This is a genomic window from Streptomyces sp. NPDC051555 (assembly GCF_044454405.1).
Classification (GTDB): Bacteria; Actinomycetota; Actinomycetes; order Streptomycetales; family Streptomycetaceae; genus Streptomyces.
On sequence record NZ_JBITDP010000021.1, the window covers coordinates 67,357 to 123,903 of the forward strand.

Sequence of the window (56,547 nt, forward strand, 5' to 3'; positions counted from 1 at the left end):
AACCCCACCCCCACCCCCCCGCGCCCCGCCGCCCGCCGCCACCCGGCACCCAACCCCCCCCCCGGGCCCCCCCCCCCCCCCCCGGGGCCCCCCCCCCCGTGGGGGGGGGGGCGCCCCTCCGCGCGTGCGGGTGCCGGTCCCCGGCTACTGGCGGGGCAGCGGCTTGCCCGTGGTCCCGTCGACCACCTTCCGGGCGCCCAGCGGCTGCTCCAGCGTCACCGACACGGACATGTCCTTGGCGAGCATGATGCAGGCCCCACCCGGGTTCGTCGGGGTGTCCGTGATCTTCACCGTCACCGCATCGGCGCTCTCCCGGGCCTCGGCGGCGTAGGTACTGCACGCCCCGCCCCAGAAGTTCACGGTCAGCTTCCGGTCGGCCGCGGAGTACGAGAACCCCGGCACCGTACGTCCGGTCCGCGGCGCGGGGGCCGCGTCCCGCGCCGCGGGCTGGGCCACCGTGCGACCCGCACCGCCCCCGGTGCCCGCCACCTCGAAGAGCCAGGCGGGCACCAGCCCGCGGGCGCCGTCCACGGTCCCCCCGACCAGGCCCAGCACCGCCGTGCGGACCGTCTCCGTCCGCGGCGGCTTCATCGGGCGCGGCTCCGGGTTGCACGGCGGCGTCTCGCCCGGCGCGATCGGGGCCTCCGGCTCCAGCGGCACGGACGTGGCGCACCCGCTCGGCCCGGTCCCGGGACCGGGGGTCGACGCGGCGTTCAGCCGGTCCAGGGCCTCCTGCGCGCCGACGACCTGCTGCTCGCTCGACCGCACCGGTGCCTTCAGCTCGCCGCCGGCGGCCACCACCTGGCCGTCCGCGCCCACGTTCACCGTGCTCTGCCAGCCCTGCGTCGGCAGCCCACCGACCACCGGGTCCGCGGTCACCACCCGCACCGAGCCCTTGAGCTGCCGGGCGTCCAGCTTCGCGCCCTGCTGGCCCACCGCCGCGAGCAGCGGAGCCGCCGCGGCCTTCGCCGCCTCCTCGCTCACCGGCGTGCCCGCGCCCGTACCCGCGCCCGCGTCCGAACCGGACACCGCGGCGGGGCCGGGGCCCTGGCCGCCGCTGGGGGCCTGCGCGCCGCCGCCGGGCAGGGTGGCGGGCCCGCAGGTGTCCTTGCCGCGCCGGCAGTCGTCCGAGCCGCCCGCCAGGTGGCGGGTGAACGTCCAGGTCCCGGGCGCCTTGAGGTTCACCTGGAGGCGCGGGCCGGACGGGTCCCCGACCACCCCCGCCTGCCAGAGCTCGCCCACCAGCTGCGGGGTGGCGGTGATGCCCAGCGCGCTCGCGAGCCGGGCCACCTCGGCCTCGGTGACCTCGCCGCCCGCGGCGAAGGCCGGCGCGGTGGCCGGGCCCTGAGGGAGGGGGCCTTCGGCCCGGTAGGTCACTCCGGACCCGTTGGGGTTCGGTTCGCCCGGCGCGATGCCGGGGGCCGAGGGGCCGACGGAGTCGGGGGCGCCGGGGGAGGCCGCCCTGGCGGCGTCGCCCGCGGACAGCGACGCCGTGGCCGCGCCCGTGCCGCCGTGGGCCGTGGTGGCCCAGTACGCCGTACCGCCGCCGGCCAGCAGGACGGCGGCCGCGACCGAGGCGACGGCCCAGCGGGGGCGCCGCCCGGGGGCGCCGCCGGGGCGCGCCGCGACGTCGGCCGGTTCGGTCGGTTCGGCCGAGCCGACCGCTTCGGCCGGTTCGGTGTTGTCAGTCGGACCGGAATGCTCGGTGGTCACCGGATCGCTCCTTCGCCTGCCTCGCCGTGCGTGATGCGAGTGGGACGGAACAGGAGCGAAACCGGTTCCCCGGACCCGCGGAGGGGATCAGTACCCGTACTGCGCGGTGGAGGCGATGAGCTGCGCGGAGGCCGGCGGCACGCGGACCCCGTGGATCTGCGAGGGCGCCACCGGGGCCGGCCGGGGGACCGCCGGGACCGACCAGTGGGGCGCCATCCGGGCGCAGTCGCCCAGCAGCCGGGCGAAGCCTGGCCGGCGCGAGACTTCCGTGGTCCGCCCGGGAGCGGTGTACTGCGGGTACCCGAAGCCATCGGTATAGGTCATGGGGGCACCGTAAGCAGCGGTCCGGGTGCGAAGAAAGACCTACTACGGGGTAGTTTCAGCCGGTCGGCCTCGCGGCGTCTACCGGGTAGGTTTGATTGTCAGCCCGCCGCCCTCCGCAGGAGCATCCACGCCGTGCGTATCGCAGTCACAGGCTCCATCGCCACCGACCACCTCATGACCTTCCCCGGCCGCTTCGCCGACCAGCTGGTCGCGGACCAGCTGCACACGGTCTCCCTCTCCTTCCTCGTCGACAACCTCGACGTGCGACGGGGCGGTGTCGGCCCGAACATCTGCTTCGGTATGGGGCAGCTCGGAAGCCGCCCGGTCCTCGTCGGCGCCGCCGGCTACGACTTCGACGAGTACCGTGCCTGGCTCGACCGCCACGGCGTGGACACCGAGTCCGTCCGGATCTCCGAAGTGCTGCACACCGCGCGCTTCGTGTGCACCACGGACGCCGACCACAACCAGATCGGCTCCTTCTACACCGGCGCCATGAGCGAGGCCCGGCTGATCGAGCTGAAGGCCGTCGCCGACCGCGTGGGCGGCCTGGACCTCGTCCTGATCGGCGCCGACGACCCCGAGGCGATGCTGCGCCACACCGAGGAGTGCCGGACGCGCGAGATCCCCTTCGCCGCCGACTTCTCGCAGCAGATCGCGCGGATGGACGGCGAGAACATCCGGACGCTGATGGAGGGGGCGACGTTCCTCTTCTCCAACGAGTACGAGAAGGGCCTCATCGAGTCGAAGTCCGGCTGGACCGACGCGGAGATCCTCACCAAGGTCGGCACCCGCGTCACCACGCTGGGCTCGAACGGCGTCAAGATCGAGCGGGTCGGCCACGACCCGATCGTCGTCGGCTGCCCCGAGGAGACCGCGAAGGTCGACCCCACCGGTGTCGGCGACGCCTTCCGCGCCGGTTTCCTGACGGGCCTGGGCTGGGGCGTCGGGCTGGAGCGCGCGGCGCAGGTCGGCTGCATGCTGGCGACCCTCGTCATCGAGACCCTCGGCACCCAGGAGTACACCCTGGCCCGCGCCCACTTCATGGAGCGCTTCGCCAAGGCCTACGGCCCGGAGGCCGCGGCCGAGGTCCAGGCGCACCTGGCGTAGCGCCCGCGCGCCGACCTGACGGGCGGCCGCACGCGGCCACCCGTCACACCAGGCGCCGCACCGTGTGAGCGACCCCCACCCCACCCGGGGCGGGGGTCGCTCCCACGTACTCCTGGCCCCGCATCCCGCACCACGCCGGAATGTCCAGCCGCGCGACCTCGTCGTCCGACAGGACCGTGACCGTCCCGCCGACCGCCACCCCCCCGATCGCGTTACCCAGCTCGATCACCGGCTGCGGGCACCGCAGCCCGAGCGCGTCGATGACCAGCGAGTCGGCCGCCCCCGCCGGCTGCGCGGAAGGCTCCGCGGAAGGCTGCGCGGAAGGCCGTGCGGAGGACTGCGCGGACGGCGCCACGCCCAGCCGCGTCCGCACCCCGGCCACCACCCCCGGCAGCACCTCCAGGAAGCCGTTCACCTCCTGCGCCGTCGTGCCCACCGGCAGCGAGATCCGGACGTTCCCCTCCGAGAGCACCCCCATCGCCTTGAGCACGTGGCTCGGGGTCAGCGTCGAGCTCGTGCACGAGGACCCGGACGACACCGAGTACCCGGCCCGGTCCAGCTCGTGCAGCAGGATCTCCCCGTCGACGTAGAGACAGGAGAAGGTGACCAGGTGCGGCAGCCGCCGCAGCGGATCGCCGACCACCTCGACGTCCGGGACCAACCGCGCCACCCGCCGCCGGATCCGGTCCACCAGGACCCCGAGCCGCTCCGACTCGGCCCGCGCCTCGGCCCGTACGGCCCTCAGCGAGGCCGCGGCCGCCACGACGGCCGGGATGTTCTCGAAGCCGGGGGAGCGGCCCGACTCCCTTTCTCCGCCCGGGCCTTGGGGCGCGAAGCGGACCCCCTTGCGGACGGCCAGCAGGCCGACCCCGGGCGGGCCGCCCCACTTGTGCGCGCTCGCGGTCAGCAGCGACCAGCCCTCGGGCGCCGGGCCCCAGGGCAACGACTGTGCCGCGTCCACGAGCAGCGGGACCCCGGCCGCCCGGCAGCGCTCGGCCACCTCCGGCACCGGCTGGACCGTCCCCACCTCGTGGTTGGCGGACTGCAGGGCGGCCAGCGCGGTGTCGGGGCGCAGCGAGCGTTCGAACACCTGCGGATCCACCGCTCCGGTGCGATCGACCGGGACTTCGGAGAAGGAGCCCCCGCGTGACTCGACTGCCGCCGCCGAATGGAGGACAGAACTGTGTTCGACCGCGGACACCACGAGGTGCGCGCCGACGCGCCGACGGCCCGCCAGGGCGCCTTCGACGCCCGCGTGAACGGCGTGCGTCCCCGAAGGAGTGAAGACGAGTTCGTCCGGACGGCACCCGACGGCCTCGGCCGCCGCCTCCCGCGCCGCGTCCAGCAGCAGCCGGGCCCGCCTGCCCTCCCGGTAGAGCCGGGCCGGGTCGGCCCAGCCCTCGTCCAGCGCGGCCTGCAGGGCCTGCCGGGCGACCGGGTGCAGCGGAGCGGCGGAGGCGACATCGAAGTACGGCATCCGCCCACGCTATCCGGCGGCCCCGCGCGGTCGGACGTCCGCCGAGGTCAGGGGCCGTCAGATGCCGTCCGGACACCGCCATTCAGGTGTACGGAGGGCTTCCCCCGTACGGCGGATCCACCCCTTCGGGCGCAGTAGCGGCGCGTTGGGCACCCTCCCCGCGCGACCCCAAATAGCGTCCAGTAGGGTTTGGTCCGCATAAACATCCAAACCCCTGCCTGCGTCAGGGCCGGCGACCGACCCGAACACGGCCGCGGCCGACCGCGCGGGCCGAGACTCTCGGGAAGGCGCTACGTGAGTCCCTACGGCTCCGACCGCTCGCCGCGGCGCCCGATGCGGCGGAAGCTGCTGCAGGCGCTGACTGCGGGCGTGGTCCTGGCGACCGCCACTGGTTGCTCGTATTCATATAAGAACTTCCCCAACCTCGGTATGCCGGACCCGGTCACCAAAGAGGCGCCGATCATCCTCTCCCTGTGGCAGGGGTCGTGGGCGGCAGCGCTGATCACAGGCGTCCTGGTCTGGGGCCTGATCATGTGGAGCGTCATCTTCCACCGGCGTAGCCGGACGAAGATCGAGGTTCCGCCGCAGACCCGGTACAACATGCCGATCGAGGCCCTGTACACGGTGGTCCCGCTCATCATCGTCTCGGTGTTGTTCTACTTCACCGCGCGTGACGAGTCGAAGCTGCTCTCCCTCTCCGCCAAGCCGACGCACACGATCAACGTGATCGGCTACCAGTGGAGCTGGGGCTTCAACTACATCGAGAACGTCGACGGCGACGCGGCGACCCCGAAGGCGGGCACGGTTCCCAAGGAACTGGCCTCCATTCCGGACCGCTTCACCAAGGACTTCCCCGCGGGCGCCGAAGGCGTCTACACCAAGGGTGTCCCCGGAGACGTGAACCCGGACAAGGCTGCGGAGGGCGTCAAGTGGCCCGGTCCGACGCTTTGGCTGCCCAAGGGTGAGAAGGTTCGCTTCATCCTGTCGTCCAACGACGTCATCCACTCCTTCTGGGTGGTCCCCTTCCTGTTCAAGCAGGACGTCATCCCGGGGCACACCAACGTCTTCGAGGTCACCCCGACCGAAGAGGGCGTCTTCATGGGCAAGTGCGCCGAGCTGTGTGGCGTCGACCACTCCCGGATGCTCTTCAACGTCAAGGTCGTCTCCCCCGAGGAGTACCGCAAGCACCTCAAGGACCTGGCGGAGAAGGGGCAGACCGGTTACCTCCCGGCCGGCATCAAGCAGACCGACCCGGCCCGCAACGCTGAGGTGAACAAACTGTGAGCATCCTCAACCAGCCTCAGGGTGCCGCCGCCGACTCGTATGAGAACGAGCTTCCGGTACGGCGCAAGCAGCCGGGCAACGTCGTCGTGAAGTGGTTGACCACCACCGACCACAAGACGATCGGCACGATGTACCTGGTCACGTCGTTCGTGTTCTTCATCATCGGCGGGATCATGGCGCTCTTCATGCGCGCCGAGCTGGCCCGTCCGGGCACGCAGATCATGTCGAACGAACAGTTCAACCAGGCCTTCACCATGCATGGCACGATCATGCTGCTGATGTTCGCCACCCCGCTGTTCGCCGGCTTCGCGAACTGGATCATGCCGCTGCAGATCGGCGCGCCCGACGTGGCGTTCCCGCGGCTGAACATGTTCGCGTACTGGCTGTACCTCTTCGGTTCGACCATCGCGGTGGCCGGCTTCGTCACCCCCTCGGGTGCCGCCGACTTCGGTTGGTTCGCCTACTCCCCGCTGTCGGACGCCGTCCGCTCGCCGGGCATCGGCGCCGACATGTGGATCATGGGTCTGGCCTTCTCCGGCTTCGGCACGATCCTCGGTTCGGTCAACTTCATCACCACGATCATCTGCATGCGCGCTCCCGGCATGACGATGTTCCGCATGCCGATCTTCGTCTGGAACGTCCTGCTGACCGGTGTGCTGGTCCTGCTCGCGTTCCCGGTCCTCGCCGCCGCGCTCTTCGCGCTGGAGGCCGACCGGAAGTTCGGTGCGCACGTCTTCGACGCCGCCAACGGCGGCGCCCTGCTGTGGCAACACCTCTTCTGGTTCTTCGGACACCCAGAGGTGTACATCATCGCCTTGCCCTTCTTCGGCATCATTTCCGAAGTGATCCCGGTCTTCTCGCGCAAGCCGATGTTCGGTTACATCGGCCTGATCGCCGCGACGATCGCGATCGCCGGCCTCTCCGTGACCGTGTGGGCCCACCACATGTACGTCACCGGTGGTGTGCTGCTGCCGTTCTTCTCCTTCATGACCTTCCTGATCGCGGTACCGACCGGTGTGAAGTTCTTCAACTGGATCGGCACCATGTGGAAGGGCTCGCTGTCCTTCGAGACCCCGATGCTCTGGGCCGTCGGCTTCCTGATCACCTTCACCTTCGGTGGTCTGACCGGCGTCATCCTGGCCTCGCCCCCGATGGACTTCCACGTCTCCGACTCGTACTTCGTCGTCGCGCACTTCCACTACGTCATCTTCGGCACCGTGGTCTTCGCGATGTTCTCCGGCTTCCACTTCTGGTGGCCGAAGTTCACGGGCAAGATGCTGGACGAGCGCCTGGGCAAGATCACCTTCTGGACGCTGTTCGTGGGCTTCCACGGCACGTTCCTGGTGCAGCACTGGCTGGGTGCCGAGGGCATGCCGCGTCGTTACGCGGACTACCTCGCCGCCGACGGTTTCACCGCGCTGAACACGATCTCGACGATCAGCTCGTTCCTGCTCGGCCTGTCGATGCTCCCCTTCATGTACAACGTCTGGAAGACGGCGAAGTACGGCAAGAAGGTCGAGGTCGACGACCCGTGGGGCTACGGTCGCTCGCTCGAGTGGGCGACGTCCTGCCCGCCGCCGCGGCACAACTTCCTCACCCTGCCGCGGATCCGTTCCGAATCCCCGGCGTTCGACCTGCACCACCCGGAGATCGCGGCCCTGGACCACCTGGCGGACCACGGCACGGCTCCCTCGGCGGTCACCGGCGGCAAGGAGTCCGGCAAGTGAAGATCCAGGGCAGGATGTTCCTCTGGCTCTCCCTGTTCATTCTGATCATGGCCGTCGTGTACGGCGTGTGGTCGAAGGAACCGGTCGGGACCACCGCTCTCTTCCTGGCCTTCGGCCTGAGCGTCATGATCGGCTACTACCTGGCCTTCACGGCCCGGCGCGTGGACGAGATGGCCCAGGACAACCTGGAGGCCGATGTCGCGGACGAGGCCGGCGAGCTGGGATTCTTCTCCCCGCACAGCTGGCAGCCGCTCTCCCTGGCCATCGGTGGCGCCTTCGCCTTCATGGGCGTCATCTTCGGCTGGTGGCTGATGTACTTCTCGGCGCCGCTGATCCTGATCGGTCTGTGGGGCTGGGTGTACGAGTACTACCGGGGCGAGAACGCCAACCAGTAGTCGGACCCGCCGCGTGACCCACTTGGGGCCCGGACACCTCGTCAAGAGGAGTCCGGGCCCCTCGTTTGCAGGCACCCCGCGCGCCGTAATAGTCATATCTTCATAGCGTGGACTCATGAACCACTCACCGCGTCTTTGGACGGTAGTCGGCTGCTCCCTGCTGGTCGCGTCCCTCGGGGCCGGCGCCACCGCATGCGGGTCCGGCGACAACAACCCGCTGTCTGCCCGCCCCTACGACGCGGACGACGAGGTCGCCTTCAACCAATCGTCGGGCGGCCGGCCGGTCGACCCCGACCGCCCCCTCGAAGTCACCGCCAAGAAGGGCGACGGCCGGATCACCGACGTGAGCGCCGTCGACACCCACGGCCGTCACCTCGCGGGCGAGCTCTCCGCCAAGGGCGACCGCTGGCACAGCACCGCGCCGATGGCCGCGGGCGTCCGTTACACCGTCACCGTCGGCACGGAGGACGAGCGCGGCGCCCAGGGGCAGCGCACGCTGAACTTCGAGACCACCCCGGCCAAGAAGGTCGTCCACATCGAATTCGGCCCGGAGGCGGGCAAATACGGCGTCGGCCAACCCCTGACGGCCGAGCTCACCGAACCGGTCAAGGACAAGGCCGCCCGCGCCGTCATCGAGCGCGGCCTGGTCGTGGAGTCCCCGGGCAACGTCCAGGGCGCCTGGCACTGGGTGGACGACAAGAAGCTGCACTTCCGCCCCAAGGACTACTGGCCCGCCAACACCGAGGTCTCCGTACGGAGCAACCTGGAGGGCATCAAGATCGCGGACGGGCTCTACGGCGCCGCCGCGGGCTCGCTCAAGCTGGAGATCGGCGACCGGGTCGAGGTCACCACGGACGCCTCCTCGCACTACCTGACCTTCAAGCGCAACGGAGAAGTGATCAACACCATTCCGGTCACCACCGGAAAGCCCGGCTTCTCCACCCGCAACGGCGTCAAGGTCGTACTGGGCAAGCAGTACTTCGTCCAGATGCGCGGCGACACCGTCGGCATCGGCGGCAGCGAGTACTACAACCTCCCGGTGTACTACGCCACCCGGGTGACCTGGAGCGGTGAATACGTGCACGCCGCGCCGTGGTCCGTCGGCTCCCAGGGCTACGAGAACGTCAGCCACGGCTGCACCGGCATGAGCACCGGCAACGCCGCCTGGTTCTACGAGAACATCAGCGAGGGCGACATCGTCCGGGTGATCAACAGCATCGGCGACGACATGGATCCCTTCGGCAACGGCTACGGCGACTGGAACCTCGACTGGAAGGAGTGGCGCGAAGGCAGCGCCCTCCTCAAGGGCACGCAGGACGGCCGCAGTCCCGTCGACGCGGCCCGGCTGCGCCCGCAGGTCTGAGGCACCGTCGGATCCCGCGGCACCGCCCCTGACCCCGACCGGCGCCACGAGCGACACAGCGGCCCCTGGAAGCCCGTAGGACGGCTTCCAGGGGCCGCTGTGCGATCTCCCGGCCGGTTGGGCCCGTTTCGGGCGCTCAGGCGTTCAGGGACAGGCGCGTGCGCAGCACGTCCGCCAGGGCCTCGGGGAAGTCCACCGGGTCGACCGGCAACGTCACCGCGCGGTCGGCGCGGCTCCAGGTGGCCAGCCAGGCGTCCTGCGGGCGCCCGATCAGCAGCAGCACCGGGGGGCACCGGAAGATCTCGTCCTTGATCTGGCGGCACACGCCCATGCCCCCGGCCGGTACGGCCTCGCCGTCCAACACGCAGGCGTCGATGCCGCCCGCGTCCAGCTCCTTGAGGACGGCGTCCATGGTGGCGCACTCAAGGAACTCCACCGGCGGCAGGTCCGCTGCGGGCCTGCGCCCGGACGCCAGCCGCACCTGCTCCCGGGTGTTGGCGTCATCGCTGTAGAGCAGAACCCGCGCAGTCGCCCGCATTTCGTTCCTCCACGTGTCACATGAATCACGTTGATGATGTCGCGGATGCTACTCCGTCCGACACCCTGTCAACATCGGTTCGCAGGGGCCTCCGATGGGCCGTTCGGGCCTTGCACACGCCCCGGACACTCCGAACGGCACCCCCCGGGGTGAGGGCGGGATAAGCGACCGACATAATGTCGGTCGTGGCGACAGCAACGACAGTAGATACCGGGCACGCGCACCCGACGGTCAACAGGCCGAACCTCGTCAGCGTCGGAACGATCATCTGGTTGAGTTCCGAGCTGATGTTCTTCGCGGCCCTCTTCGCGATGTACTTCACCCTGCGATCGGTGATGGGCGCCGAGCATTGGGCAGAACAGGCCGAGGCCTTGAATCTGCCCTTCTCGGCGACGAACACCACGGTCCTGGTGCTTTCCTCGCTCACCTGCCAGCTCGGCGTATTCGCCGCCGAGCGCGGTGACGTGAAGAAGCTCAGGACGTGGTTCATCATCACGTTCGTGATGGGTGCGTTCTTCATTGGCGGGCAGGTGTTCGAGTACACCGAGCTGGTCAAGAAGGACGGCCTGAGTCTCTCGTCAGACCCGTACGGCTCGGTGTTCTACCTGACCACCGGCTTCCACGGGCTGCACGTGACGGGCGGCCTCATCGCCTTCCTCCTGGTCCTCGGCCGGACGTACGCGGCCAAGAGGTTCACCCACGAACAGGCCACGTCGGCCATCGTCGTGTCCTACTACTGGCACTTCGTCGATGTCGTCTGGATCGGCCTCTTCGCCACGATCTACCTGATCAAGTAGCGAACACGTCGCCGGGCCCGGCCCGGCACTCCATCCAGACACACCGACGCAGAAGATCCTGACACCGGGGTAATCCGTGAAAAAGCTCTCCGCACGACGACGCCATCCGCTGGCGGCGGTCGTCGTTCTACTCTTCGCACTGGCGGTCACCGGGGGGCTGTACGCCGCCTTCGCGCCCGCGGGCAACGCGCAGGCAGACGAAACCTCCCAGTCCCTCGCCATCGAGGAGGGCAAGAAGCTCTACGCCGTGGGCTGCGCAAGCTGCCACGGAACCGGCGGTCAGGGTTCCTCTGACGGCCCGAGCCTGGTGGGCGTCGGCTCCGCCGCCGTCGACTTCCAGGTGAGCACGGGCCGTATGCCCGCCCAGCAGCCCGGCGCCCAGGTGCCGAAGAAGCCCGTCGTCTACTCGCAGGCGCAGACCGACCAGCTGGCCGCGTACATCGCGTCCCTCGGTGCCGGTCCGATCACGCCTGCCGAGAAGCAGTACGACCCGGCGGGCGCCGACATCGCCGCAGGTGGCGAACTGTTCCGCAACAACTGCGCGCAGTGCCACAACTTCACCGGTGAGGGCGGCGCGCTGACGCACGGCAAGTACGCCCCGAACCTCGAGGGCGTCGAGCCGAAGCACATCTACGAGGCCATGCTCACCGGCCCGCAGAACATGCCCTCCTTCCCGGACAGCACCATGCCGGAGAAGCAGAAGAAGGACATCATCGCGTACCTCCAGAACGTGAACGGCGAGAAGTCGACCAGCCCCGGTGGGCTCAAGCTCGGTGGCCTCGGCCCCGTTTCCGAGGGTCTCTTCGGCTGGATCTTCGGACTGGGTGCGCTGATCGCTGTCGCCGTCTGGGTCGCGGCCCACACCGCTAAGGCCAAGAAGTCATGAGTAGCCAAGACATTCCCGAAGAGAAGCACCTGCCGAGCGAGCAGGGCGACGCGCACCACGGTGGCGTAGCGCTGGCGGACGACCCGTTCGCCGACCCGGGCCTGCCGGCCCACAAGCCCCGTATCCAGGACATCGACGAGCGGGCGGCCAAGCGCTCCGAGCGCACGGTCGCGATGCTGTTCACGCTGTCGATGCTGGCCACGGTCGGCTTCATCGCCTCGTACGTGACCCTGCCGGTCGACAAGACCGTGTACATCTTCCCCATCGGGAAGGTGAGCGCGCTCAACTTCGCCCTCGGCATGACCCTCGGCACGGCGCTCTTCTGCATCGGCGCGGGAGCGGTCCACTGGGCCCGCACCCTGATGTCCGACGTCGAGGTCGCCGCCGAGCGTCACGAGATCGCCGCCCCGGCGGAGGTCAAGGCGCAGGTCCTGCAGGACTTCGCCGACGGCGCCAAGGAGTCGGCCATCGGCCGGCGCCCCCTGATCCGCAACACGATGCTGGGCGCGCTGGCCATGCTGCCGCTCTCCGCCGTCGTGATCCTGCGCGACCTGGGTCCGCTGCCCGAGGACAAGCTCCGCAAGACGCTGTGGGCCAAGGGCAAGCTGCTCATCAACGACAACACCAACGAGCCGCTGCGTCCCGAGGACGTCATCGTCGGCTCGCTGACCTTCGCCCGGCCCGAGGGCCTGGAGGAGGACCAGCACGACTTCCAGACGCAGATCGCCAAGGCTGCCCTGATGATCGTCCGCATCAAGCCGGAGGACATCAAGGACAAGCAGGAGCTGGAGTGGTCCCACGAGGGCATCGTGGCCTACTCGAAGATCTGCACCCACGTCGGCTGCCCGATCAGCCTGTACGAGCAGCAGACCCACCACGTGCTCTGCCCGTGCCACCAGTCCACCTTCGACCTCTCCGACGGCGCCCGTGTCATCTTCGGCCCGGCCGGCCACGCGCTTCCGCAGCTGCGGATCGGCGTGAATGCCGAAGGCTTCCTCGAAGCGCACGGCGACTTCGAAGAGCCCGTCGGTCCTGCATTCTGGGAGCGCGGATGAGCACTGCCACTGAAACGACGGAGCGCAAAGCGCCTGCCGGTGAGCGCGTAGCCGACTGGGCGGACGGTCGCCTGGGCATCTACAGCCTCGCCAAGGCGAACATGCGCAAGATCTTCCCGGACCACTGGTCCTTCATGCTCGGTGAGATCTGCCTCTACAGCTTCATCATCATCATCCTCACGGGTGTGTACCTGACGCTGTTCTTCCACCCGAGCATGAACGAGGTCGTGTACCACGGCTCGTACGTGCCGATGCAGGGCGTCCAGATGTCCGAGGCCTTCGCCTCGACCCTGGACATCAGCTTCGACGTGCGCGGCGGTCTGCTGATCCGCCAGATCCACCACTGGGCGGCGCTGATCTTCGTCGCCGCGATGGTCGTGCACATGATGCGCGTGTTCTTCACCGGTGCGTTCCGCAAGCCGCGTGAGGTCAACTGGGTCTTCGGCTTCCTGCTGCTGTTCCTCGGCATGTTCACCGGTTTCACCGGTTACTCGCTGCCGGACGACCTGCTCTCGGGCACCGGTGTCCGCTTCATGCAGGGCGCCATCCTGTCCGTCCCGGTCGTCGGCACGTACCTGTCGATGTTCCTGTTCGGTGGGGAGTTCCCGGGCGGCGACTTCGTCGCGCGCTTCTACTCGGTGCACATCCTGCTGCTGCCGGGCATCATGATGGGCCTGCTGGTGGCCCACCTGATCCTGGTCTTCTACCACAAGCACACCCAGTTCGCGGGCCCCGGCAAGACGAACAACAACGTCGTCGGCATGCCGCTGCTGCCGGTCTACATGGCCAAGGCCGGAGGCTTCTTCTTCCTGGTCTTCGGTGTCATCGCGGCCATCGCGGCGATCGCCTCGATCAACCCGATCTGGGCGCTCGGCCCGTACCGCCCGGACCACGTGTCCACCGGTGCGCAGCCCGACTGGTACATGGGCATGCCGGAAGGCCTCATCCGCGCGATGCCGGGCTGGGAGATCAACCTCTGGGGCCACACGCTGGTCCTGGGCGTCTTCATCCCGCTGCTGCTCTTCCCGCTGGTGCTGTGCTCGATCGCGGTCTACCCGTTCATCGAGTCCTGGGTCACCGGGGACAAGCGCGAGCACCACATCCTGGACCGCCCGCGCAACGTCCCGACCCGCACGGCCTTCGGTGTCGCCTGGATCGCGGAGTACATCGTGCTCCTCATCGGCGGCGGCAACGACATGTTCGCCCAGTACTTCCACCTGTCGATCAACTCGATCACCTGGTTCGTCCGGATCGGCTTCTTCGCCGTCCCGGTCCTCGCCTTCATCGCCACCAAGCGGATCTGCCTCGGCCTCCAGCGCCGGGACCGGGACAAGGTGCTGCACGGTCGCGAGACCGGCATCATCAAGCGCCTGCCGCACGGTGAGTTCGTCGAGGTCCACGAGCCGCTCTCGCAGGGGAAGCTGCACACGCTCACCTCGTACGAGCAGTACAAGCCGGTCGAGATCGGCCCGACGGTCGACGAGAACGGTGTCGAGCGCAAGGTGAAGGGTCTGGAGAAGCTCCGGGCGAAGCTGAGCAAGGGCTTCTACGGCGAGAACAACCAGATCCCGAAGCCCACGGCTGAGGAGTACAAGGAGATCCAGAGCGGCCACGGCCACCACTGACTCCGCATGACGGACTGATTCCGGTCAGTCTTCGCGTCGCCACGGCAAGAGCCCCGTCCAGTCACTGGACGGGGCTCTTTGCCGTCCGCTCCGGCTGGATAGGCTGGGGCCTCACCCATCGACTGTGGACCCATCAGGAGCGGACCATGAACGTTGTGACCCCGGCAGGCGGCGACAGCGTGGCGGCCCGTACCTGGCCGGGCGTACTGGACGCCCTGCTGGACGGCCGCGACCTCGGCGCGGACGACACGGCGTGGGCGATGGACCGGATCATGAGCGGCGAGGCCACCGACGCCCAGATCGCGGGCTTCGTGGTCGCCCTGCGGGCCAAGGGCGAGACCGTCGCGGAGATCAGTGGCCTCGTGCGGACCATGTACGAACACGCCAACCTGATCGAGGTCCCCGGCCGCACGGTCGACATCGTCGGCACCGGTGGCGACGGCGCCAAGACGGTCAACATCTCGACGATGTCCGCGATCGTGGTCGCCGGTACGGGCGCCAAGGTGGTCAAGCACGGCAACCGCGCCGCGTCCTCCTCCAGCGGTGCCTCGGACGTCCTGGAGAAGTTGGGCGTCAACCTCGAACTGACCCCCGCGCGGGTGGCCGAGGTGGCCGAGGAGGCGGGCATCACCTTCTGCTTCGCCGTCAAGTTCCACCCGGCGCTGCGCCACGCGGCCTCCGCCCGCAAGGAACTGGGCATCCGCACCACCTTCAACGCGCTGGGCCCGCTGACCAACCCCGCGCGGGTACGGGCCCAGGCGACCGGTGTCGCCGACGCCCGGCTGGCCCCCATCGTCGCGGGCGTGCTCGCCGAGCGCGGCTCCTCGGCGCTGGTCTTCCGCGGCGACGACGGCTTCGACGAACTGACCACGACGGCGACCTCCCGGGTGTGGTGGGTGCGCGACGGCGCGGTCACCGAGCAGGGCTTCGACCCGCGCGACATCGGCATCCCGCTGGTGGACGTCTCCGCGCTGCGGGGCGCGGACCCGGCGTACAACGCGGACGTGGCCCGCCGGCTGCTGGCGGGGGAGACCGGCCCGGTGCGCGACGCCGTCCTGCTGAACTCCGCGGCCGCCCTGGTGGCCCTGGACCCGGGCAGTGGCACGCTGGAGGAGCAGCTGGCGGCGGGCGTGACCCGCGCGGCGCAGTCGATCGACTCGGGCGCCGCCCAGGCCGTGCTGGAGCGGTGGGTGAAGGCGAGCAACGCCTGACGGCCGCGCGCCCGCCCGTACGACTCCCGTCGAGCGGCGATTTTGCGACAAGCCCCGGTCCCGACATGCGGACCGGGGCTTGTGCGTGGCGGATCTTGTGGCAGGATGCTGACCAGGTCACGAGTGACAGCGTTTAGGCCCCGGCTTGCTGTCCGGCAACCCTCCTTCCGTGGCGGGGTGCCCCGGGTGATGACCAGGCCGTAGGCAGCGAGGCTTACGGCAAGCGCGGATCCCTCGACACCAGGGGTCCTGGTCTCTCGAGGAGCTTTTTCCGTGAGCAAGCGAATGCGATAGGGCGACTCGCCCCTTCTTCACCCCCGGAAACAGGGTCCTGTCCGCGTACCCCCAGGTACCGCCGGCGCCACCCCTTCCTCCCGGGGCCTTTCCGTACCCCGCCGCACCCGGCCGCGTACGGCCCCTTGAAGCCATTCACCCCTGCCTGCCGGGAGATTCCGCCATGTCCGCTTCCCTGAACGCCGCCGCTGCCACCGCGACCGCGACCGCCGACGCCACCTGCGGGACCGCCTGCGACGCCGCTTGTGTCGAGCCGCTCCAGGTGCTCGGCCGGGACGTCACCGTGCCGCTCGTCACCGGCGGCGAAGTCACCTACGCGGCCCTGGACTACGCGGCCAGCGCGCCGGCCCTGCAGCGGGTCTGGGACGACGTGGCCGCCTACGCCCCGTACTACGGCAGCGTGCACCGTGGGGCCGGGTACCTCTCGCAGCTCTCCACCGACCTCTTCGAGCAGAGCCGGGCCACGGTCGCCGAGTTCCTCGACTGCCGCCCCACCGACCAGGTCGTCTTCACCCGGTCCACCACCGACTCGCTGAACCTCCTCGGCCGGGTGCTCCCGGCCGACTGCCAGGTCTTCGTCTTCGAGACCGAGCACCACGCCTCGCTGCTGCCCTGGCGCGACGCGCAGGTCACCTACCTCAACGCCCCGCGCACCCCGGGCCAGGCCGTCGCCACGCTGGAGCGCGCGCTGGCCGACCGGGAGCCCTACGGTCCGGCGCTGGTCTGCGTGACCGGGGCGTCCAACGTCACCGGTGAGCTGTGGCCCGTCAAGGAGCTCGCCGCCGCGGCGCACGCCCACGGCGCGCGGATCGTCCTGGACGCCGCCCAGCTCGCCCCGCACCACCCCGTGTCCGTCCAGGAGCTGGACGTCGACTGGGTCGCCTTCTCCGGGCACAAGCTGTACGCGCCCTTCGGCTCGGGCGTGCTCGCCGGGCGGGCCGACTGGCTCCAGGAGGCCGAGCCGTACCTCGCGGGCGGCGGTGCCTCGCGCAAGGTGGCGCGGCGCCTCAGCGGGGAGGGTGCCGGCGGCGTGGACGTCGAGTGGCACACCACCGCGGCCCGCCACGAGGCCGGTTCGCCGAACGTCATCGGCGTCTACTCCATCGCCTCCGCCTGCCGTGCGCTGACCGAGGCCGGCTTCGACAGCCTGGTGGCCCGCGAGCAGCACCTGATCGCGAAGGTCCGCGAGGGGCTGGCCGAGGTCCCGGCGGTGCGGATCCTGTCGCTCTTCGGCGACGACGCCCCGCGGGTCGGCGTCATCTCCTTCGTGGTGGACGGGTGGAACAGCTCGCACTTCGCCGCCGCGCTGTCCGCCGAGTACGGCATCGGCGTCCGTGACGGGCTCTTCTGCGCCCACCCGCTGGTGCGGACGCTGCTGGGCAGTGCGCCGCAGGAGCCGGGCGAGTGCGGGGCGCCGGAGGCGGAGCCGGGTGAGCGCTCGCTGAACGCGATCCGGGTCAGCTTCGGTGCGGGTACGCCCGACGAGCACGTGGAGCGGTTCGTGGGGGCCGTCCGGGAGCTGGTGGCCCAGGGTGCGCAGTGGACGTACCGGACGGAAGAGGGCCGCTGCGTCCCGGCCGTCTGACGGTCCGCCTCAAACGCCGGCGGGGCTGGGGTGTACCCCTTGCCCGGGGTCGGGGTGGGCGGGGTGCGGCCGGGCCGGGGACCCGCACGAGTGTCTCCTCGGCTCGCGGCAGCGGCCCCGTCGGACAGTGCGCCCGGCGGTGACCGCTCGTCCTTGCGGGGACACTCCTGCGTGCCCCCGTCCCAGCCGCACCCCGCGCGGGTGGTCCCGCGTCAGGGTGGTGGCGTCGCGACGGGGTGGGGTGTCCCCGCAAGGACGAGCGGTCACCACCGGATGCACGCTCCGACGAGGCCGCGGCCGCGAGCCGAGGAGACACCCCACCCCGTCGCGGCACCGCCACCCTGACCCACCCCGACCCCGGCCAGGGGTGCACATCCTCAGCCCCGCCGGCGATCGAGGCGGACCGACCGGGCCGAGGCGACGCCCCGGGCCAGGGGCAAGGGCAGCGGCTCGCCGCCAGGCGTTACGCGTCGAGGCCGATCGCGAACGCCGCTTCCAGGTCGTGCTGGGAGTAGGTGCGGAACGCCACGTGGGTGTCCGTCGCCTCCACGCCCGGGATCTTGCTGATGCGGCCCGGGATGATGTCCGCCAGGTTCTCGTGGCGCGGCACCCGGACGAGGGCGATCAGGTCGTAGGTCCCCGTGACGGAGTAGACCTCGCTGACGTTGTCCAGCGCCGCGATCGACTCGGCGATCTCGGGGATGCGGTCCACGCTGGTCTTGATGAGCACGATCGCGGTGATCACGGTTGGCTGTCTCCCTCGGTGGCCGTCGCTGGTCGCCTCACTCTAGTCGTACGCCGATATCGCACCCACGCGTAGAGGAACCCGAGCGAGAAGCCCACCACGTGGGCCAGGTAGGCCACCCCGGGCCCGCTCCCCGCGCGCTGCGCCGCCAGCCACTGGAGGCCGAACCAGAACATCAGCACGATCCAGGCGGGGAAGCGCAGCGGGACGAAGAAGAGGAACGGGAAGAGGCTGGTGACCCGGGCCTTGGGGAAGAGGCACAGGAAGGCCCCCAGGACGGCCGAGATGGCCCCGGAGGCGCCGACCAGGGTCTGGTCGGAGGAGGTGTTGGCCGCCGCGTACGCGGCCAGGGCGAGGTAGCCGGTGGTCGTGTAGAAGACGAGGAAGTGCAGGCGCCCCATGCGTTCCTCGGTCATCGCGCCGAAGACGTACAGGAAGAGGCAGTTGCCCAGCAGGTGCAGCCAGCCGCCGTGGACGAAGAGCGCGGTCAGCGGGGTGAGGGCCGCGCGCAGGGTGCCGGTGAAGAGTTCGTCCGGTACGACGCCCCAGCGGCGGAAGTACGCCGTCCCGGTCGCCACCAGGTCCTCGCCCGTGCCGTAGACCGGGTTCATCCCCGAGGCGGGGGAGAGGACGAAGACGACGGCGCAGGCCGCGATCAGCGCGTACGTCACCACCGGGCCGCGGGCGGCCTCGCGGACGGCCGGCCACCTTGCGCTCATGGGACAGAGCATGGCGTAAGAGGAGGGATCGGGACGGCTCGCCCCGCCGCGTCTCGCATGGAGGACTGTGCCCCACGCGAGGGGGACGTCAGGCCGTAGGGTTACGAGCCACGGTCCCGCCGAGAGGCGCGGACCGCTTTAATTGAAAGAGCGACGAAGGAGTGAGCGGCCTGATGACGGTTCCCCTGCCGACGGAGACGACCCGGTGGCGCTGCACGCTGTGCGGCAACCTCACGCGGTTCGACGTGACCCGTTCGTCGAAGGTCGTGGAGTACGTCCACCTGGACCTCGCCGGGGAGCCCAAGGTCGAGGAGCGCGAGGTGGTCAATGAGACCATCGAGTCGGTCCGCTGCCGCTGGTGCAACGCGGTGGACCAGATCGAACTCGTGGACCGGCCGGGTACGGACTCCTGAGGGAGCCGGTGCCCGCGGTCGAGAAGTAACGGTAGGGGTGACGGATTGTGGAGCCAGCAAGCGGCGCTGAGCCGGCCGACGCGGCCGGCGACGCCGCGGAGGTGCTCGACCGCCCGCTGCCCGAAGGCGTGCGGCGCCGGGTGGTCGCGCTGGTCTCGGACGCCTTCGGCGGGTTGACGGTCGCCGACCTTCCGGGCCAGTTGCGCCAGTACGCCCGGTTCACCCCCACGCGGCGGGCGAAGTTCGCGGGCAACGCGATGGCGGCGGCCGTGGAGACGGACGCCGTCTTCCGCGGCCGGGTCGCCGAGAAGCTGCGCGAGGCCCAGCCGGAGCTGTCGGCCGCGCTGGAGTCCGGCGCGCCGCCCGCGGCCGCCGACCCGCTGGACGTGGCGGCCGCCGCGTACGTCCTGCGGCCCGCGGGCTGGGTCAAGCTCGTGGCCGCGGCCGGCGAGGAGGCGCAGCGCGCCGACGCCGAGCGCGTCGGCGAGGAGACCCAGCGCGAGCTGGAGCGGCTGCGCGAGGAGCTGGCGCAGTTGCGCGAGCAGCAGCGCACCGGCGGCGAGCAGGTGCGCACCGAGCTGGAGGCCGCCCGCAAGGAAGCGGAATCGCTTCAGCGCAAGCTGCGCAGCGCCCTCAACGACGTCAAGCGCGGTGAGGCGGCCCTGCGCAAGGTGATCGCCGAGATCGACGGGATCCGCAGCGAGACCGGCGCCCGGGTGGTGGCGGCCGAGAGCGAGTCCCGGCGGCTCAAGTCCCGGCTGGCGGAGGTGGAGTCGGCGCTGGAGACCTCGCGCCGGGCCACCCGCGAGGGACGCAGCATCGAGGACATGCGGTTGCGGCTGCTGCTCGACACGGTGCTCGACGCGGCCCAGGGGCTGCGCCGGGAGCTGGCGCTGCCGCCGGTCTCGACGCGTCCGGCGGACACGGTGGAGGCGGTGGAGCCGGGCCGGATGACCCCGAAGGACATCGCGGCGCGGGCGCTGTCGGAGACGGATCCGGCGCTGCTGGACCAGCTGCTGGCGCTGCCCCAGGCCCATCTGGTGGTGGACGGCTACAACGTCACCAAGACCGGCTATCCGACGATGCCGTTGGAGAAGCAGCGGCTGCGGCTGCTGGGCGGGCTGTCGATGTTGGCCGCCCAGAGCGGCGCCGAGATGACGTGTGTCTTCGACGGGGCCGAGCTGGCCGCGCCGGTGCTGCTGGCGCCGCCGCGCGGGGTCCGGGTGCTGTTCTCCAAGGCGGGCGTCACGGCGGACGAGTTGATCCGCCAGCTGGTGCGCGCGGAGCCGCCGGGGCGGCCGGTGGTCGTGGTCTCCACCGACCGGGAGGTGGCCGACGGCGTGGCCAAGGCGGGGGCGCGGCCGGTGACGTCCGCCTTGTTGCTGAAGCGGCTTTCGCGCGTTTCGTAACTCCTGGCCGTGATTGGTTGATTGGGTAAGTTGTCGGGATTTTCGGAACGTACCGTCAAGTGACCGCTACGGGGCGTGCGATGTAGGTAAAGAAGCTGGTCGGTGACCGATTTTTTTCTCGTCAGGATTTGAACTGATCACGGGGGGGTCACTAGGGTCGGCCCAAACCTTCGTGCGATGGATCACTCATTCGGGGTGCCGGGCGGAGGGGCTGCCGAGTGTGCGTACTGCGGTGGCTCTAGGAAGAAGGAGCTCGCCCCCGTGGCGTCCCACCGTCGACCCAAGCAGCCGAGCCGCCTCCGCGTGACCGTCCTGACGGCCACCGCCGCCGCGGCCGTCGTCCTCTCCGCCAACGGCGCCTCCGCCGCCCCGCAGCCGAGCAAGGACGAAGCCAAGGCCAAGGTCGACGCGCTCTACGAGGAGGCCGAACAGGCCACCGAGAAGGCCAACGGGGCCAAGGAGCGCCAGGACAAGCTGGAGAAGGAGATCGGCCAGATCCAGGACCAGGTGGCGAAGGGGCAGGACGAGCTCAACACCCTGCGCACCGCACTCGGTTCGATGGCGAGCGCCCAGTACCGCACCGGCGGCATAGACAACTCGCTGGCGCTGTTCCTCTCCGCGAACCCGGACGACTACCTCGACAAGGCGTCCACGCTGGAGCAGTTGAGCGGCCAGCAGGTCGAAGCCGTCCAGAAGATCCAGGCCAAGCAGCGCAGCCTGGCGCAGAAGCGGCAGGAGGCCTCGGGCAAGCTCACCGACCTCGACGCCACCCGCAAGGAACTGAACGAGAAGAAGAAGGCCTCCCAGGACAAGCTCGCCGAGGCGCAGGCGGTCCTCAACTCCCTCTCCGCGGAGCAGCGCTCGCAGCTCGGCACCGACGAGAAGCGCGCCAGCGGCGGCGCCGCCGACAAGGCGAACGCCGGCGGCGGGGCGAAGGGCTCGGGCCGGGCCGGAGCCGCCCTCGAATACGCCAAGCAGCAGCTCGGCGACGCCTACCACATGGGCGACACGGGCCCCGACTCGTGGGACTGCTCGGGGCTGACCCAGTGGGCCTACGGCCAGGCCGGTGTGGACATCCCGCGCGTCACCTACGACCAGGCGAACGCGGGCCGCCGCCTGAGCCTGAGCGAACTCCAGCCGGGCGACCTGATCCTCTTCTACGACGACCTGCACCACGTCGGCCTGTACGCGGGCAACGGCATGACCCTGCACGCCTCCAACCCGCGCGGCGGCGTGAAGTACGAGGCCGTCGCCAACATGCCCTTCCAGTTCGGCGTCCGGGTCTCCGGCTGAACCCCGCGGCGCGCCCCGAACACCGCCCATCCGGGCGAATTACCGGGGCGCGCGCCGCCCCCTCGCCCCGCCGGTGACCTGCGTCTGTCGACGGGGCGTCACTGTGCGTGCCCACCGGCGGTCGTTGGTCGGGGCGTGGTCGCGCCGCTACTGTCTGCCAGCGCGGAACCCGGCACACGGCCGTCCACGGGGGGCGGACCCGGGCCCCGCGCTAGCGGAAGGGCGGCTCCACGTGGCATCCCATCGCCGGCCCGCGCCCACGGGCCACGACCGGAACACCAGGGTCACGGTCCTGACCGCCGCCGCGGCCACCGCCGCGGTCGCGATGACCGGCGTACCGGCCAGCGCGGCCCCCGCCGACCCGCCCGGCGGGAGCCGGGCCCAGGTGGACCGGCTGTTCGAGGAGGCCGAGCAGGCCACCGAGCGGTTCAACGCGGCGGGGGAGCGCAGCGCGAAGCTGCGCGCCGAGGTCCTGCGCGCCCAGGACGCCGTGGCGCGCGGCCAGGACCGGATCAACACCATGCGCGGGGTGCTCGGCAGCTTCGCCGGGGCCCAGTACAAGTCCGGCGGCCTCGACCCGGCCGTCGAGCTGATGCTCTCCGAGGACCCCGACGAGTACCTCGACAAGGCCAGCGCCCTCGACCGGCTGACCGGCCGCCAGACCCGCCAGCTCGACGAACTGCGCGAGGAGCAGCGCAAGCTGGACCAGGAGCGGCGCGTCGCCTCGGGCAAGCTCGCCGAACTCGACGAGCTGCGGGCCGACACGGCGCGCCAGAAGCGCTCCGTGACCGCCAAGCTCGCCGCCGCCCGGCGGCTGCTCAACGCGATGCCGACCGAGGAGCGGGCCTCCTTCGAGCGCTCTTCGCGTTCCGGCGGGCGCGCCGACGAACTGCCCGAACTCCCCGGCTCCGGCGCCGCCTCCTCGGGGCGCGCCGCGACCGCCGTGATGGCGGCCCGGGCCGCGATCGGGCGCCCGTACGTCTGGGGAGCCACCGGGCCCTCCGGCTTCGACTGCTCCGGGCTGATGGTGTGGTCCTACCGGCAGGCGGGCGTCTCGCTGCCGCGGACCTCGCAGGAGCAGCGGCACGCGGGCCGCAGGGTCTCCCTCTCCGAGGCCCGACCGGGCGACCTGGTGACCTACCGCTCGGACGCGAGCCACGTGGGCATGTACGTCGGCAACGGCCAGGTGGTCCACGCCCCCTACCCGGGGGCCGCCGTGCGGTACGACCCCGTCGGAATGATGCCGGTGTCCTCGGTGACCCGACCCTGAGGTGACCGCGTCCCCGGGGGTGAGCGGCCCCCGGGGCGCCGTTGCCCGTGGTGCCTGCGGTGCCCGTGGTGCTTCCCGTGCTCGGGGTGCGTGCGCGCGCGTACGATCGCCGGATGGTCCGGGGTCCCCTACGTGCGCTGCTCCCGCTGCTGGCCGTGCTGCTGTTGGCCTGCGGGTCCGGCTGCACCCGACCCGGGGCGCCGCCCGACGACGCCGAGCGGGCCGTCAGGGCGGCGGTGTCCGCCTGGTCGGCCCGGCCGCCCGAGGCGCTCGCGGCGGTCCCGCTGGAGGGCTGGAGCTACGAGGTCACCTCGGTGCGCCGGGACGGCTCCCGGGCCTCCGTGCGCGCGGAGCTGCGCTACCGGCTCACCGGCTACGACTGGGCCCCGGCGGGCTCGGCCCGCTCCCTGACGCTGGGCGAGGACGCCGGCGGCTGGCACGTCACCGGTGACCGGCCCGCTCCCGGGGCCCTGCCGCAGCTGTGGGACCAGGGGCCGGTGTCCGTGGTGCGCGGGGAGCGGGCGCTGGTGCTGGGCGGTCGGGGGCGCTCCCGGGAGAGCCTGGAGGAGATCGCGGTGGTCGCGGGGCGGGCCGTGCCCGCGGTCGGCGCGGCCTGGCCGCGGCCGTGGGCGGGCCGGCTGGTGGTCGTGGTCCCCGCGGACGTGGACGCGATGGCCGCCCTGTTGGGGCGGCCCGCCGACGCCTACCGGGGACTGGCGGCGGTGACCAACGGGCTGGTGGGCGTGGACCCGGCCCCGGCGGACCGGGTGGTGGTCAACCCGCAGGCGTACGAGGGCCTCGGCGAGCTGGGTCGCCAGGTGGTCATCACCCACGAGAGCACGCACGTCGCCACCCGCTCCGCGACCACCGCCTCGACCCCGCTGTGGCTCTCCGAGGGCTTCGCGGACTGGGCGGCGTACCGCTCGACCGGGCGCACCCCGGCGGAGGTCGCACCGACCCTGCGCCGGGCCGTGGGCCGGGGTGAACTTCCATCCGCGCTCCCCCCGAACGAGGCGTTCACCTTCGGGGGTGACGCGCAGGCGATGGCCCGCGCCTACGAAGGGGCCTGGTTGGCCTGCCGCTTGATCGCGGACCGCTGGGGCGAGGCGGCCCTGGTCAGGCTCTATGTCGAAGCCGGCCGGAATCCGCTCTCGACGGCCCTGAGGAGCGCCCTGGACACCGACCTCCCAAACCTCACCCAAACGTGGCAATCGACCCTGCGGGAGGAGCTGCGGTGAGCGGTAGCCTCGCCGCACGATGCACAAGACGCTGATCGTGACCAACGATTTCCCGCCACGCCCGGGTGGCATCCAGGCCTTCCTCCACAACATGGCCCTGCGCCTGGACCCGGACCGGGTCGTCGTCTACGCCTCCACCTGGAAGCGGGGCGCGGAGGGCGCCGCGGCCACCGCCGCCTTCGACGCGGCGCAGCCCTTCCCCGTCGTGCGGGACGGCGCGACGATGCTGCTGCCCACCCCCCGGGTGACCCGTCGGGCCACCGCCCTGCTGCGCGAACACGGTTGCGAGTCGGTCTGGTTCGGGGCCGCCGCCCCCCTCGGGCTGATGGGCCCGGCGCTGCGCCGGGCGGGCGCCCGCCGGGTGGTGGCGACCACGCACGGGCACGAGGCGGGCTGGGCCCAGCTGCCCGGCGCCCGCGGCCTGCTGCACCGGATCGGCGAGGGCACGGACACGGTCACCTACCTCGGCGAGTACACCCGGTCGCGGATCGCGGGCGCGCTGAGCGCGGCGGCGGCGGCGCGGATGGTGCGGCTGCCGCCCGGGGTCGACGAGAAGACCTTCCACCCCGGGTCGGGCGGCGACCTGATCCGGGCCCGGCTGGGGCTGACGGACCGCCCGGTGGTGGTGTGCGTGTCCCGGTTGGTGCCGCGCAAGGGGCAGGACACCCTGATCCGGGCGCTGCCGCTGATCCTGGCCGAGGTGCCGGGCACGGTGCTGCTGATCGTGGGCGGCGGCCCGTACGAGGGCGCGCTGCGGGCGCTGGCCGCGTCGAGCGGGGTCACGGACGCGGTGCGGTTCACCGGGGCCCTGCCGTGGGGGGAGCTGCCCGCGCACTTCGGGGCGGGGGACGTCTTCGCGATGCCGTGCCGGACCCGGCGGGGCGGGCTGGACGTGGAGGGCCTCGGGATCGTCTACCTGGAGGCCTCGGCGACGGGCCTGCCGGTGGTCGCGGGGGACTCCGGGGGCGCGCCGGACGCGGTGCTGGACGGGGAGACGGGCTGGGTGGTCCGGGGCGGCTCCGCGACCGACGCGGCGGAGAGGATCGTCACGCTGCTGCGCGATCCTGCGCTGGCCCGGGCGATGGGGGAGCGGGGCCGGGCCTGGGTGGAGGAGCGGTGGCGCTGGGACCTGCTGGCGGACCGGCTGCGCGGGCTGCTGTGAAACCGAGTTGATCGCGGTGATCGCGGTGATCGCGATGATCGTGTACCGGCCGTAACAAGGCTGCTCCCGGCCATATCTGACTGTCACTCAGATATCTGTCAATACGACGTCTGGGTGGACGATAGCATTCCGCCCATGATGCGACCATGACATCACAGCTGACGCGCCGTCACCTCCTGGGGATCGGCGCCCTCCAGACCGCCGCGGCACTCGGGTTCACCAGGATCGGACTGTCCTCCGCGGCCGCCGCCGAACCCGCCGCCGCGCAGTACGCCCCCGCCATCGTCGTCGGCTCCGGCTACGGCTCCGCCGTGGCCGCCCTGCGGCTCGGACAGGCGGGCGTGCGCACCGTCGTCCTCGAAATGGGCCGGCTCTGGGACACCCCGGGCCCCGACGGCAAGGTCTTCCCCTCCACCTCCGCGCCCGACCAGCGCTCCATGTGGTACCGCACGCGCACCGAGGCCCCGCTCGCCCAGTTCCTCTGGCTCGACGTGGTCAACCGGGTCATCAGCCCCTACCCGGGCGTCCTGGACCGGGTGAACTACGGCGACATGTCCGTCTACGTCGGCCGCGGCGTCGGCGGCGGCTCCCTTGTCAACGGCGGCATGGCGCCGACCCCCAAGCGCTCGTACTTCACCGAGGTGCTGCCCCGGGTCGACGCCGACGAGATGTACGGCACCTACTACCCGCGGGCCCGCCAGATGCTCGGCGTCAACGACATCGACCCGTCCTGGTTCGAGTCCACCGAGTGGTACCGCTTCGCCCGGATCTCCCGCAAGCACGCCCAGAACACCGGCCTGAAGACCACCTTCGTGCCCAACGTCTACGACTTCGAGTACATGAAGCGCGAGGCGGCGGGCACCGCCACCAGGTCCGCGCTCGCGGGCGAGGTGATCTACGGCAACAACCACGGCAAGAAGAGCGTCGACAAGACCTACCTCGCCGCCGCCCTCGGCACCGGCAACGTCACCATCGAGACCATGCAGCGCGTGGTCGCCGTACGCCCGGACCCGGCCGGGGGCTACGTCCTGACCGTCCAGAGCAGCGACGTGACCGGGCGGGTCACCCGGACCCGCGAACTGGGCTGCAAGCAGCTCTTCCTGGGCGCGGGCAGCCTCGGCACCACCGAGATCCTGCTGCGCGCCCGCGAGACCGGCGCGCTGCCCGCGCTCAGCGGGGAGGTCGGCCGCGGCTGGGGCCACAACGGCAACGTGATGACCGCCCGGGCCAACCACCTCTGGGACACCGTCGGCGCCAACCAGGCCACCATGCCCGCGCTGGGCATCGACGACTGGGACAACGCCTCGAACCCGGTCTTCGCCGAGATCGCCCCGCTGCCCATGGGGTTCGAGCACTGGATATCGATGTACCTGGCGATCACCAAGAACCCCGAGCGCGGCCACTTCACCTACGACGCCGCCAGCGACTCCGCGAAGCTCCAGTGGACCCGGGACCAGAACACCCCGTCCGTGAACGCCGCCAAGCGGCTCTTCGACCGGATCAACCGGGCCAACTTCACGATCTACCGCTACGACCTGTTCGGCGACAACAAGAACTTCGCCGACAACTTCACCTACCACCCGCTCGGCGGCTGCGTGTTGGGCGCCGCCACCGACGACTACGGCCGGGCCAAGGGCTACCAGGGGCTGTACGTCGTCGACGGCTCGCTCGTCCCCGGCTCGCTCGGGGTGAACCCGTTCGTCACCATCACCGCGCTCGCCGAGCGGAACATGGCGCGGATCCTCGCCGAGGACCCGCGCTAGCCCGTCCCTTGCGTTCCGGTCGTCAGCCCCGGTAGAGGGCCTCGACCTCGTCCGCGAAGTCCTTCGCCACCACGTTGCGCTTCAGCTTCAGCGAGGGCGTCAGGTGGCCCGACTCCTCCGTGAACTGGGAGGGCAGAATGCGGAATTTCCGCACCGATTCCGCCTTGGAGACCGCCGCGTTGCCGTCGTCCACGGCCTGCTGGACGGCGGCGTTGAGGTCCGCGTCCTCGCGCAGCGAAGCCGCCGTCGAATCCGCGGGCTTGCCGTGCTCCGCGGCCCACCGGCCGAGGAACTCCTCGTCGATGGTCACCAGCGCGGCCACGAACGGCCTCGCGTCGCCGACCACCATGCACTCGGCGACCAGCGCGTGGGCGCGGATCCGGTCCTCGATCACCGCGGGAGCGACGTTCTTGCCGCCCGCGGTGACGATGAGTTCCTTCTTGCGCCCGGTGATCGTGAGGTAGCCGTCCTCGTCGAGGGTGCCGACGTCGCCCGTGCGGAACCAGCCGTCGGCCAGCGCCTCGGCGGTCGCCGTCTCGTTCTTCCAGTACTCCTGGAAGATGTGCTCGCCGTGCAGCAGCACCTCGCCGTCGTCCGCGATGCGCACGACCGATCCCGGCAGCGGCTGGCCGACCGTACCGATCTTCGTCCGGTCCCACGGGTTGAAGGCGGTCGCGGCGCACGACTCGGTCAGGCCGTAGCCCTCCAGCACCGTGAAGCCGATCCCGCGGAAGAAGTGGCCGAGCCGCTCGCCCAGCGGGGCGCCGCCGGAGATCGCGTACTCGCCCCGCCCGCCCAGCACCGTGTGCAGCTTGCTGTAGACGAGCTTGGAGAAGACCTTGTGCTTGAGCTTCAGCCCGAGGGACGGGCCGCCCGGGGTGTCCAGCGCGCGGCTGTAGGCGATGGCGGTCTCGGCCGCCGCATCGAAGATCTTGCCCTTGCCGTCGGCCTGCGCCTTGGCGCGCGCCGAGTTGTAGACCTTCTCGAAGACCCGCGGCACACCGAGGATGAGCGTCGGCCGGAAGGACTGGAGCTCGTCGGTCAGGTTCTTGATGTCCGGTACGCAGCCCAGCCGGATGGGGGCCAGTACGGCGGCCACCTCGACCAGGCGGCCGAACACGTGGGCCGCCGGGAGGAAGAGCAGGACCGAGCACTCGCCGGTGCGGAAGAGCGGGCTGAGCCGCTCCACCACGTTGCCGCACTCGGCGAAGAAGTTGCGGTGGGTCAGCACGCAGCCCTTGGGGCGGCCGGTGGTGCCCGAGGTGTAGACGATGGTGGCCGGGTCGTCGGCGTTGGCGAGGCCGCTGCGCTCGTCGACCTCGGCGTCGGTGATCCCGGCGCCCGCGGCGCGCAGGGTCTCCAGGGCGCCCGCCTCGATCTCCCAGACGTCGCGCAGCTCGGGGAGCCGGTCGCGCAGGGCGTCGACGGACGCGCTGTGGCCCGGGCTCTCGACGATCACGGCGCTCGCGCCGGAGTCGCCGAGGATCCACTGGATCTGCTCGGGCGAGCTGGTCTCGTACACGGGGACCGTGACGGCGCCCGCGCTCCAGATCGCGAAGTCGACCAGTACCCACTCGTAGCGGGTGCGCGAGATGAGCGCGACCCGGTCGCCGGGCCGGACGCCGGCCGCGATGAGGCCCTTGGCCGTGGCCCGGACCTCGGCCAGGAACTCGGTGGCGGTCACGTCCTGCCAGCCGCTGCCGACCTTGCGCGCCATGACGGCGGTCTGCGGATGCTGAGCTGCGTTGCGGCGGATGAGATCCGTCAGGTTCCCGTCCGACGGGACCTCGTACAGGGCCGGAAGGCTGAACTCGCGCAAGACTGCTGCTCCTCTGGGCGCCATCGCCACCATGTGGACCGACCGGACGTTACCCACGAGTAGTGGGTTCCCGATAGAGGGAACCGGCCAGATGTTCCGTGCGTCACATGACGCGGCCATACCGGGCCGACATTAGTCGACGTCTTCCACGACTCGGAAGTAACCGCAGGTCCGGGCAGCTGTACGAGATCCTCCCCACCCCGTCTATGCCCCGTTCCCGCCCGCCCCTAGGGTGACGTCATGGGCGGTACGAAAAGCGGCAACGAGCGCACGGAGCGCAAAGGGACCAAGAGCGGCACACGGGGCAGCCGGGTGCACGTCGTCAGTGACGTGCACGGCAACGCGGAGGCGCTGGCCCGGGCCGGAGAGGGCGCCGACGCCCTGATCTGCCTGGGCGACCTGGTCCTCTTCCTGGACTACGCCGACCATTCGCGCGGCATCTTCCCGGACCTCTTCGGCGTGGAGAACGCCGACCGGATCGTGGCCCTGCGCACCGAGCGCCGCTTCGACGAGGCCCGCGCGCTGGGCCGCGAGCTGTGGGCCGGCCTGGACCGCGAGCAGGTCATCGAGGGCGCGGTGCGCCGGCAGTACGAGGAGATGTTCGCCGCCTTCCCCACCCCCACCTACGCCACCTACGGCAACGTCGACATCCCCGCGCTCTGGCCGCAGTACGCCCGCCCCGGCACCACCGTCCTGGACGGCGAGCGCGTGGAGATCGGCGGCCGGGTCTTCGGCTTCGTCGGCGGCGGCCTGCCCACCCCGATGCGCACCCCGTACGAGGTGGACCTGGAGGAGTACGCGGCCAAGGTCGAGGCGATCGGCGAGGTCGACGTGCTCTGCTCGCACATTCCGCCCGAGGTCCCCGAGCTCTGCTACGACACGGTCGCCCGCCGCTTCGAACGCGGCAGCGCGGCCCTCCTCGACGCCATCCGCCGGACCCGCCCCCGCTACGCCCTGTTCGGGCACGTGCACCAGCCGCTGGCCCGCCGGATGCGGATCGGCGCCACCGAGTGCGTGAACGTCGGGCACTTCGCGGCCACGGGAAGGCCATGGGTCCTGGAGTGGTGAGGTCCACCCGCGCGGTAGCCTTCACGCGGCGGCCGTAGGCCGCCACACTTCTGAACTTCCCCAGCTGCCGCTGGGAGGTGAGACCAGCCCGGAGGAGCGCCCGCGATGGCGGAACACACCAGCTCGAGCATCACGATCGAAGCGGCGCCGGCTGACGTCATGGCCGTGATCGCGGACTTCGCGCGCTACCCCGAGTGGACCGGCGAGGTGAAGGAGGCCGAGGTGCTGGCCGCCGACGCCGCGGGCCGTGCCGAGAAGGTGCGCCTGCTGCTCGACGCCGGGGCGATCAAGGACGACCACACCCTCAACTACACCTGGAAGGGTGCGGACGAGGTCAGCTGGACCCTCGACAAGTCGCAGATGCTGCGCCAGCTCGACGGCTCCTACCGACTGGCCCCGCTGGACGGGGGCAAGCGGACCGAGGTCACCTACCAGCTGACCGTGGACGTCAAGATCCCGATGCTCGGCATGATCAAGCGCAAGGCCGAGAAGGTCATCATCGACCGCGCGCTGGCGGGCCTGAAGAAGCGCGTCGAAGCCGTCTGAGCCCTCCGGGCCCCGCTGCCCCCGGCTGCCCTCTCGCCGTACCTGACGTACCTGCCGTACCGAACCGGAGCCGTCGCTCGTGCACACCTTGCTGATCACCGGCCCCGGCGGGGCGGGACGCACCACCGTCGCCGCCGCCACCGCCCTCGCGGCGGCCCGGCGCGGCCGGCGGACGCTGGTCCTCTCCGGCGACCCCGGCGACCCACTGGGCGCCCTTCTGGGCCCGGCCCTCGGGGCACCGGCCGAGGTGGCCCCCGGACTCACCGCGGTCCCCGTCGCCGAGGACGGCCTGTGGGCGGCCCGGATCGACTCCGCGGACGAGTTCCGCGCCGAGCTGGTCAGTCTCCAGGAGCGCGGATCCACCGTCCTCGGGATGCTCGGGGCACGGCCCCTGGGCGGCGAGGAACTCACCGAACTCCCCGGCGCCGAACAGTTCGCCCTGCTGCGCGCCCTGCGGCGGGCGGCCGGGGCCGCCGCGGCGGGCGCCTTCGACCTGGTCGTGGTCGACATGCCGCCCGTCCACCAGGCGATCGCCACCCTCGCGCTCCCGGCCCAGCTGCGCCGCTACCTGGCCCGGCTGCTGCCCGCCCAGCGGCAGGCGGCCCGGGCGCTGCGGCCCGTACTGGCCCAGCTGGCGGGCGTACCGATGCCCGCGCAGTGGCTGTACGAGGCGGCCGCGCGCTGGGACGAGGAGCTGGCCGGGGTCCAGGCCGTGGTGGAGGCGGACACCACCTCCGTACGGATGGTCGCCGAGCCGGGACCGGGCGCCGACGGCGCGCTGCGGCTCGGGCTGCTCGGCCTGGCCCTGCACGAGCTGCCCGTCGGGGCGGTCGTGGCCAACCGGCTCGTCCCCCAAGGCAGCACGGACCCCTGGCTGGCCGGACTGGCCGCGCAACAGGACAAGTACGTCACCACCTGGGCCGGGGACCTCCCCGACGCGGCCCGGCCCGCTCTGGAGCACCTGGGCGCGGACCCGAGGGGTCCGCGGGACCTGGCCGCGCTGGACGCGCGGGACGAGCTGGCGGACGTACCCGCGGGGCCGCGCGTGCCGTGGGCGGTCGAGGACCGGCTGACCGAGGACGGGGTGCTCGTCTGGGTGGTGCCGCTGCCGGGGGCGACCAAGCGGGACCTGGACCTGGTGCGGCGCGGGGACGAGCTGCTGTTGACGGCGGGCCCGTTCCGCAGGATCGTTTCGCTGCCGTCGGCGCTGCGCCGGTGCACCGTCACGGGCGCGGGCCTGCACGAGGGGACCCTGCGCATCCGTTTCACCCCGGACCCGGGCCAGTGGCCGCTTACGCCCTGAACGCGGTGCCGCCGTTCGGGTAACGTCGAGAGTGTTCCCACCGCCCCGCAGCCTGCCCAGGAGAGTCCGCCATGAGCGAGGCCACCGACCGTCCCGCAGACGAAGACGCCTGGGCCAGGGCGTGCGCCGAGGACCTGGCCGCCGAGCGCGAACGCCGCCGCTCGCAGGGCGGGGGAGGTTCCGAGACCGGGAGCCCCGCCGAGGAACTCTTCAAGCTCTTCGAGGCCGTCGCCGACAAGGTCGCCGGGCTGGGCAACCCGCTGATCGGCACGGCCGCGCAGGGCGCCGCCCGCCAGTTCGTCAGCCAGGCCAAGAGCGCCGTCAAGCCCGTGATCGAGCGCAACCCCGAGGTCTTCGACCACCTGGCCGCCGCGGGCTCCGAGCTGCTGGCCGCCTACCGCTCGGCCGTCGAGGGCCACGAGCGCCGCTGGACCCGGGACGAGCCCTCGCCGCGCACGGACCCCGGGGCCGGAGCCGGCCCCAAGGGCGAGGACGGCGGGGCCGGATCCGGTCCCGGCGAGCGCATCGATCTCGACTGACTCTCGTCCAGCGCTCGGGTACCGTGGGCCCCGGCGGGGTTTGACCGGAAACCGAGGGACTAATGGGACTCACCATCGGCGTCGACATCGGCGGCACGAAGATCGCGGCCGGCGTGGTCGACGAAGAGGGCACCATCCTTGAGACGTACAAGGTGCCCACCCCACCGACCGCGGACGGCGTGACCGACGCGATCTGCGCCGCAGTGTCCGAAGTCGGCAGCAGCCACACCATCGACGCCGTCGGCATCGGCGCGGCCGGATACGTCGACGACAAGCGCGCGACCGTGCTCTTCGCACCCAACATCGACTGGCGCCACGAGCCGCTCAAGGACAAGGTCGAGCAGCGCATCGGCCTGCCGGTCGTCGTCGAGAACGACGCCAACTGCGCCGCCTGGGGCGAGTACCGCTTCGGCGCGGGCCAGGGCCACGACGACGTCATCTGCATCACCCTGGGCACGGGCCTGGGCGGCGGCATCATCATCGGCAACAAGCTGCGCCGCGGCCGCTTCGGGGTCGCCGCCGAATTCGGCCACATCCGGGTCGTCCCCGACGGCCTGCTGTGCGGCTGCGGCAGCCAGGGCTGCTGGGAGCAGTACGCCTCCGGGCGCGCGCTCGTCCGGTACGCCCGGCAGCGGGCCAACGCCACCCCCGAGAACGCGGCGGTCCTGCTCGCGCTCGGCGACGGCACCCCCGAGGGCATCGAGGGCAAGCACATCAGCGAGGCCGCGCGCGCGGGCGACCTGGTGGCCATCGATTCCTTCCGCGAGCTGGCCCGCTGGGCCGGAGCCGGTCTGGCCGACCTGGCCTCCCTCTTCGACCCGTCCGCCTTCATCGTGGGCGGCGGGGTCTCGGACGAGGGCGACCTCGTCCTCGACCCGATCCGCAAGTCCTTCAAGCGCTGGCTGATCGGCGGCGCCTGGCGTCCGCACGCGCAGGTCCTGGCCGCCCAGCTCGGCGGCAAGGCCGGACTCGTCGGCGCGGCCGACCTGGCCCGCCAGGGCTGAGCCCGCACCGCACGTACGTCTGCCCGTCGCGCCCCCTGGGGGAGCGGCGGGCAGCTGCGTAGGTTGGCCCGCATGGACCTGCCTGTGGACGTGCCCGCGGCCCTGCCGCCGTTGCCGTGCTCGCGCACCGAACCGGACGGCTCCGCCGTGGTCCGGGTGCTCGGGTACAACGTGCGCTCCTTGCGCGACGACGAGGAAGCGCTGGTCCGGGTCATCCGGGCGTGCGCGCCCGACCTGGTCTTCATCCAGGAGGCCCCGCGGTTCTTCCGCTGGCGCAAGCACGCGGCGCGCCTCGCCTCGAAGACGGACCTGGTGGTCCTGAGCGGGGGCGCGACGGCGGCCGGGCCGCTGCTGCTGTGCTCGCTGCGGGCCTTCGTCGAACGCACGCAGGACGTGCTGCTGCCGCTGCGGCCCGGGGAGCACCGGCGGGGCTTCGCGACGGCCGTGGTGCGGATCGGAGGCGTGCGGGTGGGGGTGCTCAGTGCGCACCTGTCCCTGCGGGCGGGGGAGCGGTACGCGCAGGCGGGGATGCTGCTGGAGCGGCTGGCCGGGATGGACGTCCCGTACGTGGTGGCCGCCGGTGACATCAACGAGGGGCCGGAGGGGTCCGCCTTCCGGCGGCTGGCGGGGGAGCTGCAGGACTGCTGGGCGGTGGCGCCGTGGGGCGGGGAGCACACGTGGGTGCGGGCGGGGGGTCCTGGGCGGCGCATCGATGCGGTGTTCGCTTCGCGGGGGGTGGAGGTGCTGGGGGGAGGGGTCCCGGTGGGGCTGCCCGGGGTCAGCGTCGCGGACCTCCGCGCGGCGACGGACCACTACCCGGTCCTGGCCGCGCTCCGCCTCCCGGCGGGGTAGCCGCCCCGTCCGGTGCCCCGGTGCCCTCCCTCGGGCCCCGGCCGTGCCCCGCCCCGCCCTGCCCTCAAGCGCCGGGCGGGCTGATCGCGGCGGGGGTCGGCGGTGCCCTCAAACGCCGGGCGGGCTGATACATGCCCGGGGTCTCGTGCATGCCTGCGGTCGAGGGGCGCTGGGGCGGGTGGCGCCTCCGGCGGGGGCCCTCAAGCGCCGGGCGGGCTGGATTGGGCTCGGGTTTTCGTCCGTGCCTGCGGCCGGGGGCGCCCTCAAGCGCCGGGCGGGCTGGATTGGGCTCGGGTTTTCGTCCGTGCCTGCGGCCGGGGGCGCCCTCAAGCGCCGGGCGGGCTGATCGTGGCGGGGGTCGGTGGTGCCCTCAAGCGCCGGGCGGGCTGGGATCGGTCGGGGTTTGTCGTTGCCCGCGCGGCGTTCCGGGCTCATTCAGCCCGCCCGGCGTTTGAGGGCACCACCGGGCCGCGGGTTTCGGGGCGGCCGGAGCGCATGCAGCCCGCCCGGCGTTTGAGGGCGTTGCGGGGCGGGGGGCGCGAGACGGCCGGAGCAAGACCGGCCCGCCCGGCGTTTGAGGGCGGCTTGGTGGGAGCCGGGTCGGGCTGATTCAGCCTGCCCGGCGATTGAGGGCGCTCGGGCAGGGGGTGCCGGGCCAGGGTCGAGCCCGCCCGGCGATCGAGGGCGACCGGGCGGGGTCAGACGACTGCGCCGCGGCCCGGGTGGTCGTCCTCGTCGTCGTCACCGCGAGTCATCCGCGCCACCAGCGTCGCGAACCCGCCCAGGAAGCCGCCGATGCCCAGGGCCGTCAGCCACCACGTCATCTCCCACTGCAGCAGCACCGCCACCAACAGCAGCAGCGGCCCGCCCACCACCGCCAGCCACGCGAAGCGGGATGTGACATCGCCCGACGGGAGCGGCGGCGGCTCCGGCGGGACGAAGTGCCCCTCGTCCGCCGCGTCCCCGGCCCCGTCCGCCGCCGCCGGCTCCGGTTCCGCCAGCGAGTGGTCGCGCGGGCCGACCCCCACGCCCGGGGCGAAGACCACCGAGCTGCCCAGGACCGGCGGCCCGGCCGGCCCCGCGTCCTTCTCCGGCGGCTTCGGCGCCACGGCCGGTTCCGGCTGGACGTCCTCCTCCGGCAGCATCAGGTTCTCGATGGGTCTGAAGGGCCGCGCCCCCGGCGGGTCCGGCGGCTCCTGCCCGTACCCGGCGACGATGGCCGCCCACGCCGCCTCTTCGTCCAGCGGCGGTACGCCTCCTGACGACTCCTCGTGCTCAGCCACCGCTGGCCGCCCCCTCCCTGCCGATGCTCTCCGCGAGCCGCCCGATGAACGCATAGCTGTCCGCGAAGATCCGCTCCGCGTCATGGTCCAACGTCGCGACGTGGTAGCTCTGTTCCAGCAGGGTTTCGGTGACGTCGGTGGACGACACCCGGGCGAGGATCCGGGCCGAGTCGACCGGCGGGACGACGTGGTCCTGGGGGCTGTGCAGCAACAGCACCGGCTGGGTCACCTGCGGCAGCTCGGTGTCCACGATCCGCAGGAACTGGCGCAGCGAGTGCGCGGCGCGGGTCGGCACCCGGTCGTACCCGACCTCCTCCGAGCCGCCCTTGGCGATGTCGCTGGCGATGCCCGGCGTGGAGCGCAGGAAGTGCTGGGCGACGGGGAGCGCGAAGGCCAACGGGTCGTGGACCTTGTTGGCCGGGTTGACGAGGACGACACCGCTGATCGCGTCCCCGTGCTTGGCGGCCAGCCGCAGCGTGAGCGCCCCACCCATCGACAGCCCGAACACGAAGACCTGCTCGCACCGCTCCAGCAGCTCCCGCAGCGCGCGGTCGACCTCCGCGTACCAGTCCTGCCAGCCGGTGAGCTGCATGTCCTGCCACCGGGTGCCGTGCCCGGGGAGCAGCGGAAGCGACACCGTCAGCCCGCGCTCGGCCAGGTAGTCGGCCCAGGGGCGCAGGGACTGCGGGGAACCGGTGAAGCCGTGGCAGAGCAGGACGCCGACCTCTCCGCCCTCGTGGCGGAACGGCTCGGCTCCAGGGAGGACGGGCACCTGAATCTCCTTGATCATCACGTTCTGGGGGTGGGTGCGGTGTGCTATTTCACCGTACGCGACCGCGCTGACACCGACCAGGGTCGTCGGGCCGCCACAGGGGCGGTCACGGGTTAAGGTCTGTTCGACGGACAAAGGAAGGCTTTCGAGTTGATCTACGGCGCAATGAAGTTCTCCATCGGCGGTTCCCTGAAGCTCGCCTTCAGGCCGTGGGTGGAGGGCCTCGAGAACATTCCCGCCGAGGGGCCGGCGATCCTCGCGAGCAACCATCTGTCCTTCTCCGACTCCTTCTTCCTGCCTGCGGTGCTGGACCGGAAGGTCACCTTCATCGCCAAGGCGGAGTACTTCACCTCGCCGGGAGTCAAGGGCAAGCTCACGGCCGCCTTCTTCAAGGGCGTCGGCCAGCTCCCGGTGGACCGCTCCGGCGCGCGCGGTGCGGGCGAGGCCGCCATCAAGAGCGGCATCGAGGTCATCGAACGCGGGGAGCTGTTCGGTATCTACCCCGAGGGGACCCGTTCACCCGACGGGCGCCTGTACCGGGGCAAGCCCGGTGGGTTGGCCCGGGTGGCGCTGGCCACCGGTGCCCCCGTGATCCCCGTGGCGATGATCGACACCGAGAAGATCCAGCCGCCCGGCAAGGTCGTCCCGAAGCTGATGCGCCCGGGCATCCGGATCGGCAAGCCGCTCGACTTCAGCCGCTACCACGGCATGGACGGCGACCGCTTCATCCTGCGTTCGGTGACCGACGAGGTCATGTACGAGATCATGAAGCTCTCCGGCCAGGAGTACGTCGACATCTACGCGACCGCCGCCAAGCGGCAGATCGCCGACGCGGAGAAGGCCGCCAAGGCCGACCACGCGGCCCTGGCCAAGGAGTCCAAGGAAACGGACGCCGAGCAGAGCTAGCGCGCGGCCGGGGCGAGGGGTGCGGGGCGGAGCGGGCGGTGCCCACCGCCCGTGAGGGGTGGGGGAGATGGCGAAGCGCGAACGCGTCGTACGCATGTCGGTCGAGCTGCCGCTGTGGCGGGCGCTGACCGCCTACCGGCTGCTCACCGCGGTCTACGCGGTGCTGCTCTTCGGCTTCGCCCACCGCGAGTTCGAGCGCCCCTGGGTGGCGGCCTGCTACCTCGGTTTCCTCGTGCTGTGGACCCTGGTCACCTTCTCCAGGGTCTCCAGCGCGGCGAGCTGTACGAAGCCCTTCCTCTGCGCGGACCTCACGGTCGCGGTCGTGGGGATCCTGCTGACCCCGCTCGCCGACGCCCAGGCGCGGATCGCCGGCGGCGGCCCGACCCTCCCGTCGATCTGGAGCGCGGGCGCGGTCCTCGCCTTCGCCATCAAGGGAGGTTGGCGCTGGGCCGGATTCGCCTCCTCCTTCGTCGCCGTCGCCAACATCGTGATCCATGGCGGCGAACCGACCCGGGACACCTTCCACAACGTGCTGCTGGTGTGGGTCGCCTCGATCGCCATCGGGTACGTCGTCGAGGTCGCCCGGGCCAGTGAGGCGACCCTCGCGCGCGCCCTGGAGATCGAGGCCGCCACCCGCGAACGCGAGCGCCTGGCCCGGGACATCCACGACGGGGTCCTCCAGGTCCTCGCCATGGTCCAGCGGCGCGGCGCGGAGGTCGGCGGCGAGGCCGCCGAACTGGGCCGGATGGCCGGGGAGCAGGAGGTGGCGCTGCGCACCCTGGTCTCCAGCGGCCTGGTGCCGCCCTCCAGGATCTCCCGCGACGAGTCGCGGGGCGCGTTCGTCGACAGCGTGGACGTGGCGGAACCCGCCGCGGACGAGGGGGAGCTGGACCTGCGCGCCCTGCTCGCCCCGCACGCCGGGTCGCTCGTGAGCTTCGCGGAACCGGGCGCCCCGGTCCCGCTCCCGGCGCCGGCGGCCCGGGAACTGGCCGCCGCCACCGCCGCCGCCCTCGACAACGTCCGCAAGCACGCGGGAGCCGGGGCCCGGGCCTGGATCCTGGTCGAGGACTGGGGCGACGAGGTGATCGTCACGGTCCGGGACGACGGTCCGGGCATCGCGGCGGGCCGGCTCGACCAGGCCGCGGGCGAGGGCCGGCTGGGAGTGGCCCAGTCGATCCGGGGACGGTTGCGGGACCTCGGCGGCACGGCCGAGCTGGTGTCCGTACCGGGCCAGGGCACCGAAGTGGAACTGAAAGTACCGAGGGGGAGGACGGGTTCGTGATGAACACCGAGCACAGCGCGGGGGACCGGTCGGCGGCCGACATCAAGGTGATGGTCGTCGACGACCACCCCATGTGGCGGGACGCGGTCGCCCGCGACCTCGCCGCCGCGGGCTTCGACGTGGTCGCCACGGCGGGCGACGGACCCGAGGCGGTCCGCCGGGCCCGCGCCGCCGCTCCGCAGGTCCTGGTCCTCGACCTCAACCTGCCGGGCATGCCCGGGGTGCAGGTCTGCAAGGAACTGGTCGGCGCCGATCCCGCCCTGCGCGTGCTGGTGCTGTCCGCCAGCGGCGAGCACGCCGACGTGCTGGAGGCGGTGAAGTCCGGTGCCACCGGCTACCTGCTGAAGTCCGCGGGCGCCGGTGAACTCATCGACGCCGTGCACCGCACGGCGGTCGGCGACCCGGTCTTCACCCCGGGCCTCGCCGGGCTGGTCCTCGGCGAGTACCGCCGGCTGGCCACGGACCCCGCCCCGGCCGCCGCCGACGTGCCGAAGGCCCCGCAGCTGACCGACCGGGAGACCGAGGTGCTGCGCCTGGTGGCCAAGGGGCTGTCGTACAAGCAGATCGCGGAGCGGCTCGTCATCTCGCACCGCACGGTGCAGAACCACGTCCAGAACACCCTGGGCAAGCTCCAGTTGCACAACCGGGTGGAGCTCGTCCGCTACGCCATCGAGCGCGGTCTCGACGACGCGTAGATCGTACGAATTCCCGTACGAGTGAACGAGAGTGCGCAACCACCCTTCAATTCACCGGAATTGACTCTTCCAGCGTGGGTCGGGTGACCTGCGTCACCACTAGCGTGGCCGCCGTGCGGGCTCAGCGGGCCCCTTGGCGAAGGGAAGATTCCATGAAGGTCGGAGTGCTGACCGGCGGCGGCGACTGCCCCGGACTCAACGCGGTCATCCGCGCGGCGGTGCGCAAGGGCGTCCAGGAGTACGCGTACGACTTCATCGGCTTCAAGGACGGCTGGCGCGGGGCGGTCGAGGGCGACACCGTCCCGCTCGGCATCCCCGAGGTCCGCGGCATCCTGCCCCGCGGCGGAACGGTCCTCGGCTCCTCGCGCACCAACCCCTTCAAGGTGGAGCACGGGGTCCGCCGGATCAAGGAGAACCTCACCAAGTACGAGGTCGACGCCCTGATCGCGATCGGCGGCGAGGACACCCTCGGGGTCGCGGCCCGACTGTTCGACGAGTACGGCATCCCCTGCGTCGGCGTGCCGAAGACCATCGACAACGACCTGTCGGCGACGGACTACACCTTCGGCTTCGACACCGCCGTCGGGATCGCCACCGAGGCCATCGACCGGCTGCACACCACCGCCGAATCGCACATGCGGGTCCTGGTCGTCGAGGTCATGGGCCGGCACGCGGGCTGGATCGCCCTGCACTCGGGGCTGGCCGGCGGCGCCAACGTCATCCTCATCCCGGAGCAGCGCTTCGACGTGGACCAGGTGTGCGCGTGGGTGACCTCCCGGTTCAAGGCGAGCTACGCGCCGATCGTGGTCATCGCCGAGGGCGCCATGCCCAAGGACGGCGAGATGGTGCTCAAGGACGCCACGAAGGACTCCTTCGGGCACGTCCGGCTGTCGGGCGTCGGCGAATGGCTGGCCCTGGAGATCGAGAAGCGGACCGGCAAGGAGGCCCGTACGACGGTGCTCGGCCACGTCCAGCGCGGCGGCACCCCGAGCGCCTTCGACCGCTGGCTCGCCACCCGCTTCGGCCTGCACGCGATCGACGCGGTGCGGGAGCGGGACTTCGGCAAGATGGTCGCGCTCCAGGGGACGGACATCGTCCGGGTGCCGATCGCCGAGGCCACGGCGAAGCTGAAGACCGTGGACCCGTCGCTGTACGCCGAGGCCGGGGTCTTCTTCGGCTGACCGGCCACCGCCACCGCCACCGCCACCGCCGGCGCCCGGTGCCCGGCGCCCGGCGGCCACCGGTCGGCGGGCGGGCGGGCCCGGAGCGTGGGTCGTATCGTGACGAAAGGTGCGCGGGGCACCCGGTGCCCGGCACGCGGCACGGGTGCGACCCATGGTCCGGCGGACGGGAGCGAGCGTGGAGATCCTGGCATTCGGTGTGACGGCCGACGAGAAGCCGCTGATGGAGCGCGCCTTCGCGGGGGACCACGAGGTCCGCTGTCTGGACGTCTTCCTGAGCGAGGACACCGCGCCGATCGCGGCGGGCTACGAGGTGGTCTCCACCAGCGTGAACGCCGACCTGAACGGGCGGGTGCTGCGCACCCTCGCCGCGGGCGGCACGCGGATGATCGCCCAGCGTTCCACCGGCTTCAACAACATCGACCTGGAGGTCGCGGGCCAGCTGGGCCTGACCGTCGGCCGCGTCTCCTACTACTCGCCGTACTCGGTCGCCGAATTCGCCTGGGCCCTGGCGATGGCGGTCAACCGGCGGATCGTGCGCGCCTCCAACCGCACCCGCGACTTCGACTTCCGGCTGAACGGTCTGATGGGCCGGGACCTGCGGGGTCGCACGGCGGGCGTGCTGGGCACCGGGAAGATCGGCGAGGCGTTCACCCGGATCGCCCACGGGTTCGGGATGAACCTGCTGGGCTGGGACGTCGCGCAGAACTCGGCCTGCGTGGAGCTGGGGATGAAGTACGTCGAGAAGGACGAGCTGTTCGCGGCGGCGGACCTGATCAGCCTGCACGTGCCGCTGCTGGACTCGACGCACCACATCATCGACTCGGCGGCGCTGCGGACGATGAAGGACGACGCGATCCTCGTGAACACCAGCCGGGGCGGGCTGGTGGACACCGACGCGCTCGTCAGCGAGCTGCGGGCCGGGCGGTTCTCGGGGGTGGGGCTCGACGTGTACGAGGCGGAGGCCGGGGTGTTCTTCCTGGACAAGTCCCTGGACGCGGTGGAGGACGACACGCTGGCGCGGTTGGTGACCTTCCCGCACGTGGTGGTCACCTCGCACCAGGCGTACTACACGCGGGACGCGGTGGAGCAGATCATCACCACGACCGTCGCCAACGTGCGCGACTACCTGGCGGGCCGCCGCTCGGAGAACACGCTGGTCCCCCGGGCCTGAGCCCGCGGGGGGTCGGGCCCGACCGCGGCCCGACCCCGCCGGAGCCCTCACGCCCGCGCGGCGCCTCCGGGAGCTCCCGCGTCATCGGCGGGCCCGGCGGGCACCGGGCACATGGCCGCCAACAGGTCGCGGACCACGTCCGCGCCCCGCAGGCTCAGCACCGACTCCGGGTGGAACTGGACCCCGGCGAAGCCGCCCGCCGCGCTGCGCAGGGCGTGCACCTCGTACGTCGCCGGGTCGCGGGAGACCTCCACGCCCGCCGCGGCCAGCCGGGCCGCCGCCGCGTCGTCGCAGCGGGCGGTGTAGGTGTTGTAGAAGCCCACCACCTCCGGGCTGCCGAACAGGTCGACGGTGGTCTGCGCCCCCTGCGCCGGCTCGGCCTTGCGCACCAGCGGCAGCCCCAGCTCGGCGGCCAGCAGCTCGTGGCCCAGGCAGACGCCCAGGATCCCGCCCCGGTGCGTGGCCAGCAGCTCCCGGGCCAGCCCCCGCAGGAGCTGCATCCGGGGGTCGGCGGCGTCCGCCGGGTCGCCCGGGCCGGGTCCCAGTACGACCGGGCCCGTCCACGCGAGGGCGGCGGCGCGCAGCCCCGGGTCGTCGTGGCGGCGTACGGTCACGTCCAGCCCGCACACCCGCAGCACGTGCGCCAGCATCGCGGTGAAGGTGTCCTCCGCGTCGATGACCAGCGCGTGCCCCGCGGCCACCGCGGGCCGGTCCTGCATCCGGAGCCAGAACGGCGCCAGGTCCCGGCGTCGGGCCGCCAGCGCCGCCTGCACCCGGGGGTCCTCGCCGAGCCGGACCGGTCCGGCGACGGGCCGGGGCGCGGCCGGCCGCACCCCGAGGGCGGCCAGTACCCCGGCGGCCTTGGCGTGCGTCTCGGCCACTTCGCCCGCCGGGTCGGAGTGCCGCACCAGCGTCGCGCCGACCGGGACGCGCAGGGCGCCGTCGGCGTCGATGTCGGCGGTGCGGATCAGGATGGGGGAGTCCAGGCTCTGCGTCCCGTCGGCGTCGCGGCCCAGCAGGGCGAGCGCGCCCGCGTAGTAGCCGCGGCCGCCGGTCTCGTAGCGCTCGATGACGCGGCAGGCGTTCTGCACCGGCGAGCCGGTGACGGTCGCCGCGAACATCGTCTCGCGCAGCACCTCCCGCACGTCCAGGGTCGAGCGTCCGCGCAGCTCGTACTCGGTGTGCGCGAGGTGGGACATCTCCTTCAGCCGCGGTCCGACGACGACCCCGCCCCGGTCGGCGACCGTGCACATCATCTTGAGCTCCTCGTCGACGACCATCGACAGCTCCTCGGTCTCCTTGCGGTCGCCGAGGAAGGCGAGCAGGGACTCGGCCGTGGGTCCGCCGGCGGGATAGCGGTAGGTCCCGCTGATCGGATTCATCACCACCGTGCCGCCGGTCATCCGCACGTGGACCTCGGGGCTGGCCCCGACCAGGGTCCTGGTGCCCGTGTGCACGACGTACGTCCAGTACGCGCCCCGCTCGGCCACCAGCAGCCGCCGGAACAGCGCGAGCGCGTCGGCCCGGCCGAAGTCCGGGATGCTGCCGCCGTAGGTGCGCCGGATGACGAAGTTGGCGCCCTCGCCGCGGCCGATCTCGTCCTCGATGACCCGCCGCACGGTGGCGGCGTAGTCCTCGTCCGATACGTCGAAGCAGCCGCCCTCGACCCGCACCTCGTGGTCGGGCAGGGCCGCCAGGGCCTCGGCGAGCGGGACCGCGTGCAGCTGCTCGGCGACCAGCACGCTCAGCGGGGTGCCGTCGTCGCGCACGTCGAAACCGCGCTCGCGGATCTGCCGGAACGGCACCAGGGCGAGCGTGGGCAGGTCCCCGAGCGGGAGGTCGGCGAGGCGCTCCACCTCGTGGACCGGGCCGGTCAGCACCTCGACGGTGTCGTGGTCCAGGCCGGGGGTGCGCCGGCGCAGCAGGGCGAAGGGCGGGGCGTCGTCGTCGAGCAGCTGGTCGAGCAGTTGGCTGAAGGGGTGGTGGTTCATGGGTCGGGCTTCCTTCCAGTGGGGTACGTGGAGGGAGCGGCCCGGAAAACACCGAAGGCCGCCCCCGGGGGCGGCCTTCGCGTCTGTTCGGTGGGTACGCGAGTCAGTGGGCCGCCAACGGAGCGGTCCACCACCAGTTCTGGTTCGAGTGCGCGTACATGTCCGGCACCCTAGCCCATGCTCCGCGGCGCGCCGCAGATCTCCGTCTCACGATCTGATCGCGGGGCTGGACGGTGCGTGTGACGACGTAATGTGTACGAGGTGACCGTGAACGCTGAAAACCAAGCCCCCGCCGCCAAGGCGACCTGGCGAGACCTTCCCGCGGCGCAGCAGCCTTCGTACCCCGATGCCGAGGCTCTGCGCGCTGTCGTCGCGGACCTCGAGTCGTATCCTCCGCTCGTCTTCGCGGGCGAGTGCGACCAGCTGCGCGCCCGACTGGGAGCCGTCGCCAAGGGCGAGGCGTTCCTGCTCCAGGGCGGCGACTGCGCCGAGGCATTCGACGGGGTCTCCGCCGACCACATCCGCGCCAAGCTGAAGACGCTGCTCCAGATGAGCGCCGTCCTGACCTACGCGGCCTCCGTGCCCGTGGTCAAGATCGGCCGCATCGCGGGCCAGTACTCCAAGCCGCGCTCCAAGGACACCGAGACCCGCGACGGCGTCACGCTGCCGACCTACCGCGGCGACTCGGTCAACGGCTTCGCCTTCACCGAAGAGGCCCGGATCCCGGACCCCGAGCGGCTGAAGCGGATGTACCACGCCTCCGCCTCGACCCTGAACCTCGTGCGCGCCTTCACCACCGGTGGTTACGCGGACCTGCGCCAGGTGCACGCCTGGAACCAGGACTTCGTCAAGGCCTCCCCGTCCGGGCAGCGCTACGAGCAGCTCGCGCGGGAGATCGACAACGCGCTGAACTTCATGAAGGCCTGTGGCACCGACCCGGCCGAGTTCAAGGCCGTGGAGTTCTACGCCTCCCACGAGGCGCTGCTCCTCGACTACGAAGGTGCGCTGACCCGCACCGACTCGCGCACCGGCAAGCTCTACGACACCTCGGGCCACATGGTCTGGATCGGCGAGCGCACCCGCCAGCTGGACCACGCCCACATCGAGTTCTGCGCGCAGATCGCCAACCCGATCGGCATCAAGCTCGGCCCCACGACCACCGTGGACGAGGCGCTGACCTACATCGACCGCCTCGACCCGGAGCGCATTCCGGGCCGGCTGACCTTCGTCGTCCGCATGGGCGCCGACAAGGTCCGCGACAAGCTCCCCGAGCTGGTCGAGAAGGTCACCGCTTCGGGCACGACCGTCGCGTGGATCACCGACCCGATGCACGGCAACACCTACGAGGCGGCTTCCGGCCACAAGACGCGCCGTTTCGACGACGTGCTCGACGAGGTCAAGGGCTTCTTCGAGGTGCACAAGGAGCTCGGCACGCACCCGGGCGGCATCCACGTCGAGCTGACCGGTGACGACGTCACCGAGTGCGTCGGCGGCGGCGACGAGATCTTCGTCGACGACCTGCACCAGCGCTACGAGACGGCCTGCGACCCGCGGCTCAACCGCAGCCAGTCGCTGGACCTGGCGTTCCTGGTGGCCGAGATGTACCGCGACCAGTAGGCGTCGCGATCAGTAGGTGGCTTCCTATGAGGGTGGGGCGCGGATCGATGTGATCCGCGCCCCACCGTCGTATCCAGGCCTTTTAGGGAACCCTAAGTTTGGGTAGGGTTAGGTAAGCCTCACCGAATGGGGGGTGGCCCCGCCCCGGGAGGTGAACCGCGTGTACGTCTGCTCTTGCTTCGGCATCACGGACAAGCAGGTCAAGGCCCACGCGGACGCGGGCGCGTGCACGCCCCGCCAGATCGCCTCGGCCACCAAGGCCGGCACCGACTGCGGCTCGTGCGTACGGACCATCCAGGGCATCCTCGGCCGGGGCGCGTGCCCCCGCCGCGAGCTGCTGGAGAAGGGCGACGCCGCCGCCGTACTGGCCGCCGACCCGATCCTCACCGTGGCCGACGGGGTCCTCGCCCCGGCTGCGTGAGCCCCGGGGCACCCTTTCCGCCCGCGCCACCCGTTCGGGCTAGCTCTCCGGCTGCTCCAGCAGCTGCGCGATGTAGAGCGGCTCGCCGATCTGCTCGATGATCTCCAGCTGGGTGTCGAGGTAGTCGATGTGGTGCTCCTCGTCCTCCAGGATCTCCTCGAACAGGCGCGCCGAGGTGATGTCGCCCTTGCCGCGCATGACCTCGGCGCCGCGCTTGAGGCGGTCGATCGCCTCGACCTCGACCTGGCGGTCCGCCTGGAACATCTCCGTCAGGGTCTGGCCGACCCGGACGTGGAAGAGCCGCTGGTAGTTCGGCAGGCCGTCGAGCATCAGGATGCGCTCGGTGATCTTGTCCGCGTGCTTCATCTCGTCGATGGACTCGGCACGGGTGTACTTGGCGAGCTTGGTCCAACCCTTGTTGTCCTGGATGCGGTAGTGCAGCCAGTACTGGTTGATCGCAGTCAGCTCGCCGGTCAACTGCTCGTTCAGGAATTCGAGAACCTCGGGGTCGCCCTGCATGGCAGCGGGCTCCTTCCAAGTGGTGTGACGGGGCAGGTGCGCGCATCCTCGCACCGCCGTCCGGGGGCGTCCAGTAAGTGCCTCCTTAGTGGGAGTTACTCGGACTTGCCCGAATCGGTTCAGACCTGGTCATGACCACCCCGGCCAGTCTGTCACCATGGAGTCATGGGTCAGCCGGAAAGCCGCGAAACTGCGGAAGCAGCGCAGCTTGAGCTTCCTCCGGGACAGCGATTGCAGCGGGGCTGGCCGGTCACCCACTACGGTCCCGTGCCCAAGTTCAAGCCGGAGCGCTGGGAGTTCAGGGTCTTCGGCGCCACCGCCGACGGTGACAAGCACTGCTGGAACCACGAGGAGTTCTCGGCCCTGCCGTTCTCCTCCGTGACGGCCGACCTGCACTGCGTGACGAAATTCAGCATGGCCGGGGCCGAATGGGGCGGTGTGCTCACCCGTGCGCTGCTGGAGCTGGCGCCGCCCGCGCCGACGGCCACCCACGTGATGGTGTGGGCCGAGTACGGCTTCAGCTCGAACCTGCGGCTCGCCGATTTCGCCTCCGAGCGGGCCCTCTTCGCCACCCATCAGGGCGGTGAACCCCTGACCGCCGAACACGGCTTCCCGCTGCGGCTGGTCGTCCCGCACCTGTACGCCTGGAAGGGCCCCAAATGGGTCCGCGGCATCGAGTACATGACCGCCGACCGGCGCGGTTTCTGGGAAGAGCGCGGCTACCACAACATCGGCGACCCTTGGCGCGAGCAGCGCTACTCCTACCAGGAGGAGCCGGGCGACGGCCCGGAGCTCTGACCGACGGGATCCTTGACCGGCAGCCCTGACGGCCCCGCGTCAGTGCAGCTCGCGCAGCTCCTTGAGCAGCGCGACGTCCGCCGCGTGCCCCTCCTTGCCGCCCGGCGTCTCGATGACCAGCGGTACGCCGTCCATCGCCGGGTGCGAGAACAGCTCGGCGAAGGCCTCGCGCCCGATGTGCCCCTGGCCGATGTTGGCGTGCCGGTCCTTGTGGGCCCCCACGCCTTCCTTGGAGTCGTTCGCGTGGATCAGCTTCAGGCGGCCCTCGCCCACCGTGTCCACCAGCAGGTCCAACGTCTGCTTCGTCCCGCCCGGTTCCGCCAGGTCGTGGCCGGCCGCGAAGATGTGGCAGGTGTCCAGGCAGATCCCGAGCTTGGGGTGGGCGTCGAGCGCCTCGAAGTACGGGCCGAAGTCCCAGGTCCGCGAGCACAGCGAGAAGCCCTGCCCGGCCGTCGACTCCAGCAGCAGGAAGGGGTCGTCGTCGTGCGTCAGCTCGTCCAGCAGCGGCAGCATGTGCTCCCTGACCTGCGCGTACGCCAGTTCGCGCGGGCGGCCGCCGGTCGCCGAACCGGTGTGGACGACCACGCCGCGGGCGCCGATCTCGCGCCCCCGGCGCAGCGAGTGGCGCAGCGACTCCACCGACTTCTCCACCGTCGCCTCGGTGTGCGAGCCGAAGTTGATCAGGTACGGGGCGTGCACGTAGACCGGGATCGCGTCCTGCGCGCACCCCTCGCGGAACAGTTCGTCCTGCGCCGGGTTGCCCACCGGGGTCGCCCAGCCGCGCGGGTTGGCGACGAAGACCTGGACGGCCTCGGCGCCCATCTCCCGGGCGTACGTCAGCCCGACCGAGGCGAGCCCGCCCGCGACGGGCACGTGCCCGCCCACCGGATTGCGCACCGCGCCCGGCGAGTGCGTCCGCTGCGTCCCGCGCATCCCTACAGCCCCTTGGTCTTGACGGTGATCGTGCTGCCCTCGGGGGCGCTCTGGCCGGCCGGCACCGACTGGGTGTCGACGGTGTTGCTGAAGGAGAGGAACGGCCGTTCCACCTTCACCTTGAAGCCCGCGCCCTCCAGCGCCCGCTTCGCGGCGTCCGCGTCCTGGCCGACGACGTTCGGCACCGGGACCTGACGCGGCCCCTTGGAGACCGTCAGCGTCACCGTGTCGCCCGCGGCCGCCTGGGCGCCGGCGCTCAGCGACTGGTTGGCGACCGAGCCCGCCGGGCTGGCCGAGTTGACCTGCTCCGGCGCGACCTCGACCTTGAGGCCGAGCCCTTCCAGCCCGGCGCGGGCCTGTTCGACGCCCGCGCCGACCACGCTGGGCACCTGGACCGGGCGGCCCTTGCTGACCACCAGCGCCACCGCCGCGTCCGGGGCCAGCGGAGCGCCGCCCTCGGGGCTGCTGCTGATCACCGCGCCCTGCGGGAGGTCCTGGCTGAAGGCCTGGCTGACGATGCCGGGCGCGAGGCCCGCCTTGGTCAGCTCCGCCTTCGCGGCGTCGAGCGGCTTGCCCTTGACGTTGGGCACGAGGACGACCTGCGGGCCGCGGGAAATGACCAGCGTCACCGCGCCGTTGCCGCGGATCCGCTCGCCGCTCTCCGGGTCGCTGTTCATCACGGTGCCGCGCTCGACGGTGTCGCTGAACTTGCGGTCGACCCCCTTCACCCCGAGGCCCGCCGCCGACAGCTGGGCGCGGGCCTGCTCCTCGGTCTTGCCGAGCAGGCGCGGGACCTGGGTGAACTGACCCGCGCTTATGTACCAGACCCCGGTCCCCAGGCCCAGGGCCAGCAGGATCCCGGCGATGATCAGGTACGTCCCGCGCCGGGGGCGGGGCCGTCGCACCGCGTGCGGGCGCCCGGTTCCGGGCGGCGGGCCGGGGTGCTCCAGCCGGGAGGTGTGTTCCGCCGGCGCGGCCGTCGGGGCGGTGCGCGGGATCACGCCGGTCCGGTCCTCGGCCGCGGTCCGCTCCTCGGCGCGCGCCTGCGGCGGTACGGTGTCCAGCTCGCCGTCGGTCAGCGCGGACCGGGCCTCGCGGACCAGGGCGAGCAGCGCCACCGCGTCGTAGGGACGCAGCTCGGCGTCGCGGGCGCAGGCGGTGGCGACCAGCTCGTCCAGCGCCACCGGAAGCCCGGGGACGGCGGCCGACGGGGCCGGCACGTCCTCGTTGAGGTGGCGGAAGATGACCTCGGCCGGGGTGCCGCCGGTGTGCGGCTTGGTGCCCGTGAGCATCTCGTACAGGACGACGCCGCAGGCGTAGACGTCGACGCGGGCGTTGGTGAGCCCGTTCTCGATCTGCTCGGGGGCGAGGTAGGAGACCGTGCCGAGGACCGAGCCGGTGGTGTCGGTGACGGAGTCGACGCTGCGGACCAGGCCGAAGTCGGCGACCTTCACCCGGCCGTCGTCGCCGATCAGGACGTTCTCGGGCTTCACGTCCCGGTGCACCAGCGCGGCGCGGTGGGCCGCGCCGAGTGCGGCCAGCATCGGCTCCAGGATGTCCAGCGCGGCCCGCGGCCGCAGCGCGCCGCGCTCGCGGAGCACGTCGCGCAGGGTGCAGCCGGAGACGTACTCCATGGCGAGGAAGACGAACGGGCCGTCCGTGCCCTGGTCGAAGACGCCGACCACGTTGGGGTGCGCGAGCCGGGCCACGGATTTGGCCTCGCGGATGAACCGCTCGACGAAGGCGCCGTCGGCGGCGAGGGCCGGGTGCATCACCTTGAGCGCGAGCACGCGGTCGAGGCGGGTGTCCACGGCCCGGTAGACCGTGGCCATCCCGCCGACCGCGATGCGGGCGTCGATGCGGTAGCGGCCGTCGAGCACGCGCCCGACGAGGGGGTCGTCCAGGGTCGTATCCACCCGGCGATTCTACGAGGGCCCCGTCGGCCCCGATCGCCGGTCCCGTTCTCTTGCAGCGCACCTGTGACGGTGCGGCCCCCTCAGAACGCCGGGCGCTCCGGGTCCAGGGCCGCGCGGCCCTCGACGGGGGAGGAGGCCGCGGCGAAGTGGCGGCGCGGGATCCGGCCGGCGCGACGGGCCAGGCGACCCGCCGTCACGGCGTCCCGCATGGCCGCCGCCATCAGCACCGGTACCTGCGCCCGGGTCACCGCCGAGGCCAGCATCACCGCGGCGCAGCCCAGCTCCATCGCGAGGGCCGCGTCGGACGCGGTCCCGGCCCCGGCGTCCAGGACCACCGGCACCCCGGCCCGCTCGACGATCAGCTCGAAGTTGTGCGGGTTGCGGATGCCCAGCCCCGACCCGATCGGCGAGCCGAGCGGCATGATCGCCGCGCAGCCCACGTCCTCCAGCTTGCGGGCGAGCACCGGGTCGTCGTTGGTGTACGGCAGGACCGTGAAGCCCTCGTCGACCAGGGTCTCGGCGGCGTCGAGCAGTTCGACGCCGTCGGGCAGCAGGGTCCGCTCGTCGGCGACGACCTCCAGCTTGATCCAGTCGGTGCCGAGCGCCTCGCGCGCGAGGCGCGCGGTCAGCACGGCCTCGCCCGCGGTGAAGCAGCCCGCGGTGTTGGGCAGGACGGCGATGCCGAGCCGGTTCAGCACGGACAGCACGGATCCCTGGACGGTGGGGTCCAGGCGCCGCATCGCGACGGTGGTGAGTTCGGTGCCGGAGGCGATCAGGGACCGTTCCAGGACGTCGAGGCTGGGCGCGCCGCCCGTACCCATGATCAGGCGGGACGAGAAGGTCCGGCCGCCCAGGACGAAGGGGTCGTCGGTCGTGGTGTCGGGGGTCGTGGTGTCGGGGGTCGTGGTCCGGTGGGCCATGGTTCAGCCTCCCTGGACCGCGGTGAGGACCTCGACGCGGTCGCCGTGGCCCACCGGGGTGGCGGGCCACTGGCCGCGCGGGACCACGGTCTCGTTGAGCGCGGCGGCGACCCCCTTGGGCGCGGCGGTCAGGGTGGCGACGACCGTGTCGAGGGTGGTGCCCGCGGGGAACGAGCGGGGCTCGCCGTTGACGGAGACGACCGGGGCGCCGGGGGTTCCGGGGGTGTCCGAGGTGCCGGAGACGGTCATGCGGGGGACTCCTCGCGTACGGCGGAGAAACGGCGCGGGCTGAAGGGGCGGGCCACCTCGGGCAGTTCCCCGGTGGTCAGTACGTCGGCCAGTACGTCGCCGGTGATCGGGGTGAGCAGCACGCCGTTGCGGTAGTGCCCGGTGGCCAGGTGCAGCCCCGGCAGCTCGGTCGGGCCGAGCAGCGGGGCGTTGTCGGGGGAGCAGGGGCGCAGGCCCGCGCGGGTCTCGGTGAGCGGCAGCTCGGTGATCCCGGGCACCAGCTCGTGCGCGTCGCGCAGCAGCTCGTACACCCCGCCCGCGGTGACGGTGGTGTCCCAGCCCAGCTCCTCGCTGGTGGCGCCGACGACGAGCTCGCCGTTCTCGCGCGGGACCAGGTAGACGTGGCTGCCGCGGACCACGGCCCGCACGGTCCGGGACAGGAAGGGCGCGTAGGAGGGCGGCACGGCGAGCCGCAGCACCTGCCCCTTGACCGGTCGTACGGGGGGCAGCGCCCGCGGCGGTACGCCGGCCAGCCTGCCGCTGAGGCTGCCCGCGGCCAGCACCACCTGGTCGGCGGCCAGCGCGGTGCCGTCGTCGAGCAGCGCCCCGGCGGCCCGGTCGGCGGTGACGGTGAGCCGGGTGGCGGCCGCCCGGTGGATGTCCACGCCGGCCCGCTCACAGGCGGCCAGCAGGCCGGCCGCGAGCCGCCGGGGGTCGACCTGGTGGTCGCCGTCCACGCGCAGCCCGCCGCGTACGCCCGGCGCCAGCATCGGCTCCAGGCGGCGGCACTCGCGGCCGGTCAGCCACTGCGCGTCCAGGCCGCAGCGGCGCTGGAGGGCGTGCAGCTCGCGCAGGTGGACCCGGTCGTCGGCGTCGAGGGCGACGGCGAGGGTGCCGCAGGCGCGGTAGCCGATGTCCAGGCCGCCGCTGGCGTCGGCGAGCTCCGCGGCGAAGGCCGGGTAGCGCTCGGCGGAGGCGAGGTTCAGGCCGAGCAGGGTCTCCTCGCCGTAGTGCAGCTCGGTGACGGCGGCGAGCATGCCGGCCGCGACCTGGGCGGCGCCGCCGCCGGGCGCCGGATCGGCCAGCGCGGTGCGCAGTCCGCGCCGGGCCGCCCGCCAGGCGGTGACCAGGCCGATGATGCCGCCTCCGATGACGAGGACATCACATCCCCGGCCGGAATCTCCGCCGGAATTTCCGTAAGAATGCATGGGCGTCCAGCCCCTCCCTTCGCCGGCATGACCCGGATCAGGTTCGTACGGTCGGAGGCCGTCCAGCCTCCCTCTCAGCCCGGTCCGCCGGGCTCCCGCGATAGGTACGGTGGCCAGACTAACCCCGCTGCGGGGGCCCGGTAAGGCTGCCTCCCTATTCCTGACGGACCGTCAGATGATTAGGCTGGGCGCCGTGAACGAGCAGACGCAGGAGCAGGCGCAGGAGCAGGCGCACGAGCGGACCGAGCAGACCCGGGAGCGGACGGACCCGACCCCGGCCACCGCGGTCCCACCCGCCGTGGTGATCGTCGGCGCCGGCATGGCCGGGGTGCAGACCGCGGTGGCCCTGCGGGAACAGGGCTTCACCGGCCCGGTGACCCTGCTGGGCGCCGAACCCCACCAGCCCTACGACCGGCCCCCGCTCTCCAAGGCCGTCCTCCTCGGCAAGGCCGAGGGCGCCGCCTTCGACGTGGACTTCGAGGGCCTCGACATCGACCTGCGGCTCGGCGTCGAGGTCGCCGCCCTGCGCGCCGCCGACCACGCGCTCGACACCACCGCGGGCCCCGTCCCCTACGGCGTCCTGGTCCTGGCCACCGGCGCCGAGCCGCTCACCCTGCCCGGCACCGAGGGGGTCCCCGGCGTCCACCTGCTGCGCACCCTCGACGACGCCGAACGGCTGCGGCCGGTGCTGGCCACCGCGCCCGAGGCCGTGGTGGTCGGCGCCGGCTGGATCGGCGCCGAGTTCGCGACCGCCGCCCGCGGGGCGGGCTGCTCCGTCACCGTGGTCGAGGCCGCCGACCGGGTCCTCGCCGGGGCCCTGCCCGCCGAGGTCGCCGCCCCCATGGCCGATTGGTACGCCCAGGCCGGGGCCCGCCTGATCACCGGGGCCAAGGTCGCCGGCATCGAAGCGGGCGCGGCCGGCGCCCCGGGCCGGGTGCTGCTCGCCGACGGCCGCGAGCTGCCCGCCGCCGCCGTGGTCGTCGGCATCGGCGCCCGCCCCGCCACCGGCTGGCTGGCGGGCACCGGGGTGGAGCGCGGGAGCGACGGCTCGATCACCGCCGACGCCCACCTGCGCACCTCCCTCCCCGACGTGTACGCCGTCGGGGACTGCGCCTCCTTCCCGTCCGCGCGCTACGGCGCCCGGCTCCTCGTCCACCACTGGGACAACGCCCTGCAGGGCCCGCGCACGGTCGCCGCCCACATCCTGGCGGAGCTCGCCGGGGAGACCGCCGCCGTCTACGACCCCGTCCCGTACTTCTGGTCCGAGCAGTTCGGCCGCTTCGTCCAGTACGCCGGGCACCACGCCGGGGCCGACGCCCTGCTGTGGCGCGGGGACCCGGCCGACGCCACCTGGTCGGTGTGCTGGCTACGGGCCGGGGTGCTGGTGGCGGTGCTCACCGTGGGCCGCCCGCGCGACCTGGCGCAGGGCCGCAAGCTGATCGAGTCCGGGGCGCGGGTGGATCCGGACAAGGTGGCGGACCCGTCGGTTCCGCTCAAATCCACGGTTCTGTAGCGCGCCGGAGGGCCGGGCGGACCCCCCCCCGCCCCGCCCGACTACCGACTGTCAGCCCCGGATGGCAGGCTTGTCCTCGTGACCGAGATTGACGCAAAGATCGAAACCCTCGTCCCCGCCTGGCTCTACCTCCCCGACATCGCGGAGATGCTGGGCGTCGAGGTGACCAAAGTCCGACAGATGGTGAAGGAAGGCCAGCTCATCGCGGTGCGCCGCGGCGAGAACCGTTCCCTCCAGGTGCCGGCCGCCTTCATCGACGGCGACAAGGTCGTCAAGGGCCTCGTCGGCCTGCTGACCGTGCTGCGCGACGACCGCTTCTCCGAGGACGAGATCCTGGAGTGGCTGTTCACCGCCGACCCCACCCTGCCCGGCACCCCCGTGCAGGCCCTGAGTGAGAATCGGGGCACGGAGGTGAAGCGCCGCGCTCAGGCGCTCGCCCTCTGACCTGATCCGCTCCACGTGGCGTGCGGGCCCGCCCACGGCCCGTACGCCACGACCACCACGGGGGTTTTCCCATGCAGCAGCTGTCCGATGCCCGGCTCTACCTGTGCACGGACGCCCGCAAGCGGCAGGGTGACCTCCCCGAGTTCCTCGACGCCGTCCTCGCGGGCGGGGTCGACATCGTCCAGCTGCGCGACAAGGGCATGGAAGCGGGCGAGGAGCTGGAGCACCTCCAGATCTTCGCCGAGGCCGCCCGGCGGCACGGCAAGCTCCTCGCCGTCAACGACCGCGCCGACGTGGCCCACGCCATCGGCTCCGACGTCCTGCACCTGGGCCAGGGCGACATCCCCGTCCCCGCCGCCCGCGCGATCCTCGGCGCCGGCGTGCTGATCGGCCGCTCCTGCCACGCCGAGTCCGAGGTGGACGCGGCCGTCGCCGAGCCCGGGGTCGACTACTTCTGCACCGGTCCCTGCTGGCCCACCCCGACCAAGCCCGGCCGCTTCGCGCCGGGGCTCGACCTGGTGCGCCACACCGCCTCCCTCGCCCAGGACCGCCCCTGGTTCGCCATCGGCGGGATCGACGCCACCAACCTCGACGAGGTGCTGGACGCGGGCGCCGACCGCGTCGTGGTGGTCCGCGCGATCACCGAGGCCGACGACCCGGGCGCGGCCGCCGCGGCCCTCGCCGAGCGGGTCCGCGCGCGCCTGAGCTGACGTACTGCCCGCCGCCGCCCCGCCATTTCGCCCCGACATCTGTCCAAAATCGTGTCCAATCGGTGGACGCCGCTTCGGTCGCCGCGGGACCGCGTCTAACCTGCGCTTATGGCCCTAGGTACCGCTTCCACCCGCCCGGACCGCGCTCGCACCGTCCGCGACATCCTCGCGTCCGGGGGCCCGTCGTACTCCTTCGAGTTCTACGCGCCCAGGACCGAGCGGGGTGAGCACAGCCTCTGGAACGCCCTGCGCCGGATCGAGGCCGTCGCGCCGAGTTTCGTCTCCGTGACCTACGGGGCCGGCGGGTCCACCCGCGGCGGCACGGTCAAGGCGACCGAGCGGATCGCCGCCGACACCACCCTCACCCCGGTCGCGCACCTCACGGCCGTCGACCACTCGGTCGCCGAGCTGCGCAACGTCCTGGGGCAGTACGCCGACGCCGGGATCCGCAACATGCTCGCGCTGCGCGGAGACCCGCCCGGCGACCCGCTGGGCGAGTGGATCGAGCACCCCGAGGGCGTGCTCTACGCCGCGGACCTGGTCCGGCTGATCAAGGAGTCCGGCGATTTCTGCGTCGGCGTCGCGGCCTTCCCCGAGATGCACCCGCGTTCCCCGGACTGGGACACGGACATCCGGCACTTCGTGGACAAGTGCCGTGCGGGCGCCGACTATGCGATCACACAGATGTTCTTCGATCCGGAGAACTACCTGCGGCTGCGCGACCGGGTCGAGAAGGCGGGTTGCGAGACCCCGATCATCCCTGAAGTCATGCCTGTTGTGAATGTGAAGACCTTGGACCGGCTGCCGGAACTGAGCAACGCAGTCTTCCCCGCGGAGTTGAAAGAGCGCATGCTCGCCGTCAAGGACGATCGCGCCGCTGTACGCTCCATGGGCATCGAGTTCGCCACGGAGTTCTGCGCGCGGCTGCTGTCCGAGGGTGTCCCGGGACTGCACTTCATCACGCACAACTCCACGGCGACGCTGGAGATCTACGAGAACCTGGGCCTGCATCAGCGGGCCTGAACGGCCGTACCCGTGGGCGGCCTACCCGAGAGGGGCCATGCATGGGAATGACGGTCCTCTACATCGCGTTCGGCTTCGTCGCGCTGTGGCTGCTTGCTGAGGTACTGCTCCAGTACAAGGCCAGGTTGCGCTGGAGGCTGCTCGCCTTCACCGGCTTCGTGGGCGTCGTCGGCGGCGTCGTGTTGCCGTCGGTGCTGGTCATCGCGGCCGGCGCGACCGCCTTCGCGGCCGGCCAGACCCTGGTGACGCTCTCCTTCCGCAAGGGCTTCGTGGCCGGTTGGGCACTGCGCCGGGGCGGCGTGCCCGTCAAGGCCGCCAGCAAGCGGCGGCGCGGGGCGGGCGGCGCGGACGGCGAGCCGGCGCTGCGGGTGAGCTCCCTGGAGTACGGGGCGCAGGGCGCGGCCGCCGGGCAGGGCGCGGACGGCTCCGCAGACCCGGCTCCCGCGGGCCCGGTCGCGGACGAGGTGGGGACGTACGGCGCCGGGGAGG

At 72.0% G+C, this 56,547-nt stretch carries 53 protein-coding genes and 2 riboswitches (1 of these 55 only partly in view); of the genes, 37 read left to right on the plus strand and 16 right to left on the minus strand.

Going from position 1 to position 56,547, the window contains the following annotated elements:
* Positions 1-144: 144 nt before the first annotated feature.
* Together ACIBEA_RS32950 and ACIBEA_RS32955 are read right to left on the minus strand one after the other, a co-directional pair.
* Positions 145-1,713: a hypothetical protein gene (locus ACIBEA_RS32950; protein WP_399266864.1), complete on the minus strand. Its 1,569-nt coding sequence runs from the start codon at positions 1,711-1,713 to the stop codon at positions 145-147.
* A gap of 87 nt (positions 1,714-1,800) precedes the next feature.
* Positions 1,801-2,037, minus strand: a complete 237-nt coding sequence (locus ACIBEA_RS32955) for a hypothetical protein (protein ID WP_399266865.1) — start codon at positions 2,035-2,037, stop codon at positions 1,801-1,803.
* Positions 2,038-2,169: 132 nt separating this feature from the next.
* Between ACIBEA_RS32955 and ACIBEA_RS32960 the strand changes: the two genes are divergently transcribed.
* On the plus strand, positions 2,170-3,144 hold the full coding sequence (locus tag ACIBEA_RS32960; RefSeq protein WP_399266866.1) for a carbohydrate kinase family protein: 975 nt from the start codon (positions 2,170-2,172) through the stop codon (positions 3,142-3,144).
* Between the two features lie 43 nt (positions 3,145-3,187).
* Here ACIBEA_RS32960 and ACIBEA_RS32965 read toward each other — a convergent pair whose 3' ends face one another.
* Complete coding sequence (locus ACIBEA_RS32965; protein ID WP_399266867.1) at positions 3,188-4,621, minus strand: aminotransferase class V-fold PLP-dependent enzyme; 1,434 nt, start codon at positions 4,619-4,621, stop codon at positions 3,188-3,190.
* A gap of 294 nt (positions 4,622-4,915) precedes the next feature.
* On the opposite strand from ACIBEA_RS32965, the gene coxB reads away from it, so the two are divergent.
* The 4 genes from coxB (at position 4,916) to ACIBEA_RS32985 (ending at position 9,390) form a co-directional block, all read left to right on the plus strand.
* Complete coding sequence (gene coxB, locus ACIBEA_RS32970; RefSeq protein ID WP_385780881.1) at positions 4,916-5,905, plus strand: cytochrome c oxidase subunit II; 990 nt, start codon at positions 4,916-4,918, stop codon at positions 5,903-5,905.
* Positions 5,902-7,632 carry a cytochrome c oxidase subunit I gene (gene ctaD, locus ACIBEA_RS32975; RefSeq protein WP_399266868.1) on the plus strand — a complete coding sequence of 577 codons (1,731 nt, stop codon included), beginning with the start codon at positions 5,902-5,904 and terminating at the stop codon, positions 7,630-7,632. Before coxB ends, ctaD begins: the two co-directional genes overlap by 4 nt.
* Positions 7,629-8,027 carry a cytochrome c oxidase subunit 4 gene (locus ACIBEA_RS32980; protein WP_330330035.1) on the plus strand — a complete coding sequence of 133 codons (399 nt, stop codon included), beginning with the start codon at positions 7,629-7,631 and terminating at the stop codon, positions 8,025-8,027. Before ctaD ends, ACIBEA_RS32980 begins: the two co-directional genes overlap by 4 nt.
* Before the next feature lie 115 nt (positions 8,028-8,142).
* Positions 8,143-9,390 carry an Ig-like domain-containing protein gene (locus tag ACIBEA_RS32985; protein WP_399266869.1) on the plus strand — a complete coding sequence of 416 codons (1,248 nt, stop codon included), beginning with the start codon at positions 8,143-8,145 and terminating at the stop codon, positions 9,388-9,390.
* A 136-nt stretch (positions 9,391-9,526) separates the two neighbouring features.
* Here ACIBEA_RS32985 and ACIBEA_RS32990 read toward each other — a convergent pair whose 3' ends face one another.
* Complete coding sequence (locus ACIBEA_RS32990; RefSeq protein WP_399266870.1) at positions 9,527-9,928, minus strand: hypothetical protein; 402 nt, start codon at positions 9,926-9,928, stop codon at positions 9,527-9,529.
* A 176-nt stretch (positions 9,929-10,104) separates the two neighbouring features.
* On the opposite strand from ACIBEA_RS32990, the gene ACIBEA_RS32995 reads away from it, so the two are divergent.
* The 6 genes from ACIBEA_RS32995 to ACIBEA_RS33020 all read left to right on the plus strand — a co-directional run bounded on the left by ACIBEA_RS32995 (position 10,105) and on the right by ACIBEA_RS33020 (position 17,381).
* Entirely contained in the window at positions 10,105-10,725 is a 621-nt protein-coding gene (locus ACIBEA_RS32995; protein ID WP_354383694.1) for a heme-copper oxidase subunit III, read from the plus strand.
* Positions 10,726-10,801: 76 nt separating this feature from the next.
* Positions 10,802-11,611 (plus strand): c-type cytochrome, encoded by an 810-nt coding sequence (locus tag ACIBEA_RS33000; RefSeq protein WP_399266871.1) that lies wholly within the window; start codon positions 10,802-10,804, stop codon positions 11,609-11,611.
* Positions 11,608-12,666: a Rieske 2Fe-2S domain-containing protein gene (locus ACIBEA_RS33005; RefSeq protein ID WP_399266872.1), complete on the plus strand. Its 1,059-nt coding sequence runs from the start codon at positions 11,608-11,610 to the stop codon at positions 12,664-12,666. Before ACIBEA_RS33000 ends, ACIBEA_RS33005 begins: the two co-directional genes overlap by 4 nt.
* Positions 12,663-14,291, plus strand: a complete 1,629-nt coding sequence (locus ACIBEA_RS33010; RefSeq protein ID WP_399266873.1) for a cytochrome bc complex cytochrome b subunit — start codon at positions 12,663-12,665, stop codon at positions 14,289-14,291. Before ACIBEA_RS33005 ends, ACIBEA_RS33010 begins: the two co-directional genes overlap by 4 nt.
* 146 nt (positions 14,292-14,437) lie before the next feature.
* Positions 14,438-15,502 (plus strand): anthranilate phosphoribosyltransferase, encoded by a 1,065-nt coding sequence (trpD, locus tag ACIBEA_RS33015; RefSeq protein ID WP_399266874.1) that lies wholly within the window; start codon positions 14,438-14,440, stop codon positions 15,500-15,502.
* Positions 15,503-15,617: 115 nt separating this feature from the next.
* Positions 15,618-15,734: riboswitch (SAM riboswitch) on the plus strand.
* Positions 15,735-15,959: 225 nt separating this feature from the next.
* Complete coding sequence (locus ACIBEA_RS33020) at positions 15,960-17,381, plus strand: aminotransferase class V-fold PLP-dependent enzyme (RefSeq protein ID WP_399266875.1); 1,422 nt, start codon at positions 15,960-15,962, stop codon at positions 17,379-17,381.
* 463 nt (positions 17,382-17,844) lie between these two features.
* On the opposite strand, the gene ACIBEA_RS33025 is transcribed toward ACIBEA_RS33020, so the two are convergent.
* Positions 17,845-18,126: an Lrp/AsnC ligand binding domain-containing protein gene (locus ACIBEA_RS33025; RefSeq protein WP_352215145.1), complete on the minus strand. Its 282-nt coding sequence runs from the start codon at positions 18,124-18,126 to the stop codon at positions 17,845-17,847.
* Positions 18,123-18,845 carry a rhomboid family intramembrane serine protease gene (locus ACIBEA_RS33030; protein ID WP_399266876.1) on the minus strand — a complete coding sequence of 241 codons (723 nt, stop codon included), beginning with the start codon at positions 18,843-18,845 and terminating at the stop codon, positions 18,123-18,125. Before ACIBEA_RS33030 ends, ACIBEA_RS33025 begins: the two co-directional genes overlap by 4 nt.
* Positions 18,846-19,018: 173 nt before the next feature.
* Between ACIBEA_RS33030 and ACIBEA_RS33035 the strand changes: the two genes are divergently transcribed.
* From ACIBEA_RS33035 to ACIBEA_RS33065, 7 genes are all read left to right on the plus strand, one after another.
* Positions 19,019-19,258, plus strand: a complete 240-nt coding sequence (locus tag ACIBEA_RS33035; RefSeq protein WP_351040472.1) for a hypothetical protein — start codon at positions 19,019-19,021, stop codon at positions 19,256-19,258.
* A 44-nt stretch (positions 19,259-19,302) separates the two neighbouring features.
* Positions 19,303-20,667 (plus strand): NYN domain-containing protein, encoded by a 1,365-nt coding sequence (locus ACIBEA_RS33040; RefSeq protein WP_399266931.1) that lies wholly within the window; start codon positions 19,303-19,305, stop codon positions 20,665-20,667.
* A gap of 261 nt (positions 20,668-20,928) precedes the next feature.
* Positions 20,929-21,960 (plus strand): NlpC/P60 family protein, encoded by a 1,032-nt coding sequence (locus tag ACIBEA_RS33045; RefSeq protein WP_399266877.1) that lies wholly within the window; start codon positions 20,929-20,931, stop codon positions 21,958-21,960.
* A 232-nt stretch (positions 21,961-22,192) separates the two neighbouring features.
* Positions 22,193-23,230, plus strand: coding sequence for an NlpC/P60 family protein (locus ACIBEA_RS33050; protein ID WP_399266878.1), 1,038 nt, complete (start codon positions 22,193-22,195; stop codon positions 23,228-23,230).
* 113 nt (positions 23,231-23,343) lie between these two features.
* Entirely contained in the window at positions 23,344-24,468 is a 1,125-nt protein-coding gene (locus ACIBEA_RS33055; RefSeq protein WP_399266879.1) for a hypothetical protein, read from the plus strand.
* 19 nt (positions 24,469-24,487) lie between these two features.
* Positions 24,488-25,630, plus strand: coding sequence for a glycosyltransferase family 4 protein (locus tag ACIBEA_RS33060; RefSeq protein WP_399266880.1), 1,143 nt, complete (start codon positions 24,488-24,490; stop codon positions 25,628-25,630).
* A gap of 146 nt (positions 25,631-25,776) precedes the next feature.
* Positions 25,777-27,393, plus strand: coding sequence for a GMC oxidoreductase (locus ACIBEA_RS33065; RefSeq protein ID WP_399266881.1), 1,617 nt, complete (start codon positions 25,777-25,779; stop codon positions 27,391-27,393).
* Positions 27,394-27,415: 22 nt separating this feature from the next.
* On the opposite strand, the gene ACIBEA_RS33070 is transcribed toward ACIBEA_RS33065, so the two are convergent.
* The gene (locus ACIBEA_RS33070; protein ID WP_399266882.1) at positions 27,416-29,212 is read right to left on the minus strand and encodes an AMP-dependent synthetase/ligase; all 1,797 of its coding nucleotides are present in this window, start codon (positions 29,210-29,212) and stop codon (positions 27,416-27,418) included.
* Between the two features lie 240 nt (positions 29,213-29,452).
* On the opposite strand from ACIBEA_RS33070, the gene ACIBEA_RS33075 reads away from it, so the two are divergent.
* From ACIBEA_RS33075 to ACIBEA_RS33100, 6 genes are all read left to right on the plus strand, one after another.
* The gene (locus ACIBEA_RS33075; RefSeq protein WP_399266883.1) at positions 29,453-30,280 is read left to right on the plus strand and encodes a metallophosphoesterase; all 828 of its coding nucleotides are present in this window, start codon (positions 29,453-29,455) and stop codon (positions 30,278-30,280) included.
* 105 nt (positions 30,281-30,385) lie between these two features.
* The gene (locus tag ACIBEA_RS33080; RefSeq protein WP_385780933.1) at positions 30,386-30,826 is read left to right on the plus strand and encodes an SRPBCC family protein; all 441 of its coding nucleotides are present in this window, start codon (positions 30,386-30,388) and stop codon (positions 30,824-30,826) included.
* Between the two features lie 79 nt (positions 30,827-30,905).
* Positions 30,906-32,129 (plus strand): ArsA-related P-loop ATPase, encoded by a 1,224-nt coding sequence (locus ACIBEA_RS33085; RefSeq protein ID WP_399266884.1) that lies wholly within the window; start codon positions 30,906-30,908, stop codon positions 32,127-32,129.
* A 71-nt stretch (positions 32,130-32,200) separates the two neighbouring features.
* Positions 32,201-32,668 carry a DUF5304 domain-containing protein gene (locus tag ACIBEA_RS33090; RefSeq protein ID WP_399266885.1) on the plus strand — a complete coding sequence of 156 codons (468 nt, stop codon included), beginning with the start codon at positions 32,201-32,203 and terminating at the stop codon, positions 32,666-32,668.
* 62 nt (positions 32,669-32,730) lie between these two features.
* Positions 32,731-33,672 (plus strand): ROK family glucokinase, encoded by a 942-nt coding sequence (locus ACIBEA_RS33095; RefSeq protein ID WP_354383676.1) that lies wholly within the window; start codon positions 32,731-32,733, stop codon positions 33,670-33,672.
* Positions 33,673-33,744: 72 nt separating this feature from the next.
* Positions 33,745-34,524, plus strand: coding sequence for an endonuclease/exonuclease/phosphatase family protein (locus ACIBEA_RS33100; RefSeq protein ID WP_399266886.1), 780 nt, complete (start codon positions 33,745-33,747; stop codon positions 34,522-34,524).
* A gap of 698 nt (positions 34,525-35,222) precedes the next feature.
* Here ACIBEA_RS33100 and ACIBEA_RS33105 read toward each other — a convergent pair.
* On the minus strand, positions 35,223-35,807 hold the full coding sequence (locus tag ACIBEA_RS33105) for a hypothetical protein (protein WP_399266887.1): 585 nt from the start codon (positions 35,805-35,807) through the stop codon (positions 35,223-35,225).
* Entirely contained in the window at positions 35,800-36,579 is a 780-nt protein-coding gene (locus ACIBEA_RS33110) for an alpha/beta hydrolase (protein ID WP_399266888.1), read from the minus strand. The genes ACIBEA_RS33105 and ACIBEA_RS33110 overlap by 8 nt, the downstream gene beginning before the upstream one ends.
* A 165-nt stretch (positions 36,580-36,744) precedes the next feature.
* Between ACIBEA_RS33110 and ACIBEA_RS33115 the strand changes: the two genes are divergently transcribed.
* The 5 genes from ACIBEA_RS33115 to ACIBEA_RS33135 all read left to right on the plus strand — a co-directional run bounded on the left by ACIBEA_RS33115 (position 36,745) and on the right by ACIBEA_RS33135 (position 41,817).
* Positions 36,745-37,485: a lysophospholipid acyltransferase family protein gene (locus ACIBEA_RS33115; protein WP_399266932.1), complete on the plus strand. Its 741-nt coding sequence runs from the start codon at positions 36,745-36,747 to the stop codon at positions 37,483-37,485.
* Positions 37,486-37,552: 67 nt separating this feature from the next.
* Positions 37,553-38,767 (plus strand): MacS family sensor histidine kinase, encoded by a 1,215-nt coding sequence (gene macS / locus ACIBEA_RS33120; RefSeq protein WP_399266889.1) that lies wholly within the window; start codon positions 37,553-37,555, stop codon positions 38,765-38,767.
* Positions 38,767-39,462 (plus strand): response regulator, encoded by a 696-nt coding sequence (locus ACIBEA_RS33125; RefSeq protein WP_399266890.1) that lies wholly within the window; start codon positions 38,767-38,769, stop codon positions 39,460-39,462. Before macS ends, ACIBEA_RS33125 begins: the two co-directional genes overlap by 1 nt.
* A gap of 152 nt (positions 39,463-39,614) precedes the next feature.
* Entirely contained in the window at positions 39,615-40,643 is a 1,029-nt protein-coding gene (locus ACIBEA_RS33130) for a 6-phosphofructokinase (protein ID WP_399266891.1), read from the plus strand.
* Between the two features lie 178 nt (positions 40,644-40,821).
* The gene (locus ACIBEA_RS33135) at positions 40,822-41,817 is read left to right on the plus strand and encodes a 2-hydroxyacid dehydrogenase (RefSeq protein WP_399266892.1); all 996 of its coding nucleotides are present in this window, start codon (positions 40,822-40,824) and stop codon (positions 41,815-41,817) included.
* Positions 41,818-41,864: 47 nt separating this feature from the next.
* Here the strand turns inward: ACIBEA_RS33135 and ACIBEA_RS33140 are convergent, their stop codons facing one another.
* Positions 41,865-43,808, minus strand: coding sequence for an anthranilate synthase family protein (locus ACIBEA_RS33140; RefSeq protein ID WP_399266893.1), 1,944 nt, complete (start codon positions 43,806-43,808; stop codon positions 41,865-41,867).
* Between the two features lie 261 nt (positions 43,809-44,069).
* On the opposite strand from ACIBEA_RS33140, the gene ACIBEA_RS33145 reads away from it, so the two are divergent.
* Positions 44,070-45,425 carry a class II 3-deoxy-7-phosphoheptulonate synthase gene (locus ACIBEA_RS33145; RefSeq protein ID WP_399266894.1) on the plus strand — a complete coding sequence of 452 codons (1,356 nt, stop codon included), beginning with the start codon at positions 44,070-44,072 and terminating at the stop codon, positions 45,423-45,425.
* 151 nt (positions 45,426-45,576) lie between these two features.
* Positions 45,577-45,846: a bacterioferritin-associated ferredoxin gene (locus ACIBEA_RS33150; protein WP_399266895.1), complete on the plus strand. Its 270-nt coding sequence runs from the start codon at positions 45,577-45,579 to the stop codon at positions 45,844-45,846.
* A 39-nt stretch (positions 45,847-45,885) separates the two neighbouring features.
* Here ACIBEA_RS33150 and bfr read toward each other — a convergent pair whose 3' ends face one another.
* Complete coding sequence (gene bfr, locus ACIBEA_RS33155; RefSeq protein ID WP_399266896.1) at positions 45,886-46,365, minus strand: bacterioferritin; 480 nt, start codon at positions 46,363-46,365, stop codon at positions 45,886-45,888.
* 165 nt (positions 46,366-46,530) lie between these two features.
* Between bfr and ACIBEA_RS33160 the strand changes: the two genes are divergently transcribed.
* A complete protein-coding gene (locus tag ACIBEA_RS33160; protein WP_399266897.1) occupies positions 46,531-47,163 on the plus strand; it encodes a sulfite oxidase-like oxidoreductase in 633 nt (210 codons plus the stop codon).
* A gap of 39 nt (positions 47,164-47,202) precedes the next feature.
* On the opposite strand, the gene ACIBEA_RS33165 is transcribed toward ACIBEA_RS33160, so the two are convergent.
* The 5 genes from ACIBEA_RS33165 to thiO all read right to left on the minus strand — a co-directional run bounded on the left by ACIBEA_RS33165 (position 47,203) and on the right by thiO (position 52,368).
* A complete protein-coding gene (locus ACIBEA_RS33165) occupies positions 47,203-48,096 on the minus strand; it encodes a deoxyribonuclease IV (RefSeq protein ID WP_399266898.1) in 894 nt (297 codons plus the stop codon).
* Between the two features lie 2 nt (positions 48,097-48,098).
* Positions 48,099-50,012 (minus strand): Stk1 family PASTA domain-containing Ser/Thr kinase, encoded by a 1,914-nt coding sequence (gene pknB / locus ACIBEA_RS33170; RefSeq protein ID WP_399266899.1) that lies wholly within the window; start codon positions 50,010-50,012, stop codon positions 48,099-48,101.
* Positions 50,013-50,092: 80 nt separating this feature from the next.
* Positions 50,093-50,932, minus strand: a complete 840-nt coding sequence (locus ACIBEA_RS33175; RefSeq protein WP_399266900.1) for a thiazole synthase — start codon at positions 50,930-50,932, stop codon at positions 50,093-50,095.
* A gap of 3 nt (positions 50,933-50,935) precedes the next feature.
* A complete protein-coding gene (gene thiS / locus ACIBEA_RS33180; protein WP_399266901.1) occupies positions 50,936-51,181 on the minus strand; it encodes a sulfur carrier protein ThiS in 246 nt (81 codons plus the stop codon).
* Entirely contained in the window at positions 51,178-52,368 is a 1,191-nt protein-coding gene (gene thiO, locus ACIBEA_RS33185) for a glycine oxidase ThiO (RefSeq protein WP_399266902.1), read from the minus strand. Before thiO ends, thiS begins: the two co-directional genes overlap by 4 nt.
* Positions 52,366-52,477, minus strand: a riboswitch (TPP riboswitch). Its footprint overlaps the gene before it by 3 nt.
* A 210-nt stretch (positions 52,478-52,687) precedes the next feature.
* On the opposite strand from thiO, the gene ACIBEA_RS33190 reads away from it, so the two are divergent.
* From ACIBEA_RS33190 to ACIBEA_RS33210, 5 genes are all read left to right on the plus strand, one after another.
* Positions 52,688-53,881 (plus strand): NAD(P)/FAD-dependent oxidoreductase, encoded by a 1,194-nt coding sequence (locus tag ACIBEA_RS33190; RefSeq protein ID WP_399266933.1) that lies wholly within the window; start codon positions 52,688-52,690, stop codon positions 53,879-53,881.
* Positions 53,882-53,959: 78 nt separating this feature from the next.
* A complete protein-coding gene (locus ACIBEA_RS33195) occupies positions 53,960-54,325 on the plus strand; it encodes an Rv2175c family DNA-binding protein (protein ID WP_385780984.1) in 366 nt (121 codons plus the stop codon).
* 71 nt (positions 54,326-54,396) lie between these two features.
* On the plus strand, positions 54,397-55,035 hold the full coding sequence (thiE, locus tag ACIBEA_RS33200) for a thiamine phosphate synthase (RefSeq protein WP_399266903.1): 639 nt from the start codon (positions 54,397-54,399) through the stop codon (positions 55,033-55,035).
* A gap of 108 nt (positions 55,036-55,143) precedes the next feature.
* Positions 55,144-56,058 (plus strand): methylenetetrahydrofolate reductase [NAD(P)H], encoded by a 915-nt coding sequence (metF, locus tag ACIBEA_RS33205; protein ID WP_399266904.1) that lies wholly within the window; start codon positions 55,144-55,146, stop codon positions 56,056-56,058.
* 41 nt (positions 56,059-56,099) lie between these two features.
* On the plus strand, positions 56,100-56,547 hold the beginning of the coding sequence (locus ACIBEA_RS33210; protein ID WP_399266905.1) for a hypothetical protein. It continues 485 nt past the right edge of the window; 448 of the gene's 933 nt are visible here — the first part of the coding sequence; the start codon lies at positions 56,100-56,102; its stop codon lies beyond the right edge, outside the window.

Coding starts and splice junctions, on each gene's coding strand:
- ACIBEA_RS33140 (WP_399266893.1), bottom strand. CDS start 43,808: ATGAACCACCACCCCTTCAGCCAACTGCTCGACCAGCTGCTCGACGAC.
- ACIBEA_RS32995 (WP_354383694.1), top strand. CDS start 10,105: ATGTCGGTCGTGGCGACAGCAACGACAGTAGATACCGGGCACGCGCAC.
- ACIBEA_RS33020 (WP_399266875.1), top strand. CDS start 15,960: ATGTCCGCTTCCCTGAACGCCGCCGCTGCCACCGCGACCGCGACCGCC.
- thiS (WP_399266901.1), bottom strand. CDS start 51,181: ATGACCGTCTCCGGCACCTCGGACACCCCCGGAACCCCCGGCGCCCCG.
- thiE (WP_399266903.1), top strand. CDS start 54,397: ATGCAGCAGCTGTCCGATGCCCGGCTCTACCTGTGCACGGACGCCCGC.
- ACIBEA_RS33130 (WP_399266891.1), top strand. CDS start 39,615: ATGAAGGTCGGAGTGCTGACCGGCGGCGGCGACTGCCCCGGACTCAAC.
- ACIBEA_RS33165 (WP_399266898.1), bottom strand. CDS start 48,096: ATGCGCGGGACGCAGCGGACGCACTCGCCGGGCGCGGTGCGCAATCCG.
- ACIBEA_RS33175 (WP_399266900.1), bottom strand. CDS start 50,932: ATGGCCCACCGGACCACGACCCCCGACACCACGACCCCCGACACCACG.
- ACIBEA_RS33060 (WP_399266880.1), top strand. CDS start 24,488: ATGCACAAGACGCTGATCGTGACCAACGATTTCCCGCCACGCCCGGGT.
- thiO (WP_399266902.1), bottom strand. CDS start 52,368: ATGCATTCTTACGGAAATTCCGGCGGAGATTCCGGCCGGGGATGTGAT.
- ACIBEA_RS33095 (WP_354383676.1), top strand. CDS start 32,731: ATGGGACTCACCATCGGCGTCGACATCGGCGGCACGAAGATCGCGGCC.
- ACIBEA_RS32990 (WP_399266870.1), bottom strand. CDS start 9,928: ATGCGGGCGACTGCGCGGGTTCTGCTCTACAGCGATGACGCCAACACC.
- trpD (WP_399266874.1), top strand. CDS start 14,438: ATGAACGTTGTGACCCCGGCAGGCGGCGACAGCGTGGCGGCCCGTACC.
- ACIBEA_RS32955 (WP_399266865.1), bottom strand. CDS start 2,037: ATGACCTATACCGATGGCTTCGGGTACCCGCAGTACACCGCTCCCGGG.
- ACIBEA_RS33100 (WP_399266886.1), top strand. CDS start 33,745: ATGGACCTGCCTGTGGACGTGCCCGCGGCCCTGCCGCCGTTGCCGTGC.
- ACIBEA_RS33160 (WP_399266897.1), top strand. CDS start 46,531: ATGGGTCAGCCGGAAAGCCGCGAAACTGCGGAAGCAGCGCAGCTTGAG.
- bfr (WP_399266896.1), bottom strand. CDS start 46,365: ATGCAGGGCGACCCCGAGGTTCTCGAATTCCTGAACGAGCAGTTGACC.
- ACIBEA_RS33030 (WP_399266876.1), bottom strand. CDS start 18,845: ATGAGCGCAAGGTGGCCGGCCGTCCGCGAGGCCGCCCGCGGCCCGGTG.
- ACIBEA_RS33065 (WP_399266881.1), top strand. CDS start 25,777: ATGACATCACAGCTGACGCGCCGTCACCTCCTGGGGATCGGCGCCCTC.
- ACIBEA_RS33080 (WP_385780933.1), top strand. CDS start 30,386: ATGGCGGAACACACCAGCTCGAGCATCACGATCGAAGCGGCGCCGGCT.
- ACIBEA_RS33055 (WP_399266879.1), top strand. CDS start 23,344: ATGGTCCGGGGTCCCCTACGTGCGCTGCTCCCGCTGCTGGCCGTGCTG.
- ACIBEA_RS33010 (WP_399266873.1), top strand. CDS start 12,663: ATGAGCACTGCCACTGAAACGACGGAGCGCAAAGCGCCTGCCGGTGAG.
- ACIBEA_RS33115 (WP_399266932.1), top strand. CDS start 36,745: ATGAAGTTCTCCATCGGCGGTTCCCTGAAGCTCGCCTTCAGGCCGTGG.
- ACIBEA_RS33005 (WP_399266872.1), top strand. CDS start 11,608: ATGAGTAGCCAAGACATTCCCGAAGAGAAGCACCTGCCGAGCGAGCAG.
- ACIBEA_RS33090 (WP_399266885.1), top strand. CDS start 32,201: ATGAGCGAGGCCACCGACCGTCCCGCAGACGAAGACGCCTGGGCCAGG.
- ACIBEA_RS33035 (WP_351040472.1), top strand. CDS start 19,019: ATGACGGTTCCCCTGCCGACGGAGACGACCCGGTGGCGCTGCACGCTG.
- macS (WP_399266889.1), top strand. CDS start 37,553: ATGGCGAAGCGCGAACGCGTCGTACGCATGTCGGTCGAGCTGCCGCTG.
- metF (WP_399266904.1), top strand. CDS start 55,144: ATGGCCCTAGGTACCGCTTCCACCCGCCCGGACCGCGCTCGCACCGTC.
- ACIBEA_RS32965 (WP_399266867.1), bottom strand. CDS start 4,621: ATGCCGTACTTCGATGTCGCCTCCGCCGCTCCGCTGCACCCGGTCGCC.
- ACIBEA_RS33190 (WP_399266933.1), top strand. CDS start 52,688: ATGGCCGGGGTGCAGACCGCGGTGGCCCTGCGGGAACAGGGCTTCACC.
- ACIBEA_RS33075 (WP_399266883.1), top strand. CDS start 29,453: ATGGGCGGTACGAAAAGCGGCAACGAGCGCACGGAGCGCAAAGGGACC.
- ACIBEA_RS32985 (WP_399266869.1), top strand. CDS start 8,143: ATGAACCACTCACCGCGTCTTTGGACGGTAGTCGGCTGCTCCCTGCTG.
- ACIBEA_RS33125 (WP_399266890.1), top strand. CDS start 38,767: ATGAACACCGAGCACAGCGCGGGGGACCGGTCGGCGGCCGACATCAAG.